The sequence below is a fragment of the Actinoplanes sp. NPDC023801 genome, from assembly GCF_040639655.1.
Taxonomy (GTDB): domain Bacteria; phylum Actinomycetota; class Actinomycetes; order Mycobacteriales; family Micromonosporaceae; genus Actinoplanes.
Genome location: NZ_JBFAAI010000022.1, coordinates 1 through 55,891 on the forward strand (window position 1 = coordinate 1; position 55,891 = coordinate 55,891).

Below are 55,891 nucleotides of genomic sequence, written 5' to 3' on the forward strand. Positions count from 1 at the left end.
AGGTGGAGGGCCTGAACAACGTGCCCAGGTCCGGTCCGGCCGCTGTCTCAGGCATTCCGAGACAGCGGTGAGAGCCGGCCGGGGGTCAGAGCTGCTCGGCGGTGACCACCTCGGCGGACTGCTTGTCCAGCAGCTCGGTCACTCCGAGCGCCGGCATCGGGCGGGCGAAGTGGTAGCCCTGGGCCCGCCCGCAGGCCAGTTCCTTCAGGCGCTCCGCCTGGCCCTCGTCCTCGACGCCCTCGGCCACCGGTGACAGGTTGAAGGTCCGGGCGATGTGCAGCACCGCCTCGGCCACCGACGCGCCACCGGTCTCCGGCATCGCCTGTACGAACGACCGGTCGATCTTGACCACGTCCACCGGCAGGGTGCTGAGGTGGCTGAGTGAGGAGAAGCCGGTGCCGAAGTCGTCCAGAGCGATCCGGACACCCAGCTCCTTGAGCGCGCTCAGCACCCGGGCCGACTCGACCAGGTCGGTGAGTGCCACCGACTCGGTGAGCTCCAGCACCAGGTCCTGCGGCGGCAGACCGGTCCGGACCAGCACCTGGCGAACCTCGTCCACGAGGCGGGGATCGGTCAGCTGGGAGGCGGACAGGTTGACGTTCATCTCGAAGCCGGGGAACCGGTTCTGCCAGTCCATCGCCTGCCGGCAGGCCTCCTCCAGGACCCAGCCGCCGAGCCGGGGCACCTGACCCAGCTGCTCGGCCAGTTCCAGGAAGAGCGCCGGTGGAACCAGGCCCTTCTCCGGGTGCTGCCAGCGGACCAGCGCCTCCACGCCGACGGTGATGCCGCCGTTGGCCAGGTCCACGATCGGCTGGTAGTGCACCTCGAACTCACCGGCCTCGAGACCGCGCATCAGGTCCTGCTCGGCCAGACGGCGCTGCTCGGCCTTGGCGAACAGGACCGGATCGAACCTGCGGGCCACCCCGCCGCCGTCCTGCTTGGCGCGCAGCAGGGCCTGGTCGGCACGGCGCAGGACGCCGTCCAGGCCGTCGTGCCCGTCGGTGATCGCGACGCCCGCGCTGGCCCGGATGCTCAGTGCCACCCCGCCCGCCTGCAGCGGACGGTGCAGCTCGGTCAGGACACGCTCGGCCACCGCGACCGCCGCCTGCTCGTCCTCCAGACCGGGCAGCAGCACCACGAACTCGTCACCGTCCAGGCGGGCGACCGTGTCGTTGGCACGGACGTTCACGGCGAGACGGTCTGCCGCCTCGCGCAGCAGATCGTCGCCGGCGGCGTGCCCGAGCACGTCGTTGACGTCCTTCATGCCGTCCAGGTCGACCACGATCACCGCGGTCTTGGTACGGGACGGCGCGGCCAGCACCTCCTCGGCGTACTCGACGAACATCCGCCGGTTGCCCAGCCCGGTCAGCGGGTCCCGGAAGGCCTGCTGGGCGAGCAGCGTCTGCTGCCGGTTCCGGTCCGGGTCCATCCGGTTGCCGAGGAACTGGCGCAGCGCCCCGGCACTGGCCACCACCAGCACCAGCCAGGTCGCCACCGGTGGCAGGTCCCCGGTGAGGTGCCGGATCGCCGCGACGGCCAGTGCGGCCGCCACCGTGGCGTGCCGCAGCACACCGCGGCGGCTGTCCAGCAGCAGCACGGCGAGACCCAGGCAGAGCGCCGCCAGGAGCGGCATGATGCGGCCCGCCAGCCCACCGGGCTGCCCGGGATCGGCCACCGGCCAGGCGAGCAGTACCAGCGACGCGAGCACCACCGTGTCGTCGACGACGACCCGAACCCGGTCCCAGAGAGCGTTGCGACCCACGATCCACCTCCGGCGAGTCAGATCGGTCCCGGCCGGGCCCGGTTGAGGCATCCCGGCCACCAATCGACCCCCGGCCCGAGATCTTCGGGTACGCGGAGCGCGTACCCGCAGAGGTGTCGGAATTCCGGCAACGTCCTGCGGGTGCGGTTCCTCGGTATCACGGTGGGTGAGGAACCGCAGGTCCGATCGATGCGTTGCCGGGGTGTTACAGCGGTCGTCGAGTCGGGTGACCAGGGGAAGTCACTAAGGTGGGTGCTCGCCGGGTTTGCACAGGCGTGATCTCATGGGACTTCATCACGGTAAGTCGGTAACGGAGGGCTATAACGTGCTGGATGGAGAGCGGGTCGCCGAGGACGGCGGCCCACGCACCGGCGAGGACGCGATGCCGGACGGTTTCCCGGTCGATGCCGACGAGCCGGTGATGCCGGCGCCGTCGTTCCCGACCTTTCATCACACACCGACGTTGCCGCACCAGACACCGGGCAACGGATTCGAGAGCGGACGCGACAGTCGTGCACGGTGAACCAAGCCCCTCGCTGCCTCGGCGCGGCCCGGCCCCGCCGGTGGACCGGATGGACAATGCCGAGCTGGCCCGGCTGATCGAGTCGGAGCACCCGTATCGGGGCAAGGCGCTGTTCGAGCTCTGTGACCGGATCGCGCTCGACGACGACGCGGCGACCAAGGTGGCGATGCTGTCGCGGCTCACCTCGCTGCGCCGGGCACGGCTCTTCGACCGGGTGTCGCTGGCCTGGTCGGCGATCATCGCGTTGCTCGCGGCCGAGACGGCACACTCCCGCGCGGAGGCGTACGCGGCGTTCGACGCGCTCGGCCCGGAGGAGCAGCGGGACATGCTCGACTACCTGGAGGTCGCGAAGATCGAGGAGGCCCACCCGCGGATCACGTGAGCGGGCCTCCGCCTGCTCAGGCCTGGATCAGGACGTCCCGGCGGAACGCGACCCGGTCGCGTACTGCCGAGGCGTCCGGTTTCGGGTCGGGGTAGAACCAGGCGGCGTCCGGCGCGGTGTTCCCGTCCGCCCGGAGCGAGTAGTAGGACGCCTTGCCCTTCCAGGGGCAGACGGTGTGCGTGTCGGAGGGGACGAGAACGTCCTCACGGACGCTGGTGAGGGGAAAATAGTGGTTGCCCTCGACTACCACCGTGTCGTCGCTCTCGGCGATCACTTCGTCGTTCCAGATGGCCTTCGGCATGTCCCGAACGTAGCGCGTGGACGAGTTTGTGTCTGATATGTGCGATTTATTCACCTCTCGTGGGTGAATTGCCGCGACCCGGCTGAAGATCTAGAGTCGGATTCCTTATGGAGCTTCCGATGGAGCGCGACGTTTCGATGGGACAGAGCACCAGGTTGGACCAGCTGCGCGGCTCCGGGCGGGCCAAACGCCACAACGCGCGCACCATCGCCGCGCTCACCGGTAACCCCGGCTGCAACCGGCGGGCCGTCCTCGACGCGGCCGGCATCGACAAGCAGAAACTCGCCGAACGGGTCGGCTTCCCGGGCAGCTTCGGCCAGTCCCGGTTCGCGCTCTCCCGCGGCAACGCCTTCGAGGCCATGCTGAAGGCTGACGACTGCGCCCTGCTGCGCGAGGTGCTCACCGCCGACGCCGGCCTCGACTACCAGGATCTCAGCGCCGACTCGCTCGGTGACCGGCACGAGCGGACCGTCAAGGTGCTCGCCGACGCCCGCTCCGCACTCATCGACCACCCGCTGCTCACCCTCGACGTGGCCGGCCAGACCGTCTACCTCGAACCCGACCTCATCGCGTACGCCCACCACGGCCGCCTCCAGGTCGTGGAGATCAAATCGTTCGCGATCATCGACGGGCAGGCGGAGAGCGCCAAGGTCTCCGGCGCCGCCGTCCAGGCCGCCGTCTACGTGCTCGCGCTGCGTGAGCTGATGGAGCGGCTCGGCCAGGACCCGGCGCTGGTCAGCCATGAAGTCGTGCTCGTCTGCCCGGCCGGCTTCAGCCTGCGGCCCGCCGCGGTCGTCCTCGACGTCCGCAAACAACTCTCGACCCTGCGCCGGCAGCTGTCCCGGCTCGCCGCGGTCACCGACCTGATCGACGACCTGCCGGCCGGCCTCACCTTCGACCCCGCGCTCGAACCGGCCGACCTGGTCGCCGCCCTCGCCCACGTCGAGGCCCGCTACGCCCCGGAGTGCCTCTCCGCGTGCGAACTCTCCGTCTACTGCCGCAACGAGGCGAACGGGAGCACGGCCGCGCTGGGCCGGACGGTGCGCGAGTCGCTCGGCGGCATCGAATCCGTCGATGAGGTGCTGGCGCTCGCCGAAGGGCGCCGCGAACCGGCCGAGGACCAGGCCGAGGCGGCGGCCATGCTCCGGGCCGCGCTGCGGCTGCGGTCCGAGGCGCTGTCCCCGGGCACCGCCGGCGCTGCCTCTTGAGCGCCCTCATCGCCCTGGCGCGGGCGCAGGCCGTCGCGGCCGGCCGGGCCCAGCCGATCGCCACCGTGCGGCACCTGCACGTCCACGACCATCCGCTGGTGCTGATCCCGCTGGTGATGGCCGGCGAGGCCAACGCGCCTCTGGCCGCGATGATCGGCACCGACCCGGCCCGTCCCCGGCTGCTGGCCGTCACCCAGCCCCGCAACCGCGACGAACGGTTCACCTTCGCCGCCGACCTCGCCGAGATCCTCGTCGAGTACGCCGGTTCGTTCGCCACCGACACCGAGGATGTCGCCGTCGACCGCGGCAAGGACGTCCGCCAGCGGTACGTCGACGCGCCCCAGATCTGGGTACCCAATCCGGCCGGCGCCGACTTCCTGCGCCTGTTCGGGCGATCCACCCGGTTCCTCAAGACCGAGGGGGAGTACGCGGTCCCGCCCGCCGTGCCGCTGCTCGGCCGATGGCTGACCTTCTTCGCCAACAGCGCCGAAGTGCCCGGCTCGTCGCTGCTGGTCAACGCGGTGCAGTCGCTCGGCATGCATTGGGCGACCGGCCAGAGCAGCGCCGAGGACGCCCAGTTCGGCGTGCAGCTCGCCTGGATCGAATCCGGCGCCGCGGCCGCCCGCGCCGCCGAGAACGGCCCGGTCGCCGGACCGGCCACCGACCCCGACTTCGACAACCGGGTGCTGGCGCCGCTCATCGAACGGCAGGCCCCGGAGCTGCCCCAGGTGCTGCACGACCTGCTCCTGCCCACCTGGGAGCGGATGTGGCGGACCCTCGCCCTGCTGCGCCGGATGCCCGTGGGCGAGCGGGTCTCGCTGCGCTGGGACCTCGACCGCGACGCCTTCACCGCCTTCGTGCAGAACCTGAACGAGGGCGGCCCGCCCCAGCCCCGCAGGGACGGCGCCGTCGCCGCGGCGGCCCGCCTGCAGCGGCTGGAGAACGCGGCCGCCCGCTACGCCGTCCAGCGGGCCTTCGACGACCCGCTGGTGCTGGCCGAGTACCGCCTCAGCGGCGCCGCGTTCGCCGGAGTGGTCACCCTCGCCAACCCGGACCGGGTCGACGACAGCGGCCGCCGGCCGGTGCTCCGCCCGCGGATCATGGTGCACACCACCGAGCCGGTCCGGGTCGAGCCCGGCACCTCGCTGACCTCGCCGGCCCGGCCCGCCCAGAAAGCCCGGATCGTCTCCGTCAGCCCGTCGGGCGACGGGAACGACGTCCTGCTGGAGCTCTCCGGCGGAATGGGCCGGAAACTGGTCGCGGAACCGGGCAGCGTTCCCGCCGTGGGCGAGCGGCTGGTCCTCACCACGCTCAGTGAGGCATACCGGCCCGGTGGCAGCCTGCCCGACCCGTCCGAGACGCCGTGGACGCACGGCGGCCCGCCCGCTCCCGTCGGCCCCGACGCTTCCGGCGCGTCTGACATTTCTGTTGGGCCGGCTGTCTCAGGTGAGCCTGACCAGGAGCAGGGCGATGTCGTCGCTGCGGCGCGGGGCGACCTCCAGCAGCCGGGCGCAGAGCTCGTCACCGGGCCGGGCCGCGTTCTCCCGTAGGACCGCCGACAACCGGGCGATGCCGTCGTCGAGCAGCTGCTCCCGGTCCTCCACCAGACCGTCGGTGTAGAGCACCAGCGTCGAACCGGCCGGCACGAAACGCCGTGCCGTGGTGCGCGGCTCCCGCGGTGGCAGACCGAGCAGCGGCTCCGGCGGCACCCACCACACCTGGACGTTGCCGTCCGGCAGGAGCAGCAGCGGCGGCGGATGCCCGGCGTTGGCGAACCCGACCTGGTAACCCGACCAGGACTTCCGGACCCGGGCGAGCACCGCGGTCGCCGAGGCCGAGACCCGCAAGCCGTGCAGCGTCTGGTCGAGAGCCGTGAGCAGCACACCCGGTTCCTCGTCCCGCCCGTACGCGTCGCCGCGAACCAGGTTACGGAGCTGCCCCATGGTCGCGGCCGCCTCGATGTCGTGCCCGGAGACGTCACCGACCGCCACCATGACACTGCCGTCGGGCTGGGCGAAGGCGTCGTACCAGTCGCCGCCGACCGCCGCGCCGTCCTGCGCCGGCAGGTAGCGGGCATGCAGCTCGACCCCCGGGATGTCCGGCAACTCGGTGAGCAGGCTGCGCTGCAGCACCTCGGCCACGTGCCGCTGCTCCCGGTAGAGGCGGCTGTTCTCGACGGCGAGCCCGGCCCGGCGGCCGACCTCGGCAGCGGTCCACTCCTCGGCGGCGGTGAAGGCAGGCCGTTCCGGACGGTTGACCAGCAGGATCGCGCCGAGCGTGCGGCGGCGGACCGACGACACGACCGGAACGATCAGGGACCCGCCGAACCCGGCCCGCGTGGTGATCTCGGCCAGCTCCGCGTCGCTGATCCGGTCTCCCAGATCGGTGGCGCCGTCCGTCGTGCGTACCGGCCGGCCCCGGCCACGGACGGCCGTCAGCATCGCCCGCAGATCGGGCCGCGACCCGGCGGCCAGCTCGGCGAGCCGGGCCATGTCGGCCGACCGCTCCGGATCGCAGTGTGCGGCGAAGACCCGCGCCGGGCCGCCCGGATCGTCGGCGACCGCGACCACGCACCAGTCGGCCAGGGTCGCCGTGACGATGTCGCCGAGCCGGCGCATCGCCTCCTCCACGTCCATCGTGCCGACCAGCGACTCGGTCAGCTCGGCGAGCAGCTCCAGCTGGTGGTGCGCCGACTCGGCGGCGCGGCGGGCATCCTCCTCCGCGGAGCGGGCGATGCGCAGGCACACCTCCGACGAGCAGACCTCGGCCAGCTCGCCGATCAGGGCCACCTCACTCGGGGTCCAGACGCGGGGCTCGTGGTCGATGGCGCAGAGGGTGCCGACGATCAAGCCGTCCGGGTCGGTGATCGGCGCTCCCGCGTAGGCGATCGCACCGATCTCGGAGACCACCGGGTTGTCCCGCATCCGCGGGTCCTCCCGCACGTCCGGCACGACGAGCATCTCGCCGGCCACCACCACGTGCCGGCTGAACGAGTGGGTCAGCGGCATCTGCCGGGCCGACGCCAGCGGCTCCGGAGCACCGACCTGACCGGCCAGGAACTGGCTCGCCTCGTCGACCAGGCAGACCGCGACCATCGGTGCGTCGACCAGCTTGTGGACCAGCATGGCGATGCGGTCGAAGGCGGCGTCCGGGACGGGGCCACCGGCGATCCGGCGCACCGATCGGAGGCGCGGTGGATCGGCGAGCACGCCGAGCTCGGCGTCACCGATCAGGTCCCACTGAAGCACCGTCGCCCCCTGCGGTTTCGCTCGTCAGGTTACCGGGGGCGAGCGCGAGCGGGCCCTCCCGCGGTGACCCGATCATCCGTTTCAGCCCGCCCGAACGGGTGACATGACCCCGGAGTCGCAGCGGGACGGCGCTTCACCTGCCCGCACTCCTTCTCGGCCCGCGGCTCTCCTCAGGCCGCGTGTGGCGGCCGTTTCTCGAACGGCTGGCGCCGCCCGGCGGTCAGCCCGGAGCGGATGGTGCCCCGGACCTCCGCCCGGCCCAGCCCGGCACGCCGGGCCGCGGCGGTCAGCTCCCGCCGCACCTCCCACTCGTCGAGCAGGCCCGCGCCGACCAGCCGGCCCAGCGCGAAGGCCGCCCGGTTCAACGTGTCGTTGCGGGTGCCGGGCGGCGCGTCGGCCACCCGGCCGGCCTCGGCGTCGAGAGCGGCCTCCGCATACCGGTCCGGGTGGGTCACTGTGCGGCGGGACACTGTCGTACCGGGCGGCCCGGCGATCAGCTCCACCAGCTCCGCCGGGCCGGGCGGCAGCGCGACGGCCGGCCGGCGGATCCAGCGGTAGTCGCCACCGCTCGCGTGCCGGGACGGCGGGGCCAGCACATAACCGCCCGAACCGCGCCAGTCGAGTCCGGGCAGCAGCCGGACCCGATTGCCGTAACCGGTCGGGCGGAACCAGAGATGGCGGCCGCCGGAGCCGGTCCGCACCTGCGGCCCGGCCGGGACGCTCCCGCCGAGCAGACGGCACAGACCGTGCCAGCCCTCCGCCGAGTCGACATCGGCCACGTCCATCACCACGCCGGTGCGCAGGCCCACGTTGGCGCGCGGCCAGAACGTCCACCACAGCCGGATCTGATACGGATCGGTCGAGGCCTCGCGCAGGCCGTGTCGCAGGCGGGGGTGCTTGCCGGAACGGTCGCACCGGGCTCCTCTGTCGCAGGAACAGACCCCACTCCGGTCAGGCGTGTGCACCGGCAGGACGGGAATGCCGTGCCGGGCGTACGCCAGGGCGGTCGTCAGCGACATTAGAACAAGCGTACGACAATCAGTCGTCCCCCGGCCATGTCCGCAGCACATGCGAGATGTGGTGCGACGTGCTCCACGCGATCCAGCTGGCCGAACTCCCGGCGCCTCGCGCGGTCCGGGCCCGCCTGGCGATCTCGGCGTCACCCCACGAGAAGCGGGCACCGGCGGCCGGCCACTGCGGTGACCTGACGAGCGTCCGGCAGAGGTCGTGGCACCGGTCGTCATCGCGGCCACCCCGGCGCGCCCAGCGGTAGATCCACCACTCCCGCTCGGTGGTGTAACGCAGCGTCGGCAGCTGCCGGTGGGGCTGGACGCCGCGGCGCCGGACCGGGGACGTCACGCCGTAATCGGCGTACCCCACGCCGGGCTCGCCCAGCCGCTCCCACATCCGGGCGTCGAGCCTGCCCACCGCCACTGGCTGATCGGTCGGCAGATCGTCGAGGTTGGGCGGCATCGCGCCGGCCGCCACGCTCACCGACCGCCACGGCGTGCCGTGGGCCCAGCGCAGCACCCGGCGGGCCCGATCCTCCACCACGGCGGCGTGTGCCCGGCAGGCTGTCTCGGCGAGGTCGATCAGCAGGTCGATGTCGGCCGGCTCGAGCTCCGCGGCGCGCAGCACCCGCTCGGTGACCGCATCCGCCTCGGCGGGGTTCCCGGCGTCCGCGTGCGGCCGGAGCCGCAGCACGGCACGCCGCTGGTGCAGACGGGCGGCCCGGCCGTGCTCGGCCAGGCGCGGGCCGCTCTCGTGTGCCCGTAGCACCGGGATCATGGTCAGTCCCAGGGCGGCCAGCTGTCCGGCGAGCTGTTCCGGGCCCGGCCCCCGCTCGGGGACCTCTCCGAAGTCGACAGCGAGCGCACGGCTGCGCGGCCGCAGCTCACGGACCAGCGGGAGGACGACGCCGTCCGCCTCCAGCTCCACGATCGGCGTGACCCGATCGGACTCCTCGTCCGACAGGTGTGCCAGCGCGGTGAACTCGCCCCTCCGGGGCCGCAGGATCGGGTGGTAGACCCGGTCGCGCTTCATGGTTCCACGGTAACGTCACAGTCGGTACAAATGGGCGAGCATCGATTGATTCGCCTCCCAGCCGTCCGGGAACTTCACCGGCACGTTCAGATGCACCGGCTCGGTCGACGGATGCGCGTCCAGCAACTCGGCGATGCCGGCCCGGGCCACCACCACACAGGAGTGCCGGTGCCGGGAGGTCAGCACGCAGAGCCGGCCCGACTCCAGGTGGAAGGCGGTCGCGTCGCGCCGGCCGGAGAGCGGATGCAGCACCACAGTCAGGTCGTACTCGCGGCCCTGCAACCGGTTCGCGGTGTCCACGGTCACCTCGGCGGCCTCCGGCGGCAGCATCGAACGGATCACCGCGACCTGATCCCGGTGTGCGGCACCGATGGCGATCCGGTCGGCGGTCAGCGGCCCGGTCCCGGCCTCCGAGACGGTCGCGCCCTCCCTGGTCAGGGCGCGGGCCGCAAGCGTCGCGCAGGCCGCCGCGGCCTCCGCGTCGGTCCGCACGGTGAACCGTTCCGCCAGCTCGTGCAGCCCCCAGCCGGTGGTGGCGGCGGTGTCCAGCACGGCGTCGAACGCGTCCCGTGCCGGCCGTTCGAAGGCCAGCGTCCGATCGCCCGGCCCGGTGCCGGAACGGAACCCGGTGAACGGGTAGAACGCCGCGGCCACCACCGGAGCCGCCGACGCCGGCAGCCGCCAGGACACCGGCAGACGGTGCACCGGAAGCTCCGGGTTGTGCCGCAGCAGCACGGCCACCGCGCTCAGCATCGGATCCCACGAAAGCCCGATCCAGCGGTCCACCTCCACGGTGGAGAACGGGTCCAGCTGGCCCGGATCACCGACGAAGAGGGCCCGCGCGAAACGGGGCGCCACCCGCAGAAGGGCATCGGACCTCATCTGGTACGCCTCGTCGACGATCGCCCACGGCCAGGTGCCCTCGGTGACCGTGGCCCACTTGGCCGCCGTACCGATGGTGACGGGTGGTGATCCGAGGTCGGCCACCTTGGCCGCCACCCGGCACGCCGGATGTGCTCGGACCCGCGGCGTCGCCTCGTAGTCGACGGCCGACAACCGGCCCACACCGATCTCCGGCGATCGCGTACCCAGACGTTCGATCAGGTCGTCCACCTGCTCGTTGGTCTGCGCCACGATCATCAGTGGCTCACCGGTGGCGGCCAGCTCCCCGGCGGCCCGCACGACGAGCGTCGACTTGCCGGCACCGGGCGGCGAATCCACCACCACCCCGCGATGATCACCCTGGGTGAGATCGCGGAGGACGGCGGCGATCACGGTCGCGGCCTCCTCGGCCGGGCTGACGAGCGCGTGGGAACTCACCCCGGCACGGTAGCGCCCGCCCTTGACCGAAACCGTCACGACACCGCCGGCGGTAACGTCGGCGGAATCATGGGCGAGCGCGAATGGGACTGGCCGGTCGCGGAGCTGACCGCGCTGCGGGTGGGACGGCGGCTGGGCGTACGCGTCCCGGCCTCCCGCCCGGACCGGTGGTCGTTCGTGCACATCGTCCCCGGTGAGTCCGGCTTCGTGGTCGCGCACTGGGAGTTCGAAGCCGACCGCCTCGAGGGTCACGATCACGATCTGGGAGCGGTACGGCTACGCCAAGCACTGGCTGCCGACGAGGCTGAACTGCTGGCTGTGCTGCGGGATTGGCACCTTCCGCCGGACCGTTTCCGCTCCTCCTGGGACACCGTGCACGTGAACGCAGAGTAGTTATCCACAGGCCTTCCCCAGGTTCCCGCTGTTCTCGCTACCGTCTGCCGCGAAGTCATCACGGTGGATGGAGGAGGCGGGCATGTTCGACGGAGGAAGCCTGGGCGACGCCGAGCGGCTGATCGACGAGTGGCGCGGCACGATCGAGGAGCGGGCCACCCGTGCACGGGTCCTGGAGTCCCGGCTGGCACGTCTCACCGAAACCGCCCGCAGTCCCGACGGGCTGGTCACGGTCACGGTGGGGGTGCCCGGCGACCTGACCGCCCTCGACCTCGCCGAAGGCATCCGGCAGCGGCCCGCCGCGGTCACCGCCCGGGAGATCCTGACCACCCTGCGGGCCGCCCGGGGCGCCCTGATCACCGCGGTGACGGCTGTGACCGCCGAGACGATGGGCCCGGACACGGCCACCGGCCGGGCGGTCGTCGAGTCGTTCACCGACCGCCTGACACCCGGAGGCGACGGCTGTGTCTGAGCTCGTCCGGGTCGATCCGGCCGCACTCGGGGCGCATGCCCGGACGGTCGACGAGATCGCCGGACGGGTGGCGACCGCGGGCCGGCGGGCTCAGTCGGTGCGCGCCGGGCCCGGCGCCTACGGCCGGCTCTGCGCGATGTTCCCGCCCGGTCTCGGTGACCTCCAGGACGCGCTGGCCGCCGGTGTCGCCGCTGCCGCCGACGGGCTGTACGACACCGGTGACCGGCTGCGGGCCACGGCGCGGGACTACCGGGCAGCCGACGAGCGCCGGGCCGCGGCCTTTCGCGTCGTCCGGGCCGCGCGATGACCACCGAGTCCTGGGCCGGGGTGGCGATCGCCGGTGACGTCTCCGGGATCGCCGACGCCGTGCGGAGCCGCGACTGGATCGACGGCACGCTGGCGGACGCCGCCGGCACGCTCGACGGACTGTCCCTGCTGGCTGACCCGCTCGGTGACCTGGGCCGGGCCGGCGCCGACTGGCTCATCGAGCACGTCGGCCCGCTGTCGGAACCGCTCGACTGGCTGGCCGGCGACCCGGCCGGGATCGCCGCCCACGCGCGGAGCCTGCGTGACGTGGCCGGCCGGCTCTCGGCCGAGGCGGAGGAGCTGGCCAGGGCGGTCGGCGCGGAGGCGTCCGGGTGGAGCGGGGTGGCCGAGGAGGCGTACCGGGGCTGGATCGTCCGCCGGACCGGCGAACTGCGGACCCTCGGGGCGGCGGCCGGCATGTCGGCCATGATCAGCCAGGAGAGCGGGGGACTGGCCGGTGCTGTGCGGCTGATGATCCGTGACGCCGTGGACGCGGTGGTGGGCCGGTTGATCGCCTCCGCCGCCGAGCTGATCGCCACCGCGGGCGTGGGCACCCCGGCCGTGGTGGCGCGGGTCACCGCCCTCTGTGCGGTGTGGGCGGGGCGGATCAGTCAGTGGCTGAAGTCGCTGATCGGCAGCCTGCGGGAGCTGCTGGCAACGAGTGACCGGCTGGCCGCGCTGGTCCGGCAGCGGGTTCGCCCGCAGGACGTCCGGCCCGGCGTCGACCCGTCTCAGGCGCCGGAATCGCGGGTGCGCTGACTGAGGCTGCCCGCCCGGCGCCGGGTCAGATCGGCCGGCGGTTTGATGTTGTGTCCCCAGCGAAGGAGAAGCGTCCGATGTCGAGTCGGGAACATGTCTACTTTCAGTCGCGTCACACGCCGGCGGAGTTCGCTGCCGCGATCGCACCGGCTCTCGGTATGACGGTCATCCGTGGTGGACGCGGCGAGACGTTCCTGTCCCGGCCGCTTCCGGACGGCGGTGCGGTGGGCGGTGAGCTTCGCGTCAACGAGCTGGCCGATCCCGGCGAGCCGTCCTACCTCGACGTCTTCCCGCTGGTGCTCGAGCTGGGCATCACCGTCGGTGACCGCGCCCGGCAGCTTGCCGAGGCCCGGGGGCTGTTCACCGAACTGGCTCGGGTGTCGCCGGTTCCGATCGCGCTGGTGCGCGGGTACGACTTCCTGCTCGGTGCCGCCGATGGTGGCAACGGACTGGTGTGGTTTCCCGAGAACGTCACGCCCTACAGCGAGGATCGGGAGATGTGGTTGCCATTTCAACCTTAATTGGCGACGCGCCAAATAGTGCGGCCGAAATCAATCCGTCGATTCTTCCGCATCCCGTAGATCTACCCACCGCGCCGGTTGAAATTACTCGTCCTGGGGAACGCAGCGTGAATGCCTCAAACCCGGGCAAGTGACACTAGTCGGATTAGTCGGGAAGGGCTCGAGTGGGGCAGCGGCCCGGGAGAGCGTTCCCTGGCTACCTCGTCATCTCTCGAAATGATCTGACGGGTATCTGACACTTGACTGGTGTCCCCTAGGGGTCAGGTCCTCGCGCAGAGGCTGCTCAGGTCGGCGGGCGTGAAAAGAGACGCGCGTACTGTAATTCATTTCAGCTCCTTCATGTTTCCCCGACCGGCCGGACGGCCGTGCCGGTGAGGCCTGGAGCCGCAGGTGACGTGGTATTTGATCACGGTCTGTGAAGCGCTGTTCGCATGGCTGTCACCACCTGGAAATAACTCCCGGCTTCAATGTGAGGTAGTCGCGAATAGCGAATCGGGCGTGCAACTTGCGCTTGCGCAGGGACGCGCAAGTTGCATCTTTCGCGTCTCGCTGCCTCGTCGCTCCATCGTTGTGACCGGGCGCTGATCGACATCTTCGATTTCATTCATGGTCGTTGTTGTGATCTCGTTCCGCCCCCTTCCAGTCGATCATTGGAAGTGCAACTCTTCTAGCCAGCAGTGACGTCGGCATCACGGACGGTGGTGGTGAGGAATGCGTCCAGACGTTCTCGTCGGTCCGAGTGATTGGCTTATCGAGCAGTTCGGCGACAAGGTCGCCGACGAACTGTGGACCCGGGTGCCGGAAGCGTTGAGCACGGCGATCGACCGCGAAGTTCACGCTCATCCGGCCATGACCCAGACCATGGAGCGGGTTCTGGCGAATCCTCGGTGGGCACTTCCCTATGAGGAACTCGTCCTCTTCCTGGGTACGCTGCCGGGTGCGGAGATCATCAGCGTTCCGCGTTCGGTCTACCAACTGGTACTGATCAACGGTCATGTGGTGGTGCCCTGGTGCTACGGCCAGTCAGCCCGGGTCTCCATGCGTGACGCCGAGGTCGGCCGATCCTTCGGTCGTCTCGCTCGCGAGCTGCTGCGCCGGTTCGGCCCGCCGTGGCGCCGATCCCCGGTGGAGGCACCGCTGCCGCTGGACGCGGTCGACGAACGCGAGGTCGCCAAGATCTGCGCCGCCGTCGCGAGGATCGCGCCGAAACCCGAGGTGATCATCGCCGGCTATGCGGGCGCACCCAACCTGGGTCTGCTCCGCGCCTGCCTCGGCGAGATCAAGTCCACCGACAACGGCACACTCAGCTGGAGCCATCTCGACGACCTGCCACTGCCGCCGCCGGTGATCCCGCGCCCGCGCCGCATGCAGTTCCCCTGACGGGCCCGGCACCGCGGAGATCGACCGCCCGCGGCGCATGCGGTTCCCCTCAGGGGCCGGCACCGCGGAAATCGACGAACCATGCCCACCCGCAGCGTCGCGGGTGGGCATGGTGCCGTTCGGGAGGCCGCGGATGTGGGTCAGGCCGGCTGCGGGACCGGGGCCAGGTAGGCGGTGGAGAACGGCTCCCGCCGCGCCCGCATGTCGGCGTATGCGGTGACCAGCAGCGGCGGCAGGACCACCCCGGCCGGCAGGTAGTAGAGGGCGTTCAGGGCACCCGCTGCCACGGCTCCCGTGGTTCCGCCGACAGCGACCTCCAGAACGGCCCCGATGACGCCGAGCACCACCGAGGCCGCGACGTTGAGGCCGAAGATCGTGGCGATCCGGGACACCGACGTGCCGAGGTCGGCGTTGAACAGTGCGAAACAACGTCCGAGGCCGGTACCGCGTTCGAGCGTGACCACGACCGGAAGAATCATGATCACCGCGGCGACGTAGATGACCGGCAGGAAGCAGGCCAGCAAGGACACGCCGGCCACCAGCGTGGCGACGATCTGCCAGCCGATCACGGCATGGGCCCGGCGCAGAGCTGTCCCGGCGGCGGCCTTGAGCGTCACCGGCTGACCGGTCGCGGCGAGCACCACCATCCGGGCGGTGATCGACGTGGCGACCATGGAGATGAGGGCCGCGACGAACGTCAGCCCGACGGACCCGAGGACGGCCGTCATGAAGTCGGCCAGCGGGGTGAGGTCGCCGGGCCGTGCGACGGTCGCCTTCTGCAGCTTCTCCTGCTGCTCGGACATCACGACACCGGCCGGGACGACGAGGGCGGCCATCGGCACCAGGAGGATCGCCTGCAGGGTCAGCGCGGGCTTCCAGATACGGCCGGCAAGCGCGAACGAGCGTCGCCACCAGCCTTCGAAGTTAGGGCTGACCAGCGGATCGGCCGGAGTGGGATAGAACGACGGCGGCAATCCCGGCGGCTGTGCGGGCCAGTAGTGCCCATTTCCGTCGCGCTCCGCCCAGCCTTGATTCACGTGTGGCCCCAGATCATCGATGCAAGATCAGCGGCGACACCTTAGCGGTATCCCGAAGGGGCGCGCCGCCCCGAGCCGGGACGCCGCCGGGGGCGGGGCTGACCTCGCCTCGCTCCTGCCCCCTCGACGGAACAGGCCCTAGACTCCCGAGGATGGCCGAGCAGCGGGAATCGCCCACGACGATCCGGGATCGGGCCGTGGCGGTCGCTGATTATCTGCTCGCCGTCCGGGCCCAGATGGAACGCCCGGCCCGGATCGTGCCCGCCGACGCGCACTGGTTGCACTCGCTGCCCGCGCACCCCGGGTGTCAGGCCGGTCCGGGCGCCGACGGATCGTCCTGGCTGCGGGTCGGGCGGCCGGAGATGCCCGGTCCGGCGCCGGTGCCGGCGGCACTGCGCCGCCGGTTGCGCGCCGAGGTGACCGCCGACGCGGAACCGCAGCCGCAGGACGAGCCGGGGGAGGACTTCGCGACCTGGCGGGACGAGGTCTGGCGGCCCTGGTCGCAGCTGACGGCCGCCACCGAGCAGACCCGTGAGCTGCACCGCCGGCTCTTCGACCGGATGCACCAGCTGGACATGGCCGCCGCCACGACCGAGCTGGTCTGGGGGCACGGCATCCTCGAGACGTCGATCGACGGTGCCCGCGTCCGGTACCCGCTGGTCGCCACCCCGGTGATGATCGAGTACGACGCGGATCTCGCTCTGATCACCGTCTCGCCGGCCGGGCCGTCCCGGTTGCAGGCGGAGGCGCTCGCCGGTCTGGACGAGCGTCACCTCGCGCAGCTGTCCGCCCTGACCGGTCCGGGCGGCGCGGTCGAGGTCGATCTGTGGAACGACGTGGATCGCCGCGAGCTGTTCGAACGGGCTCTGACCCGGCTCGGGTTCGACCGAACCGTGGTCGCCGCCGATGGGGAGAAACCGGCCGCCGAGGCGTTCATCCGCGATGCCGCGGTGCTCTTCGCCCGGCCGAGGCAGCGCCAGCTCCGCGGGTTCCTGGAGAGCATGCGGGACCGGCTGACCGGCGGCGAGCCGGGCGGTGTGGGTGCGCTGGCGGCGATCGTGGCGCACGAGCCGAGTCGCCTGCTGATGCCCGACGACAAGCCGGAGAGCTGGGATCGGGTGGGCGAGCGGCTGCTCATGCCGCTGCCGACCAACGAGGCGCAGGAGTCGATCGCCCGGCGCCTGGCGCATCATCGCAACGTGGCCGTTCAGGGTCCGCCCGGCACCGGCAAGACGCACACGATCCGGAACCTGATCTGCCATCTGATGGCGAACGGTAAACGGGTGCTGGTGGTCGCACAGAAGGAGGAGCCGCTCCGGGTGCTGCGCGACGGCCTGCCCGAGGAGGTGCAGCCGCTCTGCCTCGCGGTGCTCGGCCGGACCACCGACCAGCTGGTGCAGTTGCAGCTCGCGGCGCGTGAGCTGTCCGACCGGGCGGCGACGCTCGACCAGGACGCCGAGGAGCGCCGGGTGGACCGGCTGACCCGCAACCTGCAGGAGGCGGAACGCGAGCTGACCGCGGCCACGGCGGGACTGCGGCTGATCGCCGAGAGCGAGGCTCAGATGTACCAGATCGGTGGCGTCGCCCTTCTGCCCGCCGAGGTCGGGGGGTGGTTGCGGGAACGTGCCGCCGCGCACGGGGGCATCCCGGACCCGATCTCCGGTCCGGCGCCGCTGACCATCGAGGAGTTCGCGACCCTCCTGAAACTGGCTGTCCGGCTGACACCGGACGACCGGGCCGCAGCGATGCGGCCCCTTCCGGAGATCTCCGACCTTCCGGACGCCGCCACGGCGGCCGCCGGGCGGGAACGGATGGCCCGGACCGAGGAGAACCTGTCCCGGTTGGCGGATCAGGGCGTCGACATGGCGGCGGTACGGGCGGAGGGCCGTTCCGGCATGGCGAGCCTGCTCACCGAGCTCCGCGAGGCGGTGTCGTGGCTGCGCCGCCGGGAGGGCACCTGGACCGACCGGCTGGGCCGGCTGCTCGACGACCCGCACTGGCGCACGCTCTGGAACGACCAGGTGGTCGTCACCGAGACCCTGTTCGCCGAGCTGGCGACTCTGACACGGGACGTGTCCGGGCACCGGATCGTGGTGCCGGAGCCGATTCTGGCCGAGCCGAAGCTCCTGCTCACCCGCCTGGCCGAGATCCGTCAGCGGTTCGAGGCGGGCCGCGGTCTGAACCGGATACTGCACGCCGGGTTGTACCGGCTGGCCGACGAGGTACGCGTGGACGGCGAGCCGCTGCGCACGGTCGCCGACGTCGACGTGGCACAGAAGGCGGTACGCCGTGCGCAGGCCCGCCAGCGGCTGGGCGAGGCCTGGTTCGAATGGGTGCAGCGGCTGGCCGTACCGGAACCGGCCGGAGGCTGGGGTGACCCGGAGATCTGGGCGGGTGGCCTGCTCGCCGACGCCAACCAGTCGCTCGACTTCGACCTCAACCGGTGGCCGCCGCTCGCCCGCCGGCTCGCGGAGCTGGTGCCGCAGCGGGAGCTGGCGGTGGACGCCGAGCGCCTGGCCGGGGTGGCCGAGGTGCTGGAGGCGGTGGCCGAGGTGTTCGGCCTGGAGAAGACGGTGGCCCTGGAGAAGGCGGTCGCCGACCGGGTGGCCCCGTGGCCGCACCTGGCCGAGGCGTGGAGGACGCTGGACGACTGGGACGATGCGATCGCCGAGGTGCGCCGGCTCGTACTGCTGCAGCCGGACGTGATGCGGTTCGACGCGGCCTACCGGCGGCTCGCCGTGGTGGCGCCGGAGTGGGCCGCGCAGATCGCCGGCGGCGAGCATCCGGTGGTCTCCGGTCAGGCCTGTCTGGAGGCCTGGGAGTGGCGGCGCGCGGAGACCTGGTTCGACGGGGTGGTCGGTGACGTCGACCCGGCCGTGCTGGCTCGCCGGGTGGAGCGTGCACGCGACCGGATCCGGCGGCTGACCAGCGAACTCGTGGTGGCGTCGGCGTGGCTGGAGGTGTCCCGGGCGCTCGACGACCGGCGGCGGGCCGCGCTTGCCGACTGGACCACGGCCCTTCGCAAGATCGGCAAGGGGACCGGGCGGAACGCGGCGACCTGGCAGGCCCACGCCCAGCGGGCGATGGAGTCGGCGGTCACCGCGGTGCCGGTCTGGGTCATGTCGGTGGACCGGGCGATCGAGCAGTTCGCCGGCGGTGCCCGGTTCGACGTGGTGATCGTCGACGAGGCGTCCCAGGCCGACCTGTTCGCGCTGCCGGTGCTCTCGCTCGCCGAACGGGCCGTGGTGGTCGGCGACGACCAGCAGATCGGTCCGCAGCTGGGCTTCGTGGGCTCGGTGAACGGGCTGATCAAGCGGCATCTGACCGGGGTGCCGTCCGCCGAGCACTTCGACCCGGAGTCGTCGCTCTACGACCACGCGGTCCGTCGCTCGCCGGAGCGGATCCTGCTGACCGAGCACTTCCGGTGCGTGCCGCAGATCATCGAGTTCTCGTCGCGGAACTACTACGACGGCAAGATCCGGCCGTTGCGGGCGGATCGTCCGGCGCTGCCCCCGATCCAGACGGTGCACTGCCCGGACGGGGTGCGGCAGCCGCTGGCCGGGTACGGCGACGTGAACCTGGAGGAGGCCACCGCACTCGTCGAGCGGGTCACCAAGATCGTGGCGGATCCCCGGTACGACGGCCGGACGCTCGGCGTGATCAGCCTGCTGAGCAGCAGTGGACAGGCCGGCTGGCTGCTGGAGCAGCTGCGTGAGGCGATCGGTGAGGACGAGATCCAGGCCCGGCGGCTCCGGGTCGGTGACGCGTACACGTTCCAGGGCGACGAACGTGACGTGGTGCTGGTCTCGATGGTGGTGTCCGAGAACGATCCGCGGATCGCGGCGTTCACCAAGCGCGACTACCACCGGCGGATCAACGTGGCGGCGTCCCGGGCCCGCGATCAGCTCTGGATCTTCCACTCGGTCCGGCCGGGGGCCCTGCTCGCCGACGATGCCAGGGGGCGGCTCCTCTCGTACGCCATCGATCTTCCGGCTGAGGCCGCGACGCCCGATCCCTCCGCGCACTGCGAGAGTGATTTCGAGCGTGAGGTTCTGAAGTTGCTGGTGGGCCGGGGTTATCGCCCGGTTCCGCAGTTCCGGATCGGCGGGTACCGGATCGACTTCGTGCTGAACGCGCCGGACGGCCGGCGCCTCGCGATCGAATGTGACGGCGACACCTATCAGGGTCCGGAGCAGTGGGAGAGCGACATGCGCCGGCAGTCGGTGCTGGAGCGGGTCGGCAACTGCGTGTTCGTGCGGATCCGCGGGAGTGTCTTTGCCCGCGAGCCGGAGGTGGCGATGCACCCGGTCTGGCAGCGGGTCGAAGAGCTGGAGATCGCACCGGTCTAGAGGTCGCCCTCACGCACAGCGCATCGACGGATGCGTTGAGTGCATGTGGACGGTGGGAACGGGGTACGGAACTGCGTAAGGTTCCACACCAAGCACTCGTAGTGACTGTCTGTCATGGAGTAACGAAGAGTATTTCGACGGAAATGTAAGGGAACGAGGTCGTCCATTCGGTTGTTTCGTGCCTCTGTATGGGCGATAATTCCCTGCTCCTGGCCTTGCCTGCGGATTCGGTAAAAGTTTGACGCTTGCATCCACTGTTACTACGGCCCGGTGACAGGTCGTAATAGGTGAGGGGTCTTGGTGGCAGGGGGATCGGCCATGTGCAGGGGGGGAGGTGGCGGCATATGACGGTGCCCGAAGAACGGGAGCGCCTGAATCCCGCGCCGCCGCATGCCCTTCCGGAACCGCGGCAGCCGGCTGACGAATGCACGGCCTGGTTCACCTACACCGCCGCCGGTGACCAGCTGGTCTGGTCGCCCGCGTTCTCCGCGATGATCGGCAGGCTTCCCGCCGAGAAGGGCAAGACCCGGCAGATCCTCGCCCGGCACGTGCACCGCGACGACCACGCCAAGGCGCTGGGTGCCATCACCGAGGCGTGGACCAGCCTGAACACCGTGCACACCACGGTCCGGCTGATGCGCGCGGACGGCGGCTGGTTCGACGTCGACTGCAGCATCGAGCCGATGGCCGGCCCGGACGGCTCGGTCCGCGGCATCCGCGGCACGGTGCGCGACGTCTCGGCCCGCGAACGGGCCCGCCGTGAGTCGGTCCGCCTCACCCGGCGCGGCGAGACGGTGCAGGCCTCCCTGGTCGAGCCCGATCCGGCGACCGGCCTGCTGATCCGTGCCCGGTTCGCCGACGAGATCGACCGTGCGCTGCGCGGCGCCGGTGGAGCCCTGCTCGTGGTCCGGGTCCAGACCGGCGACACCGTCGAGGCGGTTCGCCCCGACCACAACGCCGACCTGCTGCACCGCGCCGCCCGGCTGGTCGAGGAGAAGGCCCGCCCCGAGCACCTGGTCGGCCGGGTCGGGCCCAACGAGATCGCCGTGCTGCTCGCCGGCACCACCTGGCGCGCCGCCCGCGAGCAGGCGCGCGAGCTGGTCGCGGCGCTGGGCGAGCTGGCCCACTGCTGGGGCGGCCTGGTCCGGTTCGAGCGCGACGCCGAGGCCGGTAGCCACGGCCTGCTGATCGACGCCGAGCAGGCCTGGCGGCAGTCGCGGGAGGCGGACCGCGCGCTCACCCTGGTCGCGCACCCGGTTCCGGTCCGCGATCGGCAGGGCTCCTACCGCACCCGGGTCGCCGACGCGCTCGGCACCGACCGGTTCACCCTCTACTCGCAGCCGATCCTCGAGCTGCAGACCAACAAGGTGACCCGGCACGAGCTGCTGCTGCGCGTACTCGACGAGACCGACGGCCCGCAGTCACCGATCCAGGTGCTGGACACCGCGGAGCGGCTCGACGCGATCTTCGACATCGACCTGTGGGTGGTGGAGCGGGCCATGCGCCTGGCCGCCGAGCAACCCGGCCTGTGCCTGCAGGTCAACCTCTCCGGCCGCTCGGTCGGTGACCCCCGCCTCACCAACGAGGTGGAGAAGCTGCTGGACCGCTACCGCGTCGACCCGGCGCAGCTCACCTTCGAGATCACCGAGACCGCGCTGATCGGCAACCTGAGCGAGGCCCGCCGGTTCGCCGACCGGGTCCGCGACCTGGGCTGCGGTCTGGCCCTCGACGACTTCGGGTCGGGTTACGCGTCCTTCCGCTACCTGCGGCTCTTCCCGATCGACCTTGTCAAGATCGACGGAGAGTACGTGGTCGATCTGGTCGACAACCCACAGGATCAGGTGCTGGTGCGAGCGCTGGTGCAGGTCTGTCAGGCGTACGGCATCCACACGGTCGCCGAGTTCGTGCAGGACGAGGCCACCTTGCGGATGCTGCGCGAGCTGGGCGTCGACTACGTCCAGGGGTACTTGATCGGGCGCCCGTCGCCGGTGGTCCCGGGCCGGTTGCGGAAGTCCTGACCTGGGTAACGACGGAGGCCATGGAGCACTTCACGATTGCCACCGTCGCTGAGCAGAGCCCCGACTTCCGCCGTGTGCTCTGGACCGGGAAACACACCCAGCTCGTCATCATGACCGTTCCGCCAGGCGGCGAGATCGGTGAGGAGGTCCACGAGGTGGACCAGATCCTCACCTTCGTCAGCGGTGTCGGTAAGGCCGTCGTCTCCGGGCAGACCCGCAAGGTCGCCCAGGGTGACCTGGTCGTGGTGCCGGCCGGCCGTAAGCACAACTTCCTCAACGACGGCCCCAACCCGCTGGTCCTCTACACCGTTTACGGCCCGCCGGAGCATGCCGAAGGCGCCGTGCACAAGACCAAGGAAGAGGCCGACGCTCTCGAGGAAGCGGGCAAGGACGAGCCGCCCACCGAGTGAGCCCCTTAGGTACACAGTGAGCCCCTAGGTACACGACGCCGGAACCGGCCGAGGCCCCCCAGCCAGCCGGTTCCGGCGCCGTGTCGGGGTTAAAGTCCCCGGACAGCCTACCTGCCCACGTTCACGGAAGTCGATCGAATCGATGGGCCATCCGTAACGCCTTGGCTGGATCCCGGCTGTCCGGGCACTACCGTAACCGGCGATCGCCACTAACCTGCCACCATGGACGAGCCGCGCTGGTTGACCGATGAGCAGCAGCACGCGTGGCGGCAGGTGGTCGAAGTGCTCGTCCGGGTCCCGGCCGCGCTCGAGGCGCAACTCCAGCGGGACGCCGGTCTGACCCACATGGGATACCTGGTCCTGATGAGCCTCTCCGAGCGCCCGGACCGCCGGCTGGCCATGAGCAAACTCGCCCGGCGGGCCAGCGCATCGCTCTCCCGGCTCTCCCACGTGGTGGCCCGCCTGGAGGAGAAAGGCTGGGTACGCCGCGAACGGGACGCCGGGGACGGCCGGGTCCAGATCGCGGTTCTCACCGACGAGGGCTGGGACAAGGTCGTGGAGTCGGCTCCCGGCCACGCCGAGGCGGTCCATCAACTGATCTTCGACCGGTTGACCACGGCCCAGGTACGTCAGCTGGCCAAGGTTGCCGAGGCGTTGCTGGACAGCCCGCTGGAGGTGCGATCCCGTCCCGTTTCCCGGTGAAGTCTGGAAGGCTGTCCTGATCGGACCAGTCGACGTCGAAGGTGCGTGCGGGATGAGTCAGCGGGTGCGGGGCGTGATCGCCCGGGAGAAGGGCAAACCGGTCGAGGTGGCCACCATCGTGGTCCCCGATCCAGGACCGGGCGAGGCGGTGGTCAAGGTGCAGGCCTGCGGGGTCTGCCACACCGACCTGCACTACCGCGAGGGTGGGATCAACGACGACTTCCCGTTCCTGCTCGGGCACGAGGCGGCCGGTGTGGTCGAGGCGGTCGGTGACGGTGTCACGGACGTGGCGCCCGGCGACTTCGTGGTGCTCAACTGGCGGGCCGTCTGCGGCAACTGCCGGGCCTGCAACCGGGGCAAGCCGTGGTATTGCTTCGCCACCCACAACGCCGCCCGGAAGATGACTCTCGAGGACGGGACCGAACTGTCCCCGGCGCTCGGCGTCGGCGCGTTCGTGGAGAAGACGCTGGTCCACGCCGGGCAGTGCACCAAGGTCGACCCGTCGGCGCGGGCGGCCGCGGTCGGCCTGCTCGGCTGCGGCGTGATGGCCGGCATCGGCGCGGCCATCAACACCGGCGGTGTGACCCGCGGCGACTCGGTGGCGGTGATCGGCTGCGGCGGCGTCGGTGACGGCGCGGTGGCCGGCGCGGCCCTGGCCGGAGCCACCACGATCATCGCGGTCGACACCGACGAGCGGAAACTGGAGTGGGCGCGCGGTTTCGGGGCGACCCACACGATCAACGCCCGCGAGGCCGACGTGATCGAGGCGGTCCGCGAGCTGACCGGCGGTAACGGCGCCGACGTGGTGATCGAGGCGGTGGGCCGGCCGGAGACGTACCGGCAGGCCTTCTACGCCCGCGACCTGGCCGGCACCGTGGTGCTGGTCGGTGTGCCCACCCCGGAGATGACCATCGAGCTGCCGTTGCTCGACGTCTTCGGCCGCGGCGGGGCACTCAAGTCCAGCTGGTACGGCGACTGCCTGCCGTCCCGTGACTTCCCGTTGCTCACCGAGCTCTACAAGCAGGGCCGGCTCGACCTGGACGCGTTCGTCACCGAGGAGATCGCGCTGGACGAGGTCGAGCAGGCGTTCGCCAAGATGCACACCGGCGACGTGCTGCGCTCCGTGGTGATCTTCTAACTTCCGCGGGCGTACGCCGGCGCCGACCGGTCCGCCAGCAGATCCAGACAGAGGGCGGCAGTCCAGCTGAAGGCCGGTGAGCCGAGGCCACTGCCGTCCTCCGGCTGGAAGTTCTCGTAGTGGCCGTTCTGGTGCACGAGACGGACCAGCCGCTGGCCCAGCTCCTCCGCCTCACGTCGCCGGCCGTGCACCAGCAGCCCGCGGCGCAGCAGCCAGTTCACGTTGATCCAGATCGGGCCGCGCCAGTACCCGCCGGTGTCGAAGGCCGGCCCGGTCCGCTCGTAGCTCGGCGCGGGCAGCCCGAACCGGGGCGAGGCCAGCTCGTCGAGCAGTGCCGCTACCTGCGGCGCCGCCAGGTCGGGCAGCATCAGTGGCAGCAGCCCGCTGATGCTGCGGGCCGGGCTGAGCCGTCCGGTCCGTACATCCCGGGCATGAAAGAAACCGGTGTCCGGATCCCAGAGCCGATGCGTGACGGCGGCAGTGATGACCTGCGCGCGCTTGCGGTGGCGGCTCGCCTCGCCGATACGGCCGAGCACCCCGGCGATCTGCGCCAGCGCCAGCTCCGCGGTGGCGAGGATGGCGTTGAAGCCGGGGCACTCCACGACGAACCGGTGCCGCCCGACGAGGTCGGTGTCCGACCAGCCGCCGTCCCGGTAGTCACGGACCAGGCCCAGATAGCGGGCGTACACGTCGTCCGGGAGATTCGGGTCCCGGCGGTCGCGGGGCAGCAGCGCGGTGTCGGCCGGCACCGCGGACAGCGCGTCGTCCCAGGCCGGGCTGTTGCCCATCCCCGACTCCCACGGGTGCACGATCGAGGCCAGCCCGCCACCGCCGGCGTCCCGCCGGTCACCGAGATACTCCTGCTGCGCCACCAGACGCGGATAGAGCCACTCCAGCTCGGTACGGGCCTGCTGCACCGCGTCGGCCCCGTGCGCGGCCGCGTGCCGGTACACCTCCCACGCGGCGAGCGCGTGCACCGGCGGCTGGACCAGAGCGGTACTGCCCTGGGCCGGCCGCCCGGCATAGGCCGGCATGTTCCAGAACGCCGGCCCGGGGAAGTAGGCGTCCTCCGGGACGTCCCGGTCGAAGACGATGTGCGGCACCCGGCCGTCCGGCCACTGCGTCTCGAACAGGGAGCGCAGATCCCGCCAGGCCCGCGCCGGGTTCACATAGGCCAGGCCGATCGCCGTGAACGCGGTGTCCCAGCTCCACTGATGCGGGTTGAGTGTCCGCGAGGGCACGGTGTGCCCGCCCGTCCAGTTCAGGTCGAGCACCCGCACGGCCGAGCGCCACAGCTCGGCGCTCATCTCCGGGACGACGGGCGCGGTCGGGGAGGGGTCCGGATGCATGCTGACAACGCGCCTTTCCGCTGGGCCGCCCGGGCTCATCGGCCGGTGTCTGCCGGACTCCAGGAAAGGGGGCGCACGCATTTTTGCGCCGCCGCCCGGAGCGCCGGCAACCGGGGTGGGGTCACGCCCGGACGGCCCGCCAGAGCCGGCTCCGGCGGCCCGGAAGATACGGCGAGTCCAGGCGTTTCGCGACGACACCGGGCAGGTCCTGGGCGCGGGCGGCGTCCAGGGCGAACGTGCCGCCTCCGGAGAAGAACGGTGGCGTCTGCCAGTTCGGGCCGGCCGGCGACAACCCGTCCAACAGCTCGCGGCGCTCGGCGTAGCGGACCAGCTCGACGGTGGAGTGCCCCTCCAGCCACAGCAGGTCGTACAGCAGAAAGTGCACCGGTGCGCGTTCCGCGGCACGTCTCGCCGCGGCGGGATCCTTCGGCGCCGCACGCCGGGCCAGCAGATCCGGGTCCGGTCGGGAGCCGGCGAAGGCGACGATCTCACCGTCGAGCACGGCCTCGACCGGCGCGAGCGCCGGGCCCAACGGCCGGACCTCCGGATACCACCGGGTCACATCGGTGCCGTCACCGTCCGCGAGGCGCAGCCTTCCTCCCGAGACGTACGCGAGGACGCGGTGCCCGCCCCACGCCATCTCGTAACCCCAGTCCTCGTCGTCGGAGGGCAGACCCGCGAACGGCGTCGCCAGCATCGGTGCGGCCGCCTCGGGCATCGGCTCCCACCCGGGCTCGGCCGGGTCCATCCGGCGCACCATCCATTCCGGCCCGCCGGTCTGGAAGAAGACGTAGCGTCCATTGGTGCGTTCCCCGTGGAAGGTGACGCCGATCTCGTCGTCGCGCCATTTGTCGGCCTCGTAGGTGCCGCGGTCGAAGATCGTCATCCGGCCACCGCCGTATTCGCCGGCCGGGATCTCGCCGGCGAAGTCCACGTACTCCAGCGGGTGGTCCTCGGTGTGTTTCGCCAGGTGGTTGCGGCCCTGGTCGCGGGGAAGCCCGCGCGGCACGGCGAACGAGACCAGCACGCCGTCGCGCTCCAGCCGGACATCCCAGTGCAGGCTGCGGGCGTGGTGCTGCTGGATGACGAACCGTCCGCCCGCCTCCGTCCGGCGGGCGCCGTTCCTCTGCCCGGTGTCGTCCGCCCTCTTCTGCCCGGTGTCGCCCGTCCGGGCTCCGTTCCTCCGCCGCGCGTCCGGAACCGGCTCGGGGGTGCGACGGGCGTCGCGCTTGCGCCGGTACTCGTCGAGGCGGTCGGTCATACCCGATTGTCTGCCCGGCGCGGGGCGGAAATACACCGATGTAACTCGCTCCGTGGTGCTCGTCCACCGAAAGTGTCGTACCCCGCTGGTTGGGTGTCGCCATGAACCGCTCGCCGCGTGCCGTGCACCGCTTCTACCGTCGCCGCCGTGCCGTCGCCCTGGCCCGCGCCGATCGTGCCTTCGCCACTCTGTCCGCAGAGGACGCACAGCCCGACGAGGCGCCTCATCAGGACCTGACACTGTTCGTGGGTGTTCCCCGCGACGGTTGCGGGCGGTAATGTTCTGGCTCCCACGCGTATCCATCGACAAGATCGAAAAGAAAGCGTTGGTGTGATGAGCTTGCGCATCCTCGTGGTGGGCGCCGGCATTGCCGGCCTGGCTGCGGCCCGAGGGCTGCGTGTCGCCGGATTCCGGCCGGAGGTGGTGGAGGCTCTGCCCGCCACCGTCGTGCCCGGCGCCGGCATCTATCTGCCGGGCAACGCCTCGCGAGCCCTGCGGCTGCTCGGCCTCGACGTGCCGCTGCGCCCGCTCGGCGACCTGATCTTCCGGCAGGTCTTTCTCGACGCCCGGGGACGTGATCTGTTCGAGATGGACGTGGCCGCCCTGTGGGCCGGAGTCGGCGAGTCGCGTGCCCTGTCCCGCGCCGACCTCCAGCAGGTCCTGCTGACCGGGGTGGGCGGCGAGGTGCGCTTCGAGACCGAGGTGCGCGACCTCCAGATCGTCGAGGGTGCCGCCAAGGTCGAGTTCGCCACCGGCGCCATCGCGGAGTATGACCTGGTCGTCGGCGCCGACGGCCGCCGCTCGATGATCCGTGACCGGTCCGGGCTCGGCGGCCCGGCCGTGCCGACCGGTCAGATCGTCTACCGCTCGGTGGTCTCCGGCGGCCCGCCTCTCACCGACTGGACCGCGGTGCTCGGCCGGCGCTCGTCCTTCGTGGTCATGCCGATGGGCGGCCGCAAGCTGTACTGCTACGCCGACGAGACCGCGCCGGACTCCCCGAACCCGGAGGACCCGAAAGAGCGGCTGCGCGAGCTGTTCGGGTCGTGGGGCGGCCCGGTCGCGGCGATCCTCGACAGGATCGAGAAGGTCCAGGTGGCCCGTACCGACGAGATCGTGCTCCCGTCCTGGTCGAAAGGCCCGGTCGTGCTGGTCGGCGACGCCGCCCACGCCACCGCGCCGACCCTGGCGCAGGGTGCCGCGATGTCCTTCGAGGACGGCTGGGTGCTCGGCCAGGAACTGCGGGCCGCGGCCGGGGACATCCCGGCGGCCCTTCGTGCTTACGAGGATCGACGGCGGCCGCGTTGCACGGAGGTCCGCGAGCGGACCCGGGAACGAGACCGTGCCCGCGACGTTCCCCCGACGCTTCGCGATCCCATGCTCCGCCGTCGCGGCACGCGCGTGTTCACCGATCACTATCGGGCCCTGGTGTCGCCGGTCTGACGTTTGGTCACCCCGCGACGGCCGAACGACCGCGGGGGACTATTCTGCCACCGAGGTACGCCCGATCATCGGGGAAACCCGAGAGGGACGAACGAGACAACGGAGGCAATTCGTGACGACCGTTGCGCCGTCGCCGATCGCGACCCGACCATACCCGGTGCGGCGGCAGGTCAAGGGTTCGGCGTTTGCTCGGATCCTGCGCACGACGGACGCGAAGCAGATCGGGATCATGTACATGGTCACGGCCTTCGTGTTCTTCCTGCTGGGTGGCCTGATGGCCCTCCTGATGCGCGCCGAGCTGGCCCAGCCGGGCATGCAGCTCCTGTCGCCGGAGCAGTACAACCAGTTGTTCACCATGCATGGCACGATCATGCTGCTGTTCTTCGCGACGCCGATCGTGTTCGCGTTCGGCAACTACGTGGTGCCGATCCAGATCGGGGCGCCCGACGTGGCGTTCCCCCGGCTGAACTCGTTCGCGTACTGGCTGTACCTGTTCGGCGGCCTGATCACCATCGGCGGTTTCCTCACGCCGGGTGGCGCCGCCGACTTCGGCTGGTTCGCCTACACCCCGCTCAGTGACGGCCTGCACTCGCCGGGCGTCGGCGGCAACATGTGGGTCGTTGGCCTGGCGCTGTCCGGCCTCGGCACGATCCTCGGCTCGGTCAACCTGATCACCACGATCCTGACCCTGCGGGCCCCGGGCATGACCATGTTCCGGATGCCGATCATGACCTGGAACATGCTGGTCACCGCGCTGCTCGCGGTCATGGTGTTCCCGTTCCTGGCAGCCGCGCTGTTCGCCCTCGCCGCCGACCGGGTGCTCGGCGCCCACGTCTTCGACGTGGCGACCGGCGGGCCGATGCTGTGGCAGCACCTGTTCTGGTTCTTCGGCCACCCCGAGGTCTACATCATCGCGCTGCCGTTCTTCGGCATCATCACCGAGGTCATCCCGGTGTTCAGCCGCAAGCCGGTCTTCGGTTACAAGGGCCTGGTCGCCGCGACCCTGCTGATCGGCGCGCTGTCGATGTCGGTGTGGGCGCACCACATGTTCGCCACCGGCCAGGTGCTGCTGCCGTTCTTCAGCTTCCTGAGCTTCCTGATCGCGGTCCCGACCGGCATGAAGTTCTTCGTCTGGATCGGCACCATGTGGCGCGGCCAGATCAGCTTCGAGTCGCCGATGCTCTTCGCGATCGGCTTCATGGTGACGTTCCTCTTCGGTGGTCTCTCCGGCGTGCTGCTGGCGTCCCCGCCGATCGACTTCCACGTCTCCGACTCGTACTTCGTCATCGCGCACTTCCACTACGTGCTGTTCGGCACGATCGTGTTCGCGGTGTTCGCCGGCATCTACTTCTGGTTCCCGAAGATGTTCGGCCGGATGCTCGACGAACGCCTCGCGAAGATCCACTTCTGGCTCACGATGATCGGCTTCCACGGCACGTTCCTGGTGCAGCACTGGCTCGGCACCAAGGGCATGCCGCGGCGGTACATCGACTACCTGCCGGAGGACGGGTTCACCTTCCTGAACACCTTCTCCACGATCGGTTCGTTCATCCTCGGCCTGTCGACGCTGCCGTTCCTGTACAACGTGTGGAAGTCGTACAAGGTCGGCCGCGTCGTGAACGTCGACGACCCGTGGGGCCACGGCAACTCGCTCGAATGGGCCACCAGCAGCCCGCCGCCGCTGCGTAACTTCGACCGGATGCCGCGGATCCGCTCCGAGCGTCCCGCGTTCGACCAGAAGTTCCCGGAGCTGGCGGCCGGCCAGACCATCGCCGGACCGCCCGAGGGCGGCGCCCGCCCGCTCACCGCGGAGTCCGACGGTGGCGCGACCTACCAGGAAGACGTGTCGACCGACCGCTGACCGGCTTTTGAATGGCCCGTGCTCCCCGGAGTACGGGCCGTTCGCCGTCTCGGGTGCGTCTCTCCTCACATCAGGGCCTTGAGCTGCGGTTCCGGCCGACAACCGGTTGGCGTTGTGTCGTACCCCCACGGCAGGATGTCCGGTGGAGGTCAGGATCCGACATGTCACTCACGCCTTACCGCGAAACACTCGCGCTGCCGAAGATCGTCTCGCTGCTGGTGGTGGCCACCCTCGCCCGAGTCCCGATCGCGGCGGCAACAGTGGTGCTCACCCTGCACGTCGTCGACGGACTTCACCTCAGCTACGGCGCGGCCGGACTGGTCGGCGCGGCATCGACGATCGGCGGCTCGGTCGGCGCGCCCATCATGGGGCGGCTCATCGACCGGTGGGGCCTGCGACCCGTTCTCGTCCTGACCACGGTCGCCGAGGTCGTCTACTGGCTGGTGGCGCAGGCCCTGCCGTACTGGGTGCTGCTCCCGGTCGCCGCCCTCGGCGGATTCCTGGCCCTGCCCGCCTTCTCGGTGGCCCGCCAGGCGATCGCCGCACTCACCCCCGAGTCGCATCGCCTGCCGGCCTTCGCGCTCGACTCGATGACCACCGAGTTGTCGTTCATGGCCGGCCCCGCCCTCGGCGTCCTGATCGTCACCAACGCCTCCTCCCGTGCGGCCATGCTTTCCCTGGCCGTCGGCATCCTCCTCGCCGGCATCGGCCTGTGGCTGCTCAACCCGCCGGTCCGGGCCGCCCACGAGGCCCCGGTCTCCGGTGAACGGGTGCCGAGGCGCAGCTGGCTCAAACCCCGTTTCGTCGCCATCCTCGCCGTCACGATGGCCGCCACCCTGGTCCTGTCCGGCACCGACGTGGCAGTCGTCGCCATCCTGCGCGACTCCGGCCAGACCCAGTGGGCCGGCCTGGTCCTGTCGCTGTGGGCGCTCTTCTCCCTGATGGGCGGCTTCGCCTACGGCCTGGTGCGGCGCGGCGTCCCGGCCCTGCTGCTGTTCACCCCGATGGCCCTCCTGACCATCCCCGTCGGTTTCGGCGGCGACCACTGGGCGCTGCTGGCCCTGCTCCTGATCCCGGCGGGTGCCCTCTGCGCCCCCACGATCACCGCAAGCAGCGACGCCATCAGCCGGATGATCCCGGCCGGAGCCCGCGGCGAGGCCATGGGCCTGCACAACTCGGCCCTGACCGTCGGCGTCGCCTGCGGTGCCCCGCTGGCAGGCCTGGCCATCGACCGTTGGGGCCCGGAGTGGGGCTTTGTCGCTGTCGGCGCGGTCGGCGTCCTGGTGGCACTGCTGGTCCTCCCGACCGAACTGCGCCACCGCCGCCGGAGCGCCACCAGCTCCGACGTCGCCTCGCCTCCGGCCCCGGATGCTGTGGCGCCGACCGCGGCGCTTTCGGCTCAGGCCGCGCCGCTCCCGGCCCAGGCCGCGCCGCTCCCGGCCCAGGCCGCAGTTCCCGCGGATCCGACCGCCCCGCCTTCGGCTTTCGCCTCAGCTGCTGAGGGGTCGACCGCTCCAGCCGCTGCTGCTTCGCGCTCGGACGATGACGCTCCGGTCTCGACCGGCGAGCCCGCTGCGAGCCAGGCCCGTTCCGAGCGCTGACAGCGCCCCGTCCGCAGGCAGACCGTCCCGGATACACCAGCCCCGTGTGGCTGGCGTTGGCCCTGGTTTCCGGTGGGTTGAGGCCGCGGTGGGGGCCAGCTGGTTGGGTTCGGCTGGCGTGGGCCGTGGTCTCGGGTGCGTTGAGGCCGCGGTGGGGGCCAGCTGGTTGGGTTCGGCTGGCGTGGGCCGTGGTCTCGGGTGCGTTGAGGCAGCGGTGGGGCCAGCTGGTTCGGTTCGGTTCGGTTCGGCTGGCGCTGGCCGTGGTCTCCGGTGGGTTGAGGCAGCGGTGAGGGCCAGCTTTGTGGGTTTGGCCGGCGGTTAGGAGGCGCTGGGAGGGCTTGCGGGCGTGGTCGGGGTCAGGTTCAGGTGCGGATGGCCGTGCCTGCGCCTTGCGGGCTGAGACGATTCCGGCGATCGCGGGTTGACCGGCGGCCTCAGGGACGGCGGTTGCCGTCGGGCCGGGGACGTAAGGCGGTCACTCGGGCCGGTGCGTCAACGGGGTGTCCGGTGAATCGCTCAGACACCAGTCCCGGATCGAGGGCCAGGGGCCGTAGCCCGCGTCCATGTCCAGGTGGGCGGCGCCCGGCAGGACCGTGGTCGGAATCCCGAGGGGTATCCCGAAGTCGGCTGACGCACCCGCCGGGCAGTACGGGTCGTTGTCGGAGCAGACGAGACGTGTGTGCCGGGCCGCGGCGCCGAGCCGGTCGGCGGGCATCGGCGGTGGAAGGAAGCCGGCGATCTCCGGGATGCCGGCGACCACGTCGGGGCCGGGTGGTGCGACCAGCAGGACCCGGTCGACCGGCAGCGGCACCTCGCCGCCGGCCGCGGCGTGCAGCCAGAGCAGGCAACTGAGACTGTGGCAGACCACCGTCCGGTCGTCGCCGGGCATGGCGGCGACATGGGTACGCAGTTCGGCCAGCCAGTCGGCGAGGACGGGCCGGTCGGGTTCAGGTAGTTGCGGATAGATGACGTCGTGTCCGGCAGTGGCGAGTTCAGCGGCCAGCCAGTGGTGCCAGTGACCCGGTGGCCGCCGGTTCTGCCATCCGTGCAGCAGCAGGAAACTCATGACGGCGGGTCGAACTCCAGGTACATGACGTGCAGGCCGACCCGGCCGTGCGCCGGATGCCGGAAGGACCGCGGGACGGTGCCGATCACCTGGAAGCCCTCGCGACGGTACAGCGAGACCGCCGCCGTGTTCGTCTCCACCACGGCGTTGAACTGCATGCTCGCGTAGCCCTGCTGCCGTGCCCAGGCGACGGCGTAGCGGCACAGGGCGGTGCCCACCCCGCGGCCGCGCGCCTGCCGTGCGACCATGAAGCTGGCGGTGGAGACGTGAGCGCCGGGACCGGGACGGTTGGTGCCCATCTTGGCGGTGCCCAGGATCTCGGCACCGTCGGCGGCGACGACCGTGAGGCCCGGTGGCCGCTCGATCCACATGTCACGTGCCACCGATTCGGGCATCGACGGGTCGTACGGAAAAGTCTCCTCCGCCTTGATCACGTCGTGGATGACGGGCCACACGCCCGGCCAGTCGGCGTCGGAGACGGGCCGGATCTCAGACGTCAACGACGGGGCTCCCGGTCATCGCGACGGACGCGGCACGGAACTGTTCGAGTGCGGCGTCGGTGCTGGACCGGGCCACTCCGGCGGTGAGTTCGAGCAGCACGGTGGTGGCGAAGCCCTCCGCGACCGCGTCGAGCGCGGTTGCGCGTACACAATGATCGGTGGCGATGCCGACCACCTCGACCTCGGTGACCCCCTTGCCCCGCAGCCACCCGGCGAGGGTTTCGCCGGACTCGGTGGTGCCTTCGAAGCCGGAGTAGGCGGCCTTGTGGGCGCCTTTGTGGAAGACCGCCTCGATCCGGCCGGTGGCCAGTTCGGGATGGAAGTCGGAGCCGATGGAACCGGCGACGCAGTGCACCGGCCAGGTGTCGGCGTAGTCGGGGTGTTCGCTGAAGTGCGAGCCCGGGTCGATGTGGTAGTCCTTCGTGGCGACGACGTGGTCCCAGCGGTCGCCGGCCTTGTCGAGCACCAGCGAGATGCCCTTGGCGACGGCTGCGCCCCCGCCGACCGGCAGGGAGCCGCCCTCGCAGAAGTCGTTCTGCACGTCCACGATGATCAAAGCGCGTGACACGGTGGCCCCCTAGGCGGTGGGAACGATGACGACCGGGATGGCCGGGTCGCCCGCGGAGAGCTTGAGGCCCTCCCACGGGATGGAGATCAGGTTCTGCCGGAGATGGTCGCGTGCCTCCGGCAGGCCGGGTGTGTCGAGCACCTCGCCGGCCTCGATGTAGGTGCGCTGCAGCAGCCGGTCGTTGGGCTGGTGGTCGGGCACCCCCTGGGAGTAGATGATCTCCTCGGTGGCGGTGCCGGTGGGTTTGTGCCGGCGGATCGCGGTCTTCCGGCCGCCGACGGTCGCCTTGTTCTCGGACCGTTTGACCACCGGGCGGCCGGCGACCTCGACCAGCTTGTAGACCAGGCTGGCGGTGGGTGCCCCGGAGCCGGTGACCACGGCCGTGCCGGCGCCGTAGATGTCGACCGGCTCGGCGGCGAGAGTCGCGATCGAGTACTCGTCCATGTCGCCCGAGACGATGATTTTCGTCTCGGTGGCGCCGAGCGAGTCGAGCAGTTCCCGGGACTGCTGCGCCAGGACGGACAGGTCACCGGAGTCGATGCGAACGGCACGCAGATCCGGCCCGGCCACCGCGATCGCGTTGCGGATGCCCTGGCTGATGTCGTACGTGTCGACGAGCAGCGTGGTGTTCTTGCCCAGAGCGGCCACCTGCGACGCGAACGCGGCCGGCTCGTCGTCGTGCAGGAGCGTGAAGGCGTGCGCGGAGGTGCCGGTGGTGGGGATGCCGTATGCGCGCCCGGCGGCGAGGTTCGAGGTGGAGGCGAACCCGGCCAGGTAGGCGGCGCGCGCGGCGGCCACCGCGGCGTGCTCGTGCGTGCGCCGCGAGCCCATCTCGATGATCGGGCGCCCGCGGGCCGCGGTGACCATGCGGGCCGCGGCGGCCGCGATCGCGCAGTCGTGGTTGAGCACCGAGAGGATCAGCGTCTCCAGCACCACGCACTCGGCGAACTTGCCGGAAACGGTCAGGATCGGCGATCCGGGGAAGAACAACTCGCCCTCGGAGTAGCCCTCGATGTCACCGGTGAACCGGTAGCCGGCCAGCCATTCCGCCGCCACCTCGTCGATGATCCCGGCCGAGCGCAGGAACTCGATCTCGCCCGGCTCGAACCGGAATTCGCGGATCAGCTCGATCAGACGGCCGGTGCCCGCCACCACGCCGTAGCGCCGCCCGGTGGGCAGCCGGCGCGCGAACACCTCGAAGACGCACTGCCGGTCGGCGGTGCCGTCGCGCAGCGCGGCACTGACCATGGTCAGCTCGTACTGATCGGTCATCAGGGCCGGCGCGATCGTCTCCACGGGACCACCCTATTGCGCCGGTGGCCCGCCTGTCCTCCGCGGGGCGTGACGCGGCCGTTGACCAGCGGTTGGATGCCTGGTTCACCGGTTCGCCGGATCCGGTGGCACCATGGTGGGCATGGCGTTGCCTCAGGTTGCTCCCGTCGAGACGCCGGAGATTCAGGATGTGCCGGCCGAGGACCGGCCGTGGGTGACCATCGTCTGGGACGACCCGGTCAATCTCATGTCGTATGTGACCTGGGTCTTCCAGAAGCTCTTCGGCTACAGCAAGGAAAAGGCCGAGAGGCTGATGATGGACGTGCACACGAAGGGCAAGGCGGTGGTCTCGATCGGCGCGCGTGAGCGCATGGAGATGGACGCCAACCAACTGCACGGATACGGTCTCTGGGCCACGGTTGACCGGGGTTGACAGGGACCGGTCCCGACAAGCGGGTGGGGTAGAAGGATGTTCCGACGCAGCGGCGGCCACTGTGTTGCCACGTTCGCGCACGACGAGGTGCGGGTCCTGCGCAAGGTTGCCGCTGAGGTGGTCGGCCTGCTGACCGATGGGATGGACCACACCGATCCGGTGGTCGCCCGCCTCTTCCCGGACATCTATCCGGAGCTCCCGGAGGATTCCCAGGAATTCCGCCTCTACACCGAGGGCGATCTCAAGACCAGCAAGATCGACCAGGCGGGCGCGATCCTGGCGGCCCTGCCGGACGAGGGCGAGGGTGAGGTCCGCCTGGACGGCGAGGCGGCCGAGGCGTGGCTGCGGGCGATCAACGACGCCCGGCTCGCCATGGGTACCCGGCTGGAGATCCACGCCGACACCGATCTGAGCGACGAGCTGGACCAGGCGGTGCTGGAGGACGCCGGGTCGAGCCGGGTGTTCCAGCTGTCGGTGTACGCGTACCTCGGCTACCTGCAGGAGTCGCTGCTGAACGCGCTCCCGGAGATCGACTGAGCGCCGGCGGTGTGGGAACCGCCACGCTGGGTTCGGGGAAATCTCACGGTAATGTGAACGGTGTGCTGACCATCGACCGTGCGATCGTCGAAGCGATCGTCGCCCATGCCCGGCGGGACCATCCCGACGAGGCCTGTGGCGTCGTCGCCGGACCGATCGGCAGTGACGTGCCGGCCCGGCACATCCCGATGGACAACGCCGCGCGCTCGGTGACCTTCTACGAGTTCGACTCGATGGAACAGCTGCGGGTCTGGCGCGAGATGGACGACCTCGACGAGGAGCCGGTGGTGATCTACCACTCGCACACCGCCACCGAGGCCTATCCGTCCCGGACAGACGTGTCGTTCGCGGGTGAGCCGAACGCGCACTACCTCCTGGTGTCGACCCGCGAGCCGGACTCCGAGGAGATCCGGTCGTTCCGTATCGTGGACGGTGTGGTGACCGAGGAAGAGGTCAACATCGTGGATGCGACGGTGAAGGCGTGATTTCCGCAGCGGTGCAGTCGTTCATGTTCGGGCAGAGCCCGGCGTCGGTCTTCTATGAGTGTCGCTGCCGCTAACAGCGACCCGATCGACCCGTCCGCCCGTTCCAGTCCGACTCCTCTAGGAGAAATACAGCCATGGCTATCGAAGTTCGCGTTCCCACCATCCTGCGCAGCTACACCGGTGGCGCCAAGATCGTCGAGGGGGCCGGTGACACCCTCGCCGAGCTGATCGACGACCTGGACGCCAAGTTCAACGGCCTCAAGGGCCGGCTGATCACCCCCGAGGGCGGCCTGCACCGGTTCGTGAACATCTACGTCAACGACGAGGACGTCCGTTTCCTCGGTGCGCTCGACGCCAAGGTCAAGGACGGCGACTCGATCACCGTTCTTCCGGCCGTCGCCGGTGGCGCGCTCGGCTTCGCTGCGGCCGCGGCGCTGCTCGGCGGTCTGTAAGCACGATGGCTCGTTACGAGAGCCTGCTGGACGCGTGCGGGGGCACGCCGCTGGTCGGCCTGCCCCGCCTCTCCCCGGTGGTGCCCGAAGGGGCGCCGCCGGTGCGGCTCTGGGCCAAGCTGGAGGACCGCAACCCGACCGGCAGCATCAAGGACCGTGCCGCGCTGTTCATGGTGCGTGAGGCCGAGGAGTCCGGGCACCTTCGCCCGGGCGACACCATTCTCGAGCCGACCAGCGGCAACACCGGCATCGCCCTGGCCATGGTGGCGAAGCTGCGGGGTTACCGGCTGGTCTGCGTGATGCCGGAGAACGTGTCCACCGAGCGGACCCAGATGCTCCGGATGTACGGCGCCGAGATCATCTTCTCGCCGGCGGCCGGCGGCTCGAACCAGGCCGTCGCGACCGCGAAGCAGATCGCCGCCGAGCACCCCGACTGGAAGATGCTGTTCCAGTACGGCAACACGGCGAACGCCCGCGCCCACTACGAGACGACCGGCCCGGAGCTGCTGCACGACCTGCCCACGATCACGCATTTCGTGGCGGGTCTCGGCACCACCGGCACGCTCATGGGCACCGGCCGGTTCCTGCGGGAGAAGGTCGACGGCATCCAGATCGTCGCCGCCGAGCCGCGGTACGGCGAACTCGTCTACGGCCTGCGCAACATCGACGAGGGCTACGTGCCGGAGCTGTACGACGCCTCGGTGCTGACCCGGCGGTTCTCGGTCGGCACGCGGGACGCCGTGTTGCGGACCCGTCAGCTGGTCGAGGTGGAGGGCCTCTTCGCCGGCTTCTCCAGCGGAGCCATTCTGCACGCGGCGCTGGCCGTGGCGCACGAGGCGGTGAAGGCCGGTAAGCGGGCCGACGTGGCGTTCGTGATCTGTGACGGCGGCTGGAAATATCTGTCGACAGGTGCGTACGGCGGAACGCTCAACGACGCCGAGGAGGCCCTCGAGGGCCAGCTCTGGGCCTAGAGGAGCTAGCTAGTAGGAGAGCGCCACCAGGACGGCCACGGCCATCGGCGGTGCGCCGCCGAACAGCAGGAACCAAGGCAGTGTGCGCTGGTGGATGGCCAGGAAGGCGGCCACCACCGGCGCCACGCTCAGCAGGGTGAGCAGGGCCAGCACCGGCAGGTACCACGCGGGTGCCCCGCTGAAGACGGCCAGCACCGCGTAAAGCCCGACTCCGACGCCGCAGAGCCCGAGTACGGTGCCGTAGACGGCGATCGCGAGCATCCGCCCGGAGGTGGGCGGCGGGTCGTCGGGCGCCGGGAAGCGGAAGACCGCCGGTTCCTCCGCGCCTGCCTCGGATCTCGGCTGTGCGGGCACCACGACACGGGTGGTGCGACTCTGGTCGACCGCGGTCACGTCGCCTCCAGCAGATGATCTTCTTCAGCGTTCACCCTGAGCAACGCGGGTGGATCACCGGACGTGACGGTGCAAAGGTGATGAGCGAGGTCACGGGCACTGTGATGTACGTTGTCGATTTAGCGACAAATCGATCAGTTGTTAACGTCCAGCGCTGGCCGCGGCGTACGCTTCGCACCGTGATTGACTGGTCCAGGAAGTCCGGTACGGCCAGGTTGAGGTCGGACACAGGCCGGTCGGGTGGCGCGACCAGGTGTGAGCCAAAGGGATACGGATGCGACTAACCGTTCTCGGTTGTGCCGGCAGCTTTCCCGGCCCCGAGTCGGCGTGTTCGGCCTACCTCGTGGAAGCCGAAGGGTTCCGGCTCCTGATCGACTTCGGTTCCGGGTCGCTGTCGGCTCTGCAGCGTTACTCGGACATGCGTCGCATCGACGCCATCCTCCTCACCCACCTGCACTGCGACCACATGCTGGACGCGTGCACCTATGTCGTGGTGCGCCGTTACGACCCCGCCGGTCCGCTGCCGCCCGTGCCGGTCTACGCCCCGCTGGGTGCGGCTGAGCGCATCGCCGCCGCCTACAGCACCGAGGGCGAGCCGGTCGACGACGTCTACACCTTCTACGGCCTTCAGCCGGGCACCTTCCCGATCGGTCCGCTGCAGGTCACGGTCGACCGGGTCAACCACCCCGTCGAGACCTACGGCGTACGCATCGAGCACGACGGCCGGGTCCTCGCCTACTCGTCGGACACCGCGCCGTGCGAGTCGCTGCTCAGGCTGGCCGCCGGCGCCGACCTGTTCCTGTGCGAGGCCAGTTACCAGGACGGCGTGGCCAACCCGCCCGACCTGCATCTGACCGGCGGCGAGGCCGGCGAGGCCGCGACGAAGGCCGATGTGGGCAGACTCCTACTGACCCATCTGGTGCCTGCCTGGGCCAGTGAGGCATCTATTGTGGACGCGGCTACCGCTGCGTACGCGGGGCCGGTGGAAGTTGTGCGCCCCGGCGCCAGATACGATCTCCACGTCGGTACGGGGGGCCAAGACCGGCAGTCGTGACCTTGGAGTTGTTGCATGCGCATCGTTCGCCTGGCCAACTTCGTCACGGTTCACACCGGTGGCCTGCGGACCGCTCTGCGACACATCGGTCGTGGCTATCAGGCCGCCGGTCACGAGGCCGTGCTCGTCGTCCCGGGCCGTCGCCACTCGGACAAGATGACCAAGCAGGGCCGGGTCATCACCCTGCCCAGCGCCCCGCTTCCCCGCACCGGCGGGTACCGCGTCCTCGCCGGACGGCGCGAGCTGGTCAAACTGCTGGACAGCCTGGAACCGGACCGGATCGAGGTCTCCGACCGCACCACCCTGCGCTGGACCGGCGACTGGGCCCGGCAGCGTGGCGTCCGGTCGATGATGGTGTCCCACGAGAGCCTGGCCGGCCTGCTCGGAGTCTGGGGCATGCCGAAACGTGACGCGCTCGCCGACCGGTTCAACCGGCGCACCGCGGAGGCGTTCGACACGATCGTCTGCACCACCGCGTTCGCGGCCGAGGAGTTCCGCCGGATCGGCGCGCCGAACCTGGTCGAAGTGCCGCTCGGCGTGGACCTGGAAATCTTCAACCCGAACAAGATGGACATGGCGGTCCGGTCGCGGTATGCGCGCCCCGACGAGCTGCTGCTTGTCTACTGCAGCCGGCTCTCGGCGGCCAAGCGGCCCGAACTGGCGGTGGACGCGGTGGCGTCGCTGCGCAACGGCAAGGTGCCGGCGGTGCTGGTGATGGCCGGTGACGGCACCCGGCGAACCGCACTCGCGTACCGCGCGGCCCGGCTCCCGGTCCGTTTCGCCGGGCACATCTCCGAGCGCCCGGCCGTCGCCGCGTTGCTGGCCACCGCCGACGTGGTGCTGTCGCCGGGCCCGATCGAGACGTTCGGACTGGCCACGCTGGAGGCGATGGCCTGCGGCACGCCCGTGGTGGTGAACGAGCAGAGTGCGCTGCCCGAGGTGGTCGGCGACGGGGGTGTGGCCGTCCCCGGCACCGCCGAGGCGTTCGCCGACGCGGTGAGCCGGCTCATGGAGCGTCCCCGGATCGAGCGTCGCGCGGCCGCCCGTGCCCAGGCCGAGCAGTACGGCTGGGGCAGGTCGGTGGAGGGCTTCCTGCGAGCCCACGAGGCGATCCCAGAACCGGTCATGGTGCCCGCGGCGGGCCTCATCCGGCCGGCGGTGCCGTCCCGGGCGTACCTCAACGGGGTGCCCTCACCTCGCCGGGTGGGAGTGCCGGGACGCGAGTCCGGGGCAGAGGAAGCGGGCGCGGCGCGCTACGCATAAGGTACGAGGCATGGCGCGACCCGACGGCCGATCGGCCGACCAGCTCCGACCGGTGACTCTGACCCGGCACTGGAGCATCCACCCCGAGGGATCGGTGCTCGTGGAATTCGGCAACACCCGCGTGCTCTGCACGGCAAGCGTCACCGAAGGGGTGCCCCGCTGGCGCAAGGGTTCCGGGCTCGGCTGGGTCACCGCGGAGTATGCGATGCTTCCGCGCGCCACGAACACCCGCGGCGACCGGGAGAGCGTCAAGGGCAAGGTCGGTGGCCGTACCCAGGAGATCTCCCGGCTGATCGGCCGCAGCCTGCGCGCCTGCATCGACCTGAAGGCGCTCGGGGAGAACTCGATCGTCCTGGACTGTGACGTCCTGCAGGCCGACGGCGGCACCCGCACGGCCGCGATCACCGGGGCCTATGTGGCGCTGCACGACGCCGTCACCTGGCTCGCCGACCGCAAGTCGCTCGCCGGCAAGGTCGACAAGGTGCTGCACACCTCGATCCAGGCGATCAGCGTCGGCATGATCGGCGGCGAGGCCCGCCTGGATCTGAACTACGACGAGGACGTCACCGCCGAGGTCGACATGAACGTGGTGTGCACCGGCGCCGGTGACTTCGTGGAGGTGCAGGGCACCGGCGAGAACGGCGTGTTCCGCCGGGCTCAGCTGGACGCGATGCTCGACCTGGGCGTGCTCGGATGCGCCGAACTGGCCGGTCTGCAGCAGAAGGCCCTCGCCGCGTGAGCGCCCGTCTCCTCCTCGCCACCGGTAACAAGAAGAAACTCGTCGAGCTGCAGCGCATCCTCGACGCGGCCCTCGGAGTGGCCCAGATCGAGCTGGCCGGCCTCGGGGACTTCCCGGGCTACCCGGACGTGCCCGAGACCGGCCTCACATTCGGCGAGAACGCGCTGATCAAGGCTCGGGAGGGCGCCAAACGGACCGGCCTGCCGACGGTCGCGGACGACTCCGGCATCGCGGTGAACGCCCTGAACGGCATGCCCGGCGTGTTCAGCGCCCGCTGGTCCGGCACGACCGGCGACGGCAAGGACGACGCCAACCTCGACCTGCTGCTGGCGCAGATCTCCGACGTGCCCGACGAGCACCGGGGCGGCGCGTTCGTCTGCGCGGCGGCTCTGGTGCTGCCGAACGGGCGCGAGCACCTGGTCGAGGGACGCCAGACCGGCCGGCTGCTGCGCAGCCGGCGCGGGGAGGGCGGATTCGGTTACGACCCGATCTTCGTCGGCGACGGCCAGGATCGTACGAACGCCGAGCTCAGCCCCGCCGAGAAGGACGCCATCAGCCACCGCGGCAAGGCGTTCCGTGAACTGGCGAAGGTCATCGCCAAGGAACTGCCCCGCTAGTCCCTCAGCATCGTCAGAAGACGGTCCAGGACGCGCTCCTCGCGTCCCAGGCCGTTGTGGGCGTACTCGCTGGTCACCCACGGTCGCAGAGTCCCGATCGCGGCCGCGGTGGCCAGCGACATGTCCCGGTCCACGTACATGTCGTCGAAGTAGATCGCGGCCACCACCGGCACCTTGTTGGTGGCCAGCCGCTCCGGGTCGTACAGCGGTGTCCAATCGCTCTTGGTGGCCAACCGGCCCGCCGCCCCGGCGAGCGGGATCAGAGCCGGATCCTCCTCGAACAGCCAGGGGTAGATCATCTCGCCGGTGAACCGGACCGGACCGCCGCTGTCCAGGTCGAACGCCGGGAACTCGTCCCGGACCCGGTGCGCCGCCCACCCGGTGGCCGCCCTCTGCCCGTAGATCGCCTCGTGCAGGACCGCGAACAGCGGCTGCTCGGCGAAGGAGATCGCCTGGTCCACCCGCCGCAGGAACACCTCGGACAGCTCGTTCTCGAAGAACGCCTCCACACTCCACGGCCGATCGCCGGCGAGATGCGCGCGTAGCAGCTCGGCGTCGGCGACGATGCTGTCCGCCCGGAAGTGCGCCAGGTGCGCGGCCGGATCGGCGACCCGGGCCAGCGTCTGCCGGGTGAGCGGGGTGCTCAGGCCGGTACCACGCTGGTCGAGCAGGACCACGCGATAGTCCCGCGTCGCCCGGCGCAGCCACACCGGCAGACCACGCGGCGAACGGTTCCCCGGTCCGCCCTGCAGATAGAGCAGGAACGGCCGGCCTTCGGCCACCGGATCGGCCTCCCGCACCTCCCGGGCGAAGATCTCGATGTGCGGTCCTTGCGGATCAGCATGATTCAGCGGTACGGACAGAGTGTGCTCGACGAAGAAGAGCCCGGAGTGGCGACGGATCATCCACCGAGCTTCCCGCATCGACCCGGTCCGCCCGCTCATCCCGTCGCCGGGTTGACCTTGCCCCTGGGGGAAGCCCCAGCATCGTCGTTACCGGTCGTGGTGGCCGGGGACGAGGAGACCCGGGGCGAGGAGGCACCGTGCGGCCACTGCTGACGATCGGCGCGTTCGCCCGGGCGGCCAGGCTGTCGCCGAAGGCACTTCGGCTCTACGACGAGCTGGGCCTGCTGAGACCGGCCGCGGTCGACGGCGACTCCGGCTACCGCCTGTACGCGCCGGAGCAACTCGAGCAGGCGCGGCTGATCGCCTGGCTGCGCCGGCTCGGCATGCCGCTGGCCGAGATCCGGCAGATCTGCGAAATGTCCACGGCCGAGCAGGCGGCCGAGATCGGCGCCTACTGGGATCGGGTGCTCGCGGAGACCGCGGAGCGGGGCCGGCTGGCGACCTTCCTCGTCGACTACCTTTCCGGGAGGGGAAGCGCGATGGGGACCCTGGGGATCCGGTTCGCGGCACGGTCCGAGACCGGGCCGGTGCGCGACAGCAACGAGGACACCGCCTATGCGGGGCCCCGGCTGATGGCGGTGGCCGACGGGATGCGCGGTGGCGCCGGTGACCGGGCGAGCGCGGCCGCGGTCGAGGCGCTCAAGCCGTTGGAGACGGTTCCGGTGCCGGCCGAGGACCTGCTCGGTGCTCTGGCCGAGGCGGTCCGTGACGCCGGCCGGGCGGTCGGCGAGATCGACGGCGGCGAGGCGGCCACCACCCTGACGGCGCTGTACTGGTCGGGGTCCCGGCTGGCGCTCGCGCACATCGGCGACACCCGGGCCTACCGGTTGCGCAACGGCATGCTGAGCCAGATCACCGCCGATCACACCTACGTGCGGTCGCTGGTCGAGCAGGGACAGCTCACCGAGGACGAGGCGGCGGCCCACCCGCAGCGCTCCCTCCTGGTCCGGGCACTGACCGGCTCCGGCGGGGCCGAACCCGACCTGTCACTGCACGAGGCAGCGGCCGGCGACCGCTATCTGCTCTGCTCCGACGGGCTGGCGACGGCCGTTTCAGCCGGCGACCTGTGGGCGGTGCTGGCCGCTCCGGGCGACCCGAGGCAGGCGCTCGACGAGTTGATCGCCTTGGCGTACGCGGCCGGAGCCGACGACAACGTCGCCGCGGTGGTGGCCGACGTGGTGCCCGCGTGAGGGCGGTGCTCGCCGACCGTCGCCCGCTGCGCATTCCCGCCTATCGCCGCTGGTGGGTGGCGTCGCTGGTGACAGCGGTGGGCGGTTCGTTCAGCGTGGTCGCGGTGCCCGCTCAGCTCTATGCGACCACCGGTTCCTCCGCCGCGATCGGTGGCGCGGCCGTGGTGTCGTTCGCCGGGTTGCTCACCGGGGCGCTCGGAGCGGGCACCCTGGCCGACCGCCATGACCGGCGCGGCGTCCTGCTGGCGGCCCAGCTGGTTCTTGCCGTCACCTATCTGGGCCTGTGGGCGCATGCCGAGTTCGGCGGCCCTCTCGGGGTGCTGCTGGCGCTGGTCGCCGGCCAGGGCCTGACCTTCGGCGCGATCTCGACGGTCGCCGGCGCGGTCCTGCCCCGCCTCGTCCCCACCGAGTTGCTGGCCGCCGCGAACAGTCTCAACTCGCTGGTCCGTTACGGAGGCTCGATCCTCGGCCCGATCTTGGCCGGCCTGCTCATCCCGGTGGCCGGGCTAAAGACGCTCTACCTCTGTGACGCGGTCGCCCTGCTCGCGGTGCTGTGGGCGGTGTTCCGCCTGCCATCGCTACGCCCGGAACCGCAGCCGGCGCCCAGTGACGCGGTGCGCTCGAGACCCCGGTCGGCGGACCCCGATGCGGTGAGGCGGGAGTCGCAATCATCTACAGACAGTGATGCGGTGGAACCGGTGTCCCGGCCGGCAGACAGCGATGCGGTGCGGCCGGCAGACAGCGATGCGGTGGAGCCGGAGTTCCGGCGGGCGGGCGCCGGTTCGGTCAGGTTCGGTGGATTTCGCTACCTGTTGGCCAGTCCGCTTCTGGTGGCTGTTCTCGCGGTCGACCTGTCGGCGATGGTCTTCGGAATGCCGGTGGCGCTGTTTCCGGAGCTGGCCCGGCACACCTACGGCGACCCGGCCGGCGGCGGTCCGATGCTCGGCCTGCTCTACGCGGCCTATCCGGTCGGCGTGTTCCTGGCCGGACTATTTTCCGGAACCTTCACCCGCGCTCGCCATCCCGGCCGCATGATGGCCGGTGCCGCGATCGCCTGGGGCGGCACGGTCGTCCTGTTCGGTCTCGCCGGACACATCGCCCTGGCCCTGACGGCACTGGTGCTCGGCGGCGGGGTCAACTTCATCCTGAGTACGCATCGCAACGCGATCACCCAGGCCCACACCGACGACGCTGTCCGGGGCCGGGTCCAGGGGATGGTCACCGTGGTGCTGTTCGGCGGCCCGCAGCTGGCGAATCTCGTCCACGGGACCGCCGGGGCCCTGATCGGCCCACGGCCGGCGATCATCGTGGGCGGCCTCCTCACGATGATCGCGGTGGCCGCGGTGCTGGGAGCGACTCCAGCACTGCGCGAGCTGGAGACGGTCTCACCGCGGCAAGGAGCGCTGGAAACCGTCCCAGCGCGGCAGGAAGCGCTGAGGACGGTCTCGCCGCGGGAAGGCCCGCTGGGGACCGCCTCGCTACGGCACGACGCGCTGGAGATCGCCTCAACGCGGGAAGAGGCGCTGGAGACCGCCGTGACGAGGCCGGAACGGGGCGCCCGGCGATAGGACACCGCGCGCCGGCCGAGGCGGTCAATGGAGGGTGCCCACCGCCTTCTCGATCTCTTCGCGCAGTGACGGCCCGGCGACCACCGCTCGGGCCTGTTCCAGGATCGGGGCCAGGAACAGGTCCGGGCCCGGCACACCCGCGAACGGCTCGACGGCGAACAGCGCGGCCTGGCCCGCCGGGGACGGGATGAGCGGGGCCCGCAGCTGCAGACCGCGAACCGCGGACAGCAGCTCCACGGCGAGGAGGCTGGTCAGGTTGTCCAGCACGGTACGCAGCTTCTTGGCGGCGGCCCAGCCCATCGACACGTGGTCCTCCTGCATGCCGCTGGTGGGCAGCGAGTCGACCGAGGCCGGTGAGGCGAGGCGGCGGTTCTCGGCGACGATTCCGGCGGCCGTGTACTGGGCGATCATCAGGCCCGAGTTGACGCCGGCGTCGGGGGACAGGAACGGCGGAAGTTCCCGGGACCGGGTCACGTCCAGGAGACGGTCCACGCGGCGTTCGGCGATCGCTCCCACCTCGGCGGCGGCGATGGCCAGGAAGTCGGCGGCGAAGCCGAGCGGTGCGCCGTGGAAGTTGCCGGTGGACTCGACGCGGCCGTCCGGCAGTACGACCGGGTTGTCCACGACCGAGACGAGTTCCCGCCCGGAGACGGTGATCACGAAGTCGAGGGTGTCCCGGGCGGCGCCCGCCACCTGAGGGGCGCAGCGCATCGAGTAGGCATCCTGCACCGCGTGCGCCAGATCGTCCCGGTGCGAGTCCATGACCTGCGAGCCCTGCAGGAGCCGGTGGATGTTCGCGGCAGAGGCGGCCTGGCCGGGGTGCGGGCGGATCTCGTGCAGCTCGGGCCGGAACGGCCGGTCGGAGCCGAGCATCGCCTCGATGGCCAGTGCCGCGGTCACGTCGGCCATGGTGAACAGGTGCCGTGCGTCGGTGATCGCCAGCAGCAGCATGCCCAGCATGCCGTCGGTGCCGTTGATCAGGGCGAGGCCTTCCTTCGCGGCGAGTTCGAGCGGCTGCAGTCCGGCACCGCGCAGTGCCTCCGCGCCGGCGATCCGGGAACCGTCCTTGCCGATCACCCAGCCTTCGCCGAGCAGCACGAGCGCACAGTGCGCGAGCGGGGCCAGGTCGCCGGAGGCGCCGAGCGAGCCGTGTTCCGGAACCCACGGCGTGATGTCGTGATTGAGCAGGTCGACGAGGCCTTGGGCGAGGACCGGCCGCACCCCGGAGCGGCCCAGTGCCAGCGATCGGACCCGCAACAGCATCATGGCCCGCACCACTTCGCGGGGCATGGGCGCGCCGATGCCGGCGGCGTGCGAGCGGATCAGCGCGTGCTGAAGTTCGGCCCGGCGCGACGGCGCGATCGAGGTGTTGGCGAGCGCACCGAAACCGGTCGACACGCCGTAGACGGGCCGTCCGGACGCCTCGATGCCGTCGACGATGGCCCGGCTGACGGCCATGGCCTCGAGCGCGGCGGGCGAGATCTCGACATGGACACCGGTGCCGACCGGCGAGGCGTGGCTGCCAGCGTCGTCCAGTGAGGCGCGGGCACCGGTGTCGTCCCGCGGGGCGTGGCTGCCGGTGTTGTCCGGCGAGGCGTGGCTGCCGGTGCCGACCGGCGAGGTGTGGGCACCGGTGTCGTCCGGTGAGGCGTGGGGAGCGGTGCTGGTGGAGGAGGCGCGGGCGACGGCGACTACGTCGGCGGCGGAGACGCCGGTGGACTGAACGGTGACGATCATTGCAGCACCCCGTTGTGCAGGACGGAACGGATCAGAGGAACGCCCGGCCGGTAGGCCAGGTGCAGGTGGGACGGCGCGTCGAGGACGATCAGGTCGGCGCGGGCGCCGACGGACACCCGGCCGAGGTCGGCGCGGCGCAGGGCGGTCGCGCCACCGACGGTCGCTGCGGCGACCGCTTCGCTCGGTGTCAGGCCCATCTCTCGTACGGCCAGAGCGATACAGAACGGCATGGACGACGTGTACGACGACCCGGGGTTGCAGTCGGTGGCGAGGGCGACGGTGACGCCCGCGTCCAGCAGCCGCCGCGCGTCCGGGTAGGGCGACCGGGTGGAGAACTCGGCCCCCGGCAGCAGTGTGGCGACGGTGTCGGAGGAGGCGAGCGCGTCCACGTCACCGTCGTCGAGGTGGGTGCAGTGGTCGGCGCTGGCCGCACCGAGTTCCACGGCGAGCCGCACGCCGGGCCCGGGGCCGAGCTGGTTGGCGTGCAGCCGCAGCCCGAGCCCGTGCCGGGCGCCGGCCGTGAGGACGGCGCGGGCCTGGTCGCCGTCGAAGGCGCCGCGTTCGCAGAACACGTCGACCCATCTGGCGTGCGGGGCGGCTGCCTTCATCATGTCGCCGCAGACGAGGTCCACGTAGTCGTCGGGCCGGTCCGCGTATTCGCCGGGCACGACGTGCGCTCCCAGGAACGTGGTCTCCTCGACGATCTCGGCGGCCAGCCGCAGGGACCGGGCCTCTTCGGCGACGCTCAGCCCGTACCCGGACTTGATTTCGATCGTGGTCGTGCCCTGCCGGAGCGCCTCGCCCACCAGGCGCCGCGCATTGCGGCGCAGTTCGTCGTCGGACGCGGCCCGCGTCGCGGCGACCGTGGTCCGGATGCCGCCACCGGTGTAGGGCTGACCAGCCATCCGTGCCCCGAACTCGGCGGCCCGGTCACCCGCGAAGATCAGGTGGGCGTGACTGTCGACGAAGCCGGGCAGCACGGCGGCGCCGTCGGCGTCGAGCACCGAGTCGGCGTCCGGGGCGGTCGAGGCGGGCCCGATCCAGGCGATCCGGTCGTCGTCGACGACGAGCGCCACGTCGTGCACGATCCCGAGGCCCGGGTCGTTGGTGAACAGCTCACCGATGTTGGTGACGAGCAGGCTCATGACAGCACCTTCGCCAGTTCGCGGGGAACGTCGAGCAGGGTGTGCCGGCCGTCGGCGACGATCCGCCGGCCGTCGGAGATGACATGTGTGACGTCGGCGCCGGTGGCCGCGAAGACGGCCTGCCCGGGGTGTACGCCGATGGTCCGCACGCTGGAGAGCGAGACCGCGACCAGGTCGGCGCGCCGGCCCGGAGCGATCTCGCCGGCGTCGTCCCAGCCGAGGGCCGCGTGGTTGGCCGCCGCCGCGACGAGCGAGGCGGCCGGGAAGTGGCCGCGGGTCTCACTGGCGAGCCGCTCGTTCATCTCCAGACCGCGGATTTCCTCGAACGGGTCGATGACCGCGTTGCTGTCGCTGCCGAGGCTGAGCGGGGAGCCCGCGTCGGCGAGCCGCCGGGCGGGTCCGATGCCGTCGGCCAGGTCGCGTTCGGTGGTGGGGCAGAAACACGTCCCCGTTCCGCTGTCGCCGAGCAGTCGCACGTCACCGTCGGTGAGGTGGGTGGCGTGCACGGCGGTGGTCCCGGGCCCGAGGATGCCGTGCCGGTCGAGCAGTTCGGCCGGGGTGCAGCCGTGCACGGCGCGGCACTGCTCGTTCTCGGCCCGCTGCTCGGAGAGGTGTACGTGCAGCGGCGCCCGGCCGGCCAGCGCCGCGAGCTGGCCGGCGGGTACGGCGCGTACCGAATGGATGGCAGCTCCGACGACGGCGTGCGGGGCCGCCCGCAGCGACGCCACCCGGGACGCCCAGCCGGAGACGTCGCCGTCGCCGAACCGTTCCTGCACGCCCTGCAGCGGCGTGCCGTCCACACCGGCCGTCAGGTAGACGGTGTCGAGCAGCGTGATCCGGATCCCGGCCTCGTCGGCGGCCTGGATCAGCGCGTGGCCCATCGCATTGGGGTCGTCGTAGCGGACGCCGCCGGGCGCGTGGTGCAGGTAGTGGAACTCGCCGACGCAGGTGATCCCGGCCAGCGCCATCTCGGCGTAGACGGCCCGTGCCAGCGCCAGACAGCCGTCCGGGTCGAGGGTCGCCGCGACCGCGTACATCTGGTCCCGCCACGTCCAGAAGCTGCCCCGGCCGCTGTGCGTACGGCCGCGCAGCACCCGGTGGAAGGCGTGCGAGTGCGCGTTCGCGAGTCCGGGCAGCACCAGCCCGGGCAGCGACTCGCCGTCGGCGGGCGCATCAGGGGTGACGGCCGCGAACCGCCCGTTCTCGATCTCGATCCGCACGTTCCCGGCTACTCCGGCGGAGGAGTCGAGCCACGCGTGCCGCGCGTGGAAGACCGACCTCATGTGAGGTCCTCCAGCACGCGGGCCAGCGCTTCGATGCCGGCCTCGCAGTCGGTGTCGGAGGCGTGCTCGGCGGGGGAGTGCGAGACCCCGGTCGGGTTGCGGACGAACAGCATGGCGGTCGGCACGTGCGCGGACAGCACCCCGGCGTCGTGCCCGGCCCCGGTCGGCAGGATCGGCGCGTCGCCGAGCAGGCCGGAGATCCGCCGGGCCAGATCCTCGTGGAAGGCGACCTCGCCGGTGACCGACTCGGCGGTCACGTTCAGGGCGGTGCCGTCGCGGGCGGCCCGTTCGGTGGACTTCCGCACGATCTCGTCGACGACCCTGTCGAGGGTGGCGGTGTCCGCCGCGCGGGCGTCGAGCCAGCCGCGCACCAGCGACGGGATGGCGTTGGTGGCGTTCGGTTCGACGTGGACGCGGCCCACGGTGGCGTGCGCGCCGGTCAGCCGGGCCTCCTTGTTGGCGGCCAGCACCGCGAACGCGAACGTCAGCATCGGGTCGCGGCGGTCGTCCATCCGGGTGGTGCCGGCGTGGTCGCCGACGCCGGTGAAGTCCATCCGCCAGCGGCCGTGCGGCCAGATGGCACTGGCCACCCCGACCGGTGCCGCCAGTGCCCGGCCCTGCTCGATGTGCAGTTCGACGACCGCTTTCAGGCCGGCGACCTGCGGGAGTGCTCCGGCGGGCTCAGCGCCGAGCGCCTCACCGAACGAGACACCGTCGCGGTCCTTCAGCGATGCGGCCTGGTCCGGCTTGAGGAAACCGGTCAGAAGCCGGGAGCCGAGGCACGGTACGCCGAAACGACCGCCCTCCTCCTCGACGAATGCCGCAATACCGATCTTGCGGTCCCGGGGAACCCGGTCGGCGGCGAGGAAGGCGCTCACGATGCCGAGCGGCCCGTCGTAACCGCCGCCGTGCGGCACGGAGTCGAAATGCGACCCGGTCAGCACGGTTCCCGGCGCCCACGGTTCGCCCCGCCACGCGAACAGGTTCCCGTTGCCGTCCCCGGTCACGGTCATGTCCCGCGCCGAGGCCTGCGCCCGGAACCAGTCGCGCAGCGTCAGCTCCGGCTCGGTCAGGGCGAACCGCAGGTAGCCCCCGCTGTCGGCCCGCCCGATCGGCGCGATCTCGGCCCAGAGTTTCCCGAACTCGGTCATCGGTTCATCGGGATCTGGACGCCGCCGGCCGACTGCGACTCGTAACCCGCGTCGACGTGCCGCAGCACCCCCATCGCCGGGTCGTTGGTCAGCACCCGCTCGATCTTCTGCCCGGCCAGCGCCGTCCCGTCGGCGACACACACCTGACCGGCGTGGATGCTGCGCCCGATACCCACCCCGCCACCGTGGTGGATCGACACCCAGCTCGCCCCGGACGCGGTGTTGACCAGCGCGTTCAGCAGTGGCCAGTCGGCGATCGCGTCGGAGCCGTCGAGCATCGCCTCGGTCTCCCGGTACGGTGACGCCACCGAACCGGCATCCAGGTGGTCACGCCCGATCACGATCGGTGCCGACACCTCGCCGCGCGACACCATGTCGTTGAACCGGACACCGGCCTTGTCCCGTTCGCCGTAGCCCAGCCAGCAGATCCGCGACGGCAGGCCCTGGAACGCGACCCGTTCGCCGGCCATCCGGATCCACCGGGCCAGCGGGTCGTTGTCCGGGAACAGGTCGAGCACCGCACGGTCGGTGGCCGCGATATCGGCCGGGTCGCCGGAGAGCGCCGCCCACCGGAACGGGCCCCTGCCTTCGGCGAACAACGGCCGGATGTACGCCGGGACGAACCCGGGGAAGTCGAAGGCCCGCTCGTAGCCGGCCAGTTTCGCCTCACCGCGGATCGAGTTGCCGTAGTCGAACACCTCGGCGCCCGCGTCCTGGAACCCGACCATGGCCTCGACCTGCCTGGCCATGCTCGTCCGGGACCGGTCGGTGAACTCCTCCGGCTTGGTCCGCGCGTACTCGGCCATGTCGGCCGGTTCGACGCCGACCGGCAGGTAGCTGAGCGGGTCGTGCGCGCTGGTCTGGTCGGTGACGATGTCGATCGCGACGCCGTTGCGCAGCAGCGTGGGGAAGACCTCGGCCGCGTTGCCGACAACACCGACGGACAGCGCCTTCCGTTCGGCCTTGGCGGCGAGCGACATCGACACGGCCTCGTCGAGCGAGGAGGCGATCACGTCGAGGTAGCGGGTGTCGACGCGGCGCTGCAGCCGGGTCCGGTCCACGTCCACGATCAGGCAGACGCCACCGTTCATGGTCACCGCGAGCGGCTGGGCACCACCCATGCCGCCGCAGCCGCCGGTCAGCGTCAGCGTTCCCGCGAGGTCACCGCCGTACTTCTTGGCGGCCACCGCGGCGAACGTCTCGTAGGTGCCCTGCAGGATGCCCTGCGTGCCGATGTAGATCCACGAGCCGGCGGTCATCTGGCCGTACATGGTCAGGCCGAGCTGCTCCAGACGGCGGAACTCGGGCCAGGTCGCCCAGTCGCCGACCAGGTTCGAGTTCGCGATGAGCACCCGCGGCGCCCACTCGTGGGTGCGCAGCACACCGACCGGTTTGCCGGACTGCACGAGCAGTGTCTCGTCGTCCTTGAGTTCGTCCAGTTCACGGACGATCGCGTGGAACGACGGCCAGTCCCGCGCAGCCTTCCCGGTGCCGCCGTAGACCACCAGATCCTGCGGCCGCTCGGCCACGTCCGGGTCCAGGTTGTTCATCAGCATCCGCTTGGCGGCCTCCTGCGGCCAGCCCTTGGCGGTGTACGCCGTACCGCGCGGCGCCCGGATCTCCGACATCGTTCCTCCCTCAGGCCATGAAAATGTGCCGGCGGGCGGCGGTGGCCTCGAATTCCTCGAGACGCCGCTGCACCGGTTCCGGGGCCGCGTCACACATCGCCTGCAGCAGCACCATGGCCATCGCCATCGGGCCGGTGTGCAGGTCGAAGACGAGTTGCGTACCCACCGCGGCGGGCAGCACCACGTCGGCGTGCTCGGCCACCGGGCTGACCGCCGAGTCGGTGATCACGACCACCGACCGGCCGGCCGCCTTCGCCTCGCGGACGGCCTCCACCGACTCGCGCGGATAACGGGGGAGCACGATGGCCAGCATCGCACCGGCGCCGTCCGCGTGGGCCTGATCGAGCCGGTCCAGCAGACTCGTCCCGCCGCCGTCGAGGACCCGTACCTCCGGGAATACCTTGGCGGCGAAATATCCGAAGTACGCCGCGAGGGGTGCCGCGGCCCGCAGCCCGAGGACCGGCAGCGGACGGCTGCCGATCAGCAGCGCGGCGGCCCGGCGTACGTCATCGAGGTCGTGAAGTTGTTCCCCGAGTCGCCGCAGGTGGTCCGTCTCGGCGTGCACCGCGCTCTGCATCGGGTTCTGCCCGGCCGGTTCGGCCGGCGCGTCGGCGGTCATCGCCCGCAGCTCACGCCGCAGCGCCGGGTAACCCGAGTAGCCGAGTGCCATCGCGAACCGGGTGACCGACGGCTGGCTCACCCCGGCCAGGTCGGCCACCTCGGCGGCGGACAGGTAGGCCGCCTTCGCCGCGTGTTCGACCAGGCTGTGCGCGATGCGCCGCTGGGTGGGGGTGAGGCGCGCGCCCTGGAAGAGATCCAGCACGCGGCCGGCCGCCTTGACCACTCCGTCATTCACGGCAGCAGCTTATGCATAAAATCTTTCAGAAAGCCATAGCACCAGGGGGGAATTGTCCCATTTGAAAGCTTAGTGGGCCATGACCCGGTGATGGCTGACCGTCGTCTCCCGATCGATCAGAAAATCGTCGTCCTCCGGATAGAACACCGCACGCGCGATGTCGTCACCCGCAAACCCACGGATCGCCTCCAGCGACTCCCACCAGCTCACCGTCGTCACCTCGGACCGGCCGTCACCCAGATCCCTCGTCCACATCTGGGCACCCAGATTCCCCGGAGTCGACCGGTAACCGGCCAGACCCGTCCTCTCGATGTACGCCACATAATCGGCGACCCGTTCCGTCGCCGCCCAGCCCCGCCACATCCGCGCGATCATCCGTCCAGGCTAGGCCGACCCCGAGGCGTCCCTCCACAACAGACGACCGGCCCCCGCCGGCCGGAGTCCCGTTCCCGCCGGCCCGACAAGCCGCTGTGCGAGGCTTGCCGCATGCGGATCACCTCGCTCCACACCTACCCGGTCAAGGGTTGCCACCGCCTCGACCACAGCGAGGTGACAGTCGAACCGTGGGGCCTCACCGGTGACCGCCGCTGGATGATCGTCGACTCCGACGGCGTCGGCATCACCCAGCGCGAAGCCGCCGGCCTCACCCGGCTGACCGCCCGCCCACGACCCGGCGGCCTCCGGCTCAGCGCACCGGACATGTCCGAAACTGATCTGACCGAGCCGGCCGACGGTCCCGAAACGCAGGTCCGGATCTTCCGCTCCAAGAACTCCGTCCCCGCCCGGGTCGCCGACACCCGATGGGTCTCCGCCCTCCTCGGCCGCGACGCCCGCCTCGTCTGGCAGGCCGACCCCAGCACCCGCCCCGTCGACGGCACCGCCCAGCCCGGCGACCACGTCAACCTCGCCGACGGATACCCGATCTCACTCGCCGCCACCGCCTCCCTCGACGCCGTCAACGACTGGCTCGCCGAAACCGGCGACGAACCCGTACCCATCGACCGCTTCCGGCCCAACCTCGTCCTCACCGGCGCACCCGCCTGGGCCGAGGACGACTGGATCGGCCACCGCCTCCGCATCGGCGACGTCACCTTCCGCGTCGCCGGAGCCTGCGGCCGCTGCCGCGTCACCACCATCGACCAGGAAACCGGCGAAACCGGACGCCAGCCACTGCACGTCCTCGGCCGTCACCGCCGCGCCGGCACCCGGCTCCTCTTCGCCGTCAACCTGCTCCCCGACCTGCCCGCCGGACAGACCGGCCGGATCCGCACCGGCGACCCGGTCACCGTCCTGGAACGGTGGCTGACGTCACCAGCAGGAGTGACAACGTCTTAGGAGTGTCTTAGAAGATTTGCCCCCGCCCCACCCGGCGAGCAGGATGCCAGGTCGTGACTGCTCATCGACCCCGGTTCAGTGTCCGATGGCTCGCCGCCGGGGGCGCAGCCGTCCTCGCCGGCATCCTCGGCGTCGCCATGCTCCTGCACGACAGCGGAGCGGCCTGCGCCGCCCCACCGGGCACCACCCAGAAAACCGGCAAGGCCACCTTCTACGACCTCGCCGGTACCTCCGGCAACTGCTCCCTCGAGGTCCCCGCCGACGACCTCTACGTCGCCCTCGGACCCGAGCAGTACTCCAAAGGCGCCTCCTGCGGCGCCTACCTCGACGTCACCGGCCCCAAGGGCAAGGTCCGCGTCAAAGTCTTCGACTCCTGCCCCGAATGCCCCGCCGGCCACCTCGACCTGAGCCGCACCGCGTTCAAGAAGATCGGCAACGAGATCGACGGCATCATCCCCATCAAGTACAAGCTCGTCACCAATCCCGCCACCCCCGCACCCATCACCGTGCGGATCAAGGAAGGCGCCTCCCGGTACTGGTTCGCGGCGCGCATCGACAACCACGCGAACCTGCTCGCCTCGGTGAAGGTCGCCAGCGGCAGCAGCAGCTTCCGGACCGCCAGCCGCACCGACTACAACTACTGGCTCATCGACGCCGGTGCGGGCCCCGGCCCATACAAGATCAAAATCACCGATGTGTACGGCAACACGGCCACCGTCACCGGCGTGAAGATGTCCCCCGGCACCGTCCAGAAGACCGGCGCCCGCATCACCGGTGGCTCCACCACGGCTGCCACCATCGAGAAGGCCAAGACCCCCACCGCCAAGGCGAGCAGTTCAGCCGCCGCCAAGGCGAAGGCCTCCACCGCGCCGTCCCCCTCGGCCACCACCGCGGCTCCGCTCACCGAGTCCACCGCCGCGGCCACCACCAGCGACGCCCCAGCCAACCAGCCCGCAGTG

52 protein-coding genes and 2 pseudogenes (1 of these 54 cut by a window edge) are annotated in these 55,891 nt (G+C 71.0%); 32 read left to right on the forward strand and 22 right to left on the reverse strand.

Going from position 1 to position 55,891, the window contains the following annotated elements; genetic code table 11:
• Positions 1–85: 85 nt before the first annotated feature.
• The gene (locus AB0G04_RS31130) at positions 86–1,762 is read right to left on the reverse strand and encodes a bifunctional diguanylate cyclase/phosphodiesterase (protein WP_360989871.1); all 1,677 of its coding nucleotides are present in this window, start codon (positions 1,760–1,762) and stop codon (positions 86–88) included.
• 283 nt (positions 1,763–2,045) lie between these two features.
• On the opposite strand from AB0G04_RS31130, the gene AB0G04_RS31135 reads away from it, so the two are divergent.
• Complete coding sequence (locus AB0G04_RS31135) at positions 2,046–2,285, forward strand: hypothetical protein (RefSeq protein WP_360989873.1); 240 nt, start codon at positions 2,046–2,048, stop codon at positions 2,283–2,285.
• A 49-nt stretch (positions 2,286–2,334) separates the two neighbouring features.
• A complete protein-coding gene (locus AB0G04_RS31140; protein ID WP_360989876.1) occupies positions 2,335–2,667 on the forward strand; it encodes a hypothetical protein in 333 nt (110 codons plus the stop codon).
• A gap of 16 nt (positions 2,668–2,683) precedes the next feature.
• Here AB0G04_RS31140 and AB0G04_RS31145 read toward each other — a convergent pair whose 3' ends face one another.
• Positions 2,684–2,968: a DUF427 domain-containing protein gene (locus AB0G04_RS31145; protein WP_360989880.1), complete on the reverse strand. Its 285-nt coding sequence runs from the start codon at positions 2,966–2,968 to the stop codon at positions 2,684–2,686.
• A gap of 119 nt (positions 2,969–3,087) precedes the next feature.
• Here AB0G04_RS31145 and AB0G04_RS31150 point away from each other — a divergent pair, with 119 nt between their 5' ends.
• On the forward strand, positions 3,088–4,176 hold the full coding sequence (locus AB0G04_RS31150) for a hypothetical protein (protein WP_360989883.1): 1,089 nt from the start codon (positions 3,088–3,090) through the stop codon (positions 4,174–4,176).
• Positions 4,173–5,726, forward strand: a complete 1,554-nt coding sequence (locus AB0G04_RS31155; protein ID WP_360989884.1) for a hypothetical protein — start codon at positions 4,173–4,175, stop codon at positions 5,724–5,726. Before AB0G04_RS31150 ends, AB0G04_RS31155 begins: the two co-directional genes overlap by 4 nt.
• Here the strand turns inward: AB0G04_RS31155 and AB0G04_RS31160 are convergent.
• The 4 genes from AB0G04_RS31160 to AB0G04_RS31175 form a co-directional block, all read right to left on the reverse strand.
• Positions 5,619–7,424 (reverse strand): GAF domain-containing SpoIIE family protein phosphatase, encoded by a 1,806-nt coding sequence (locus AB0G04_RS31160; protein ID WP_360989886.1) that lies wholly within the window; start codon positions 7,422–7,424, stop codon positions 5,619–5,621. The two genes, AB0G04_RS31155 and AB0G04_RS31160, sit on opposite strands and share 108 nt — an antisense overlap.
• A gap of 170 nt (positions 7,425–7,594) precedes the next feature.
• Positions 7,595–8,443 carry a bifunctional DNA primase/polymerase gene (locus tag AB0G04_RS31165; RefSeq protein WP_360989889.1) on the reverse strand — a complete coding sequence of 283 codons (849 nt, stop codon included), beginning with the start codon at positions 8,441–8,443 and terminating at the stop codon, positions 7,595–7,597.
• 19 nt (positions 8,444–8,462) lie between these two features.
• Positions 8,463–9,467, reverse strand: coding sequence for a beta family protein (locus tag AB0G04_RS31170; RefSeq protein ID WP_360989892.1), 1,005 nt, complete (start codon positions 9,465–9,467; stop codon positions 8,463–8,465).
• Between the two features lie 15 nt (positions 9,468–9,482).
• Positions 9,483–10,787 (reverse strand): AAA family ATPase, encoded by a 1,305-nt coding sequence (locus AB0G04_RS31175; RefSeq protein WP_360989894.1) that lies wholly within the window; start codon positions 10,785–10,787, stop codon positions 9,483–9,485.
• A 69-nt stretch (positions 10,788–10,856) separates the two neighbouring features.
• Between AB0G04_RS31175 and AB0G04_RS31180 the strand changes: the two genes are divergently transcribed.
• The 6 genes from AB0G04_RS31180 to AB0G04_RS31205 all read left to right on the forward strand — a co-directional run bounded on the left by AB0G04_RS31180 (position 10,857) and on the right by AB0G04_RS31205 (position 14,618).
• Positions 10,857–11,180 carry a hypothetical protein gene (locus AB0G04_RS31180; protein ID WP_360989896.1) on the forward strand — a complete coding sequence of 108 codons (324 nt, stop codon included), beginning with the start codon at positions 10,857–10,859 and terminating at the stop codon, positions 11,178–11,180.
• An 82-nt stretch (positions 11,181–11,262) separates the two neighbouring features.
• Positions 11,263–11,652 (forward strand): YbaB/EbfC family nucleoid-associated protein, encoded by a 390-nt coding sequence (locus AB0G04_RS31185; RefSeq protein ID WP_360989899.1) that lies wholly within the window; start codon positions 11,263–11,265, stop codon positions 11,650–11,652.
• Positions 11,645–11,959, forward strand: coding sequence for a type VII secretion target (locus AB0G04_RS31190; protein WP_360989902.1), 315 nt, complete (start codon positions 11,645–11,647; stop codon positions 11,957–11,959). The genes AB0G04_RS31185 and AB0G04_RS31190 overlap by 8 nt, the downstream gene beginning before the upstream one ends.
• Entirely contained in the window at positions 11,956–12,717 is a 762-nt protein-coding gene (locus AB0G04_RS31195; RefSeq protein WP_360989904.1) for a hypothetical protein, read from the forward strand. The genes AB0G04_RS31190 and AB0G04_RS31195 overlap by 4 nt, the downstream gene beginning before the upstream one ends.
• Before the next feature lie 77 nt (positions 12,718–12,794).
• Positions 12,795–13,238, forward strand: a complete 444-nt coding sequence (locus AB0G04_RS31200; RefSeq protein ID WP_360989906.1) for a hypothetical protein — start codon at positions 12,795–12,797, stop codon at positions 13,236–13,238.
• A gap of 711 nt (positions 13,239–13,949) precedes the next feature.
• Positions 13,950–14,618: a hypothetical protein gene (locus AB0G04_RS31205; RefSeq protein ID WP_106315251.1), complete on the forward strand. Its 669-nt coding sequence runs from the start codon at positions 13,950–13,952 to the stop codon at positions 14,616–14,618.
• A gap of 140 nt (positions 14,619–14,758) precedes the next feature.
• Here the strand turns inward: AB0G04_RS31205 and AB0G04_RS31210 are convergent, their stop codons facing one another.
• Positions 14,759–15,655 (reverse strand): hypothetical protein, encoded by an 897-nt coding sequence (locus AB0G04_RS31210; RefSeq protein ID WP_360989909.1) that lies wholly within the window; start codon positions 15,653–15,655, stop codon positions 14,759–14,761.
• 152 nt (positions 15,656–15,807) lie between these two features.
• On the opposite strand from AB0G04_RS31210, the gene AB0G04_RS31215 reads away from it, so the two are divergent.
• From AB0G04_RS31215 to AB0G04_RS31235, 5 genes are all read left to right on the forward strand, one after another.
• Positions 15,808–20,004 (forward strand): AAA domain-containing protein, encoded by a 4,197-nt coding sequence (locus AB0G04_RS31215; protein ID WP_360989912.1) that lies wholly within the window; start codon positions 15,808–15,810, stop codon positions 20,002–20,004.
• Between the two features lie 344 nt (positions 20,005–20,348).
• On the forward strand, positions 20,349–22,022 hold the full coding sequence (locus tag AB0G04_RS31220; protein ID WP_360989915.1) for an EAL domain-containing protein: 1,674 nt from the start codon (positions 20,349–20,351) through the stop codon (positions 22,020–22,022).
• Between the two features lie 20 nt (positions 22,023–22,042).
• Positions 22,043–22,432, forward strand: coding sequence for a cupin domain-containing protein (locus AB0G04_RS31225; protein WP_360989918.1), 390 nt, complete (start codon positions 22,043–22,045; stop codon positions 22,430–22,432).
• A gap of 222 nt (positions 22,433–22,654) precedes the next feature.
• On the forward strand, positions 22,655–23,134 hold the full coding sequence (locus tag AB0G04_RS31230) for a MarR family transcriptional regulator (RefSeq protein WP_360989921.1): 480 nt from the start codon (positions 22,655–22,657) through the stop codon (positions 23,132–23,134).
• Positions 23,135–23,186: 52 nt separating this feature from the next.
• Entirely contained in the window at positions 23,187–24,272 is a 1,086-nt protein-coding gene (locus AB0G04_RS31235; protein ID WP_360989923.1) for an S-(hydroxymethyl)mycothiol dehydrogenase, read from the forward strand.
• Here AB0G04_RS31235 and AB0G04_RS31240 read toward each other — a convergent pair.
• Together AB0G04_RS31240 and AB0G04_RS31245 are read right to left on the reverse strand one after the other, a co-directional pair.
• Positions 24,269–25,621: a trehalase family glycosidase gene (locus AB0G04_RS31240; RefSeq protein WP_360989925.1), complete on the reverse strand. Its 1,353-nt coding sequence runs from the start codon at positions 25,619–25,621 to the stop codon at positions 24,269–24,271. The genes AB0G04_RS31235 and AB0G04_RS31240 overlap by 4 nt on opposite strands.
• 121 nt (positions 25,622–25,742) lie before the next feature.
• On the reverse strand, positions 25,743–26,882 hold the full coding sequence (locus AB0G04_RS31245) for a DNA polymerase ligase N-terminal domain-containing protein (protein ID WP_360989928.1): 1,140 nt from the start codon (positions 26,880–26,882) through the stop codon (positions 25,743–25,745).
• Positions 26,883–26,983: 101 nt separating this feature from the next.
• Between AB0G04_RS31245 and AB0G04_RS31250 the strand changes: the two genes are divergently transcribed.
• From AB0G04_RS31250 to AB0G04_RS31265, 4 genes are all read left to right on the forward strand, one after another.
• Positions 26,984–27,160 carry a hypothetical protein gene (locus AB0G04_RS31250; RefSeq protein WP_360989931.1) on the forward strand — a complete coding sequence of 59 codons (177 nt, stop codon included), beginning with the start codon at positions 26,984–26,986 and terminating at the stop codon, positions 27,158–27,160.
• Positions 27,161–27,215: 55 nt separating this feature from the next.
• A complete protein-coding gene (locus AB0G04_RS31255) occupies positions 27,216–28,322 on the forward strand; it encodes an FAD-dependent monooxygenase (protein ID WP_360989934.1) in 1,107 nt (368 codons plus the stop codon).
• 112 nt (positions 28,323–28,434) lie between these two features.
• The gene (ctaD, locus tag AB0G04_RS31260; RefSeq protein ID WP_360989937.1) at positions 28,435–30,183 is read left to right on the forward strand and encodes a cytochrome c oxidase subunit I; all 1,749 of its coding nucleotides are present in this window, start codon (positions 28,435–28,437) and stop codon (positions 30,181–30,183) included.
• A gap of 161 nt (positions 30,184–30,344) precedes the next feature.
• Positions 30,345–31,784, forward strand: coding sequence for an MFS transporter (locus AB0G04_RS31265; protein WP_360989939.1), 1,440 nt, complete (start codon positions 30,345–30,347; stop codon positions 31,782–31,784).
• 475 nt (positions 31,785–32,259) lie between these two features.
• Here AB0G04_RS31265 and AB0G04_RS31270 read toward each other — a convergent pair whose 3' ends face one another.
• From AB0G04_RS31270 to AB0G04_RS31285, 4 genes are read right to left on the reverse strand one after another with little or no spacing between them, the layout of a single operon-like run.
• Positions 32,260–32,850, reverse strand: a complete 591-nt coding sequence (locus AB0G04_RS31270; RefSeq protein WP_360989941.1) for an alpha/beta hydrolase — start codon at positions 32,848–32,850, stop codon at positions 32,260–32,262.
• Positions 32,847–33,350 (reverse strand): GNAT family N-acetyltransferase, encoded by a 504-nt coding sequence (locus AB0G04_RS31275; protein WP_360989944.1) that lies wholly within the window; start codon positions 33,348–33,350, stop codon positions 32,847–32,849. The genes AB0G04_RS31270 and AB0G04_RS31275 overlap by 4 nt, the downstream gene beginning before the upstream one ends.
• Positions 33,340–33,918: an isochorismatase family protein gene (locus AB0G04_RS31280; protein WP_360989947.1), complete on the reverse strand. Its 579-nt coding sequence runs from the start codon at positions 33,916–33,918 to the stop codon at positions 33,340–33,342. The genes AB0G04_RS31275 and AB0G04_RS31280 overlap by 11 nt, the downstream gene beginning before the upstream one ends.
• A 9-nt stretch (positions 33,919–33,927) precedes the next feature.
• A complete protein-coding gene (locus tag AB0G04_RS31285) occupies positions 33,928–35,214 on the reverse strand; it encodes a nicotinate phosphoribosyltransferase (protein WP_360989949.1) in 1,287 nt (428 codons plus the stop codon).
• A gap of 118 nt (positions 35,215–35,332) precedes the next feature.
• Between AB0G04_RS31285 and clpS the strand changes: the two genes are divergently transcribed.
• The 5 genes and pseudogenes from clpS to AB0G04_RS31310 all read left to right on the forward strand — a co-directional run bounded on the left by clpS (position 35,333) and on the right by AB0G04_RS31310 (position 38,068).
• Positions 35,333–35,623 (forward strand): ATP-dependent Clp protease adapter ClpS, encoded by a 291-nt coding sequence (gene clpS, locus AB0G04_RS31290; protein ID WP_360989952.1) that lies wholly within the window; start codon positions 35,333–35,335, stop codon positions 35,621–35,623.
• 36 nt (positions 35,624–35,659) lie between these two features.
• Positions 35,660–36,160, forward strand: a complete 501-nt coding sequence (locus AB0G04_RS31295; RefSeq protein WP_360989955.1) for a DUF2017 domain-containing protein — start codon at positions 35,660–35,662, stop codon at positions 36,158–36,160.
• Positions 36,161–36,222: 62 nt separating this feature from the next.
• Positions 36,223–36,719: pseudogene (locus AB0G04_RS31300) on the forward strand (M67 family metallopeptidase).
• A 60-nt stretch (positions 36,720–36,779) separates the two neighbouring features.
• Positions 36,780–37,097, forward strand: a complete 318-nt coding sequence (locus AB0G04_RS31305; RefSeq protein ID WP_360989958.1) for a MoaD/ThiS family protein — start codon at positions 36,780–36,782, stop codon at positions 37,095–37,097.
• Positions 37,098–37,102: 5 nt separating this feature from the next.
• A complete protein-coding gene (locus tag AB0G04_RS31310) occupies positions 37,103–38,068 on the forward strand; it encodes a cysteine synthase (protein WP_360989961.1) in 966 nt (321 codons plus the stop codon).
• A gap of 9 nt (positions 38,069–38,077) precedes the next feature.
• Here AB0G04_RS31310 and AB0G04_RS31315 read toward each other — a convergent pair whose 3' ends face one another.
• A complete protein-coding gene (locus AB0G04_RS31315; protein ID WP_360989964.1) occupies positions 38,078–38,461 on the reverse strand; it encodes a hypothetical protein in 384 nt (127 codons plus the stop codon).
• A 274-nt stretch (positions 38,462–38,735) separates the two neighbouring features.
• On the opposite strand from AB0G04_RS31315, the gene AB0G04_RS31320 reads away from it, so the two are divergent.
• Genes AB0G04_RS31320 through rdgB form a run of 4 tightly spaced genes read left to right on the forward strand, consistent with a single transcriptional unit; the run spans position 38,736 to position 42,134 of the window.
• The gene (locus tag AB0G04_RS31320; protein WP_360989967.1) at positions 38,736–39,515 is read left to right on the forward strand and encodes an MBL fold metallo-hydrolase; all 780 of its coding nucleotides are present in this window, start codon (positions 38,736–38,738) and stop codon (positions 39,513–39,515) included.
• 15 nt (positions 39,516–39,530) lie between these two features.
• The gene (locus tag AB0G04_RS31325) at positions 39,531–40,778 is read left to right on the forward strand and encodes a glycosyltransferase (protein ID WP_360989970.1); all 1,248 of its coding nucleotides are present in this window, start codon (positions 39,531–39,533) and stop codon (positions 40,776–40,778) included.
• Between the two features lie 10 nt (positions 40,779–40,788).
• The gene (rph, locus tag AB0G04_RS31330; RefSeq protein ID WP_360989973.1) at positions 40,789–41,517 is read left to right on the forward strand and encodes a ribonuclease PH; all 729 of its coding nucleotides are present in this window, start codon (positions 40,789–40,791) and stop codon (positions 41,515–41,517) included.
• Positions 41,472–42,134, forward strand: a complete 663-nt coding sequence (gene rdgB, locus AB0G04_RS31335; RefSeq protein ID WP_360989976.1) for an RdgB/HAM1 family non-canonical purine NTP pyrophosphatase — start codon at positions 41,472–41,474, stop codon at positions 42,132–42,134. Before rph ends, rdgB begins: the two co-directional genes overlap by 46 nt.
• On the opposite strand, the gene AB0G04_RS31340 is transcribed toward rdgB, so the two are convergent.
• A complete protein-coding gene (locus AB0G04_RS31340) occupies positions 42,131–43,039 on the reverse strand; it encodes an alpha/beta hydrolase (protein ID WP_360989978.1) in 909 nt (302 codons plus the stop codon). The genes rdgB and AB0G04_RS31340 overlap by 4 nt on opposite strands.
• Before the next feature lie 137 nt (positions 43,040–43,176).
• On the opposite strand from AB0G04_RS31340, the gene AB0G04_RS31345 reads away from it, so the two are divergent.
• Together AB0G04_RS31345 and AB0G04_RS31350 are read left to right on the forward strand one after the other, a co-directional pair.
• Positions 43,177–44,229: a MerR family transcriptional regulator gene (locus tag AB0G04_RS31345; protein WP_360989980.1), complete on the forward strand. Its 1,053-nt coding sequence runs from the start codon at positions 43,177–43,179 to the stop codon at positions 44,227–44,229.
• Entirely contained in the window at positions 44,226–45,797 is a 1,572-nt protein-coding gene (locus tag AB0G04_RS31350) for an MFS transporter (protein ID WP_360989983.1), read from the forward strand. The genes AB0G04_RS31345 and AB0G04_RS31350 overlap by 4 nt, the downstream gene beginning before the upstream one ends.
• Positions 45,798–45,821: 24 nt before the next feature.
• Here the strand turns inward: AB0G04_RS31350 and hutH are convergent.
• The 7 genes and pseudogenes from hutH to AB0G04_RS31385 form a co-directional block, all read right to left on the reverse strand.
• Positions 45,822–47,285 (reverse strand): annotated as a pseudogene (hutH, locus tag AB0G04_RS31355) (histidine ammonia-lyase); the annotation flags it as partial.
• Between the two features lie 245 nt (positions 47,286–47,530).
• A complete protein-coding gene (gene hutI, locus AB0G04_RS31360) occupies positions 47,531–48,679 on the reverse strand; it encodes an imidazolonepropionase (RefSeq protein WP_360989985.1) in 1,149 nt (382 codons plus the stop codon).
• A complete protein-coding gene (locus AB0G04_RS31365; protein WP_360989988.1) occupies positions 48,676–49,962 on the reverse strand; it encodes a formimidoylglutamate deiminase in 1,287 nt (428 codons plus the stop codon). Before AB0G04_RS31365 ends, hutI begins: the two co-directional genes overlap by 4 nt.
• Positions 49,959–51,113, reverse strand: a complete 1,155-nt coding sequence (locus AB0G04_RS31370; protein ID WP_360989991.1) for an allantoate amidohydrolase — start codon at positions 51,111–51,113, stop codon at positions 49,959–49,961. Before AB0G04_RS31370 ends, AB0G04_RS31365 begins: the two co-directional genes overlap by 4 nt.
• Positions 51,110–52,741 (reverse strand): urocanate hydratase, encoded by a 1,632-nt coding sequence (gene hutU, locus AB0G04_RS31375; RefSeq protein ID WP_360989994.1) that lies wholly within the window; start codon positions 52,739–52,741, stop codon positions 51,110–51,112. The genes AB0G04_RS31370 and hutU overlap by 4 nt, the downstream gene beginning before the upstream one ends.
• A 10-nt stretch (positions 52,742–52,751) precedes the next feature.
• Positions 52,752–53,597, reverse strand: coding sequence for a MurR/RpiR family transcriptional regulator (locus AB0G04_RS31380; protein ID WP_360989997.1), 846 nt, complete (start codon positions 53,595–53,597; stop codon positions 52,752–52,754).
• Positions 53,598–53,666: 69 nt separating this feature from the next.
• Positions 53,667–53,972, reverse strand: a complete 306-nt coding sequence (locus tag AB0G04_RS31385; RefSeq protein ID WP_360989999.1) for a hypothetical protein — start codon at positions 53,970–53,972, stop codon at positions 53,667–53,669.
• A 111-nt stretch (positions 53,973–54,083) separates the two neighbouring features.
• On the opposite strand from AB0G04_RS31385, the gene AB0G04_RS31390 reads away from it, so the two are divergent.
• Both AB0G04_RS31390 and AB0G04_RS31395 read left to right on the forward strand, forming a co-directional pair.
• Positions 54,084–54,932: an MOSC N-terminal beta barrel domain-containing protein gene (locus tag AB0G04_RS31390; RefSeq protein ID WP_360990001.1), complete on the forward strand. Its 849-nt coding sequence runs from the start codon at positions 54,084–54,086 to the stop codon at positions 54,930–54,932.
• A 53-nt stretch (positions 54,933–54,985) separates the two neighbouring features.
• Positions 54,986–55,891, forward strand: partial view of an expansin EXLX1 family cellulose-binding protein gene (locus AB0G04_RS31395; RefSeq protein ID WP_360990004.1) — the 5' portion only. Its footprint extends 39 nt past the window's final position; only the first 906 of its 945 coding nucleotides appear in the window; its start codon is at positions 54,986–54,988; the stop codon falls past the right edge of the window.

Excerpts from the sequence above, each read along its gene's own strand:
- AB0G04_RS31385 (WP_360989999.1), bottom strand. The coding sequence starts at position 53,972 with ATGATCGCGCGGATGTGGCGGGGCTGGGCGGCGACGGAACGGGTCGCC.
- AB0G04_RS31325 (WP_360989970.1), top strand. The coding sequence starts at position 39,531 with ATGCGCATCGTTCGCCTGGCCAACTTCGTCACGGTTCACACCGGTGGC.
- AB0G04_RS31295 (WP_360989955.1), top strand. The coding sequence starts at position 35,660 with ATGTTCCGACGCAGCGGCGGCCACTGTGTTGCCACGTTCGCGCACGAC.
- AB0G04_RS31320 (WP_360989967.1), top strand. The coding sequence starts at position 38,736 with ATGCGACTAACCGTTCTCGGTTGTGCCGGCAGCTTTCCCGGCCCCGAG.
- AB0G04_RS31140 (WP_360989876.1), top strand. The coding sequence starts at position 2,335 with ATGGACAATGCCGAGCTGGCCCGGCTGATCGAGTCGGAGCACCCGTAT.
- AB0G04_RS31270 (WP_360989941.1), bottom strand. The coding sequence starts at position 32,850 with ATGAGTTTCCTGCTGCTGCACGGATGGCAGAACCGGCGGCCACCGGGT.
- AB0G04_RS31245 (WP_360989928.1), bottom strand. The coding sequence starts at position 26,882 with ATGACCGACCGCCTCGACGAGTACCGGCGCAAGCGCGACGCCCGTCGC.
- AB0G04_RS31170 (WP_360989892.1), bottom strand. The coding sequence starts at position 9,467 with ATGAAGCGCGACCGGGTCTACCACCCGATCCTGCGGCCCCGGAGGGGC.
- AB0G04_RS31195 (WP_360989904.1), top strand. The coding sequence starts at position 11,956 with ATGACCACCGAGTCCTGGGCCGGGGTGGCGATCGCCGGTGACGTCTCC.
- AB0G04_RS31150 (WP_360989883.1), top strand. The coding sequence starts at position 3,088 with ATGGAGCGCGACGTTTCGATGGGACAGAGCACCAGGTTGGACCAGCTG.
- AB0G04_RS31390 (WP_360990001.1), top strand. The coding sequence starts at position 54,084 with ATGCGGATCACCTCGCTCCACACCTACCCGGTCAAGGGTTGCCACCGC.
- AB0G04_RS31135 (WP_360989873.1), top strand. The coding sequence starts at position 2,046 with ATGGGACTTCATCACGGTAAGTCGGTAACGGAGGGCTATAACGTGCTG.
- AB0G04_RS31230 (WP_360989921.1), top strand. The coding sequence starts at position 22,655 with ATGGACGAGCCGCGCTGGTTGACCGATGAGCAGCAGCACGCGTGGCGG.
- AB0G04_RS31340 (WP_360989978.1), bottom strand. The coding sequence starts at position 43,039 with ATGATCCGTCGCCACTCCGGGCTCTTCTTCGTCGAGCACACTCTGTCC.
- AB0G04_RS31305 (WP_360989958.1), top strand. The coding sequence starts at position 36,780 with ATGGCTATCGAAGTTCGCGTTCCCACCATCCTGCGCAGCTACACCGGT.
- AB0G04_RS31215 (WP_360989912.1), top strand. The coding sequence starts at position 15,808 with ATGGCCGAGCAGCGGGAATCGCCCACGACGATCCGGGATCGGGCCGTG.
- AB0G04_RS31180 (WP_360989896.1), top strand. The coding sequence starts at position 10,857 with ATGGGCGAGCGCGAATGGGACTGGCCGGTCGCGGAGCTGACCGCGCTG.
- AB0G04_RS31365 (WP_360989988.1), bottom strand. The coding sequence starts at position 49,962 with ATGAGGTCGGTCTTCCACGCGCGGCACGCGTGGCTCGACTCCTCCGCC.
- rph (WP_360989973.1), top strand. The coding sequence starts at position 40,789 with ATGGCGCGACCCGACGGCCGATCGGCCGACCAGCTCCGACCGGTGACT.
- AB0G04_RS31200 (WP_360989906.1), top strand. The coding sequence starts at position 12,795 with ATGTCGAGTCGGGAACATGTCTACTTTCAGTCGCGTCACACGCCGGCG.
- AB0G04_RS31165 (WP_360989889.1), bottom strand. The coding sequence starts at position 8,443 with ATGTCGCTGACGACCGCCCTGGCGTACGCCCGGCACGGCATTCCCGTC.
- AB0G04_RS31265 (WP_360989939.1), top strand. The coding sequence starts at position 30,345 with ATGTCACTCACGCCTTACCGCGAAACACTCGCGCTGCCGAAGATCGTC.
- clpS (WP_360989952.1), top strand. The coding sequence starts at position 35,333 with ATGGCGTTGCCTCAGGTTGCTCCCGTCGAGACGCCGGAGATTCAGGAT.
- AB0G04_RS31225 (WP_360989918.1), top strand. The coding sequence starts at position 22,043 with ATGGAGCACTTCACGATTGCCACCGTCGCTGAGCAGAGCCCCGACTTC.
- AB0G04_RS31235 (WP_360989923.1), top strand. The coding sequence starts at position 23,187 with ATGAGTCAGCGGGTGCGGGGCGTGATCGCCCGGGAGAAGGGCAAACCG.
- AB0G04_RS31370 (WP_360989991.1), bottom strand. The coding sequence starts at position 51,113 with ATGACCGAGTTCGGGAAACTCTGGGCCGAGATCGCGCCGATCGGGCGG.
- hutI (WP_360989985.1), bottom strand. The coding sequence starts at position 48,679 with ATGAGCCTGCTCGTCACCAACATCGGTGAGCTGTTCACCAACGACCCG.
- AB0G04_RS31220 (WP_360989915.1), top strand. The coding sequence starts at position 20,349 with ATGACGGTGCCCGAAGAACGGGAGCGCCTGAATCCCGCGCCGCCGCAT.
- hutU (WP_360989994.1), bottom strand. The coding sequence starts at position 52,741 with ATGTCGGAGATCCGGGCGCCGCGCGGTACGGCGTACACCGCCAAGGGC.
- AB0G04_RS31310 (WP_360989961.1), top strand. The coding sequence starts at position 37,103 with ATGGCTCGTTACGAGAGCCTGCTGGACGCGTGCGGGGGCACGCCGCTG.
- AB0G04_RS31205 (WP_106315251.1), top strand. The coding sequence starts at position 13,950 with ATGCGTCCAGACGTTCTCGTCGGTCCGAGTGATTGGCTTATCGAGCAG.
- AB0G04_RS31250 (WP_360989931.1), top strand. The coding sequence starts at position 26,984 with ATGAACCGCTCGCCGCGTGCCGTGCACCGCTTCTACCGTCGCCGCCGT.
- rdgB (WP_360989976.1), top strand. The coding sequence starts at position 41,472 with ATGCGCCGAACTGGCCGGTCTGCAGCAGAAGGCCCTCGCCGCGTGAGC.
- AB0G04_RS31240 (WP_360989925.1), bottom strand. The coding sequence starts at position 25,621 with ATGCATCCGGACCCCTCCCCGACCGCGCCCGTCGTCCCGGAGATGAGC.
- AB0G04_RS31145 (WP_360989880.1), bottom strand. The coding sequence starts at position 2,968 with ATGCCGAAGGCCATCTGGAACGACGAAGTGATCGCCGAGAGCGACGAC.
- AB0G04_RS31185 (WP_360989899.1), top strand. The coding sequence starts at position 11,263 with ATGTTCGACGGAGGAAGCCTGGGCGACGCCGAGCGGCTGATCGACGAG.
- AB0G04_RS31255 (WP_360989934.1), top strand. The coding sequence starts at position 27,216 with ATGAGCTTGCGCATCCTCGTGGTGGGCGCCGGCATTGCCGGCCTGGCT.